Source organism: Methylomonas sp. Kb3 (assembly GCF_002834115.1).
Classification (GTDB): domain Bacteria; phylum Pseudomonadota; class Gammaproteobacteria; order Methylococcales; family Methylomonadaceae; genus Methylomonas; species Methylomonas defluvii.
Genome location: NZ_PIZT01000016.1, coordinates 1 through 49,690 on the forward strand (window position 1 = coordinate 1; position 49,690 = coordinate 49,690).

The following is a 49,690-nucleotide window of genomic DNA, read 5'->3' on the forward strand; positions in this document are numbered from 1 at the left end:
AGCTTAATCGGTTTTTCTGGGCTATCGGTTGTTAAAATTCATCATACAAGGGTGGGCACGGTTTTTTGTGCCCACGCGGTAATTAGGCTTTCGCCTTTTGTGTCGCTAACGCGACGGCTTGTTTTAATGTCGGTTCGCGGACCGACAACCGCGATACTTTCTTTTGTTTGGCCAAAAGAAAGTATCCAAAGAAAAGGCCACCCGGATGCCGCTTATTCCCTGCGCTCCGTAGCTTTTGAACGGGGTTGCCGAAAGGGCCTTCCTGCCCCTTCGGCAACGCGCCGCATCCCTGCATCGCCCCTAACGTGCTGCTCCGTTCAAAAGCTCCGGTGCTCGGCGCGGCATGCGGGAAGAAAACCATCCCGATTTCACGGTAAGGTCGTAAGGCGCAATTCGTAGGGCGTCAATAGGCGTAGCCGTATTGCGCCGTATGTTGGCTTTAAATCATTCGGCGCATTACGCTATCGCTAATGCGCCCTACAAAACTTCGGGTCCTACGCATGCAAGTCGGCTATCTTGCCGATTTGCTCGTTCAAAAGCTCCGATGCTCGGCACGGCATACGCGAAGAAAACCACCCCGATAAAACCATATGCAGGAATAATCGTAAGCGTTTCCGGCTTTAGTCTGCGACTCGGCATTGCTCCGGTTTCCCGTCTTTGAAGGACGGCGAGATACTGATCGGTTCGGTCAAACCTTTCATCAGCAGCAGGTAAGCTTGCTGGTCGATACACACCTTATTGAGTTTCCAGGTTCGGACCTGGCCTTGAAGATCGATGTGTTCGATACTGATCTGCTCCAGCGGCAGGGAGCGGGCTTCTGGAGGCTTGGCGTAGCTAAGTTGGGTGATGGTGGCCAGTAGTGTACTAAAAATTAATTTTCTCATGGGTGGACTCCGGGGTAAGTTTCAGAACAAGGCCGTAAGGGGTTAATAGACGTATCCGTCATGGGCTGTCTGTTGGTGTTAAATCATTCGGCGCATGGCGCTATGCTGCTGCGCCCTATAAAAACTTCGGGTAGGACGGACACGATTTTTGTACCTGCGCGGTTTGATTGTTCGAGCGCCAGGTGTCCGGCTTTGGTCGCTTGGTGGTTTGAATTCGTCGGCGGGAAACCCCGCTTGGTTATACTGGGATTTCTTCTAAATGCGTCGAGTCTTTTTCTCCACGCTTCGCCAAAATAACTCGAGCTATCTCGCCGCGAGCTCGTTAATTGGCGTAATTTTGTGCAATCGCTGAGTGCCGAGCGAGAACGCCCCACAAATTTGTCGAATGCTGCGCTTCGTGAACACAGCTATCGGTATGGTCATGCCAATTGAGCCATCCTGGTGCAAAACAGCCGGATTTTGGTTGTATCTGGTGCAATTCTGCCGGCGTTTTATCGGCTGCAAATCGCATAAGTCCATAAAAATCAAGGGGTCGGCTATTTGGCATCAACCTTGCTCCACTTAGATTGTGTTGTTACTCCTACCTGTTCTCATGTGTGGACGTGGCGCTCTGTTTGGTCGAAGTTCTTCGGACAGGCAGGGCGCATTTTTTTGTCCGCGCCAAATCAATTCCGGCCCGTCCACCCGCTTAAAACTTACATTTCAAATGATATTTCTGCACGCGGTAGCGTAGGGTTTCCCGGGTGGTGCCGAGCATGCGCGCCGCGCCGGTGACGTTGGCGTCGTTGCGATTCAGGGCTTCCTGAATGATGAATTTTTCCATTTCGTGCAGACTGATGCTGCCGTCCAGCGGAATGAACACGCCTTCCTGATTGACTTTGGCGTTGTGTGTGGCCGTCGTCGCTTGCGGGGCTTGTAGCTGCAACCATTCCACCGGCAAATTATGATCGTTGGACAACAACACGCAGCGCTCCAGCACATTGTGCAGCTCGCGGATATTGCCGGGCCAATCGTAGCTTTTCAGCATCTGCCAGGCTTGCTCCGGAATGTGGCTGACCGACTTGGCCGATTTGCGATTGCATTCGGCGATGAATTGCGGCACCAATTGATCCAGGTCCTGCTTATGTTCGCGCAGGGCCGGCATGCGGATGTTGATGACGTTTAAGCGATGATACAAATCCCGGCGGAACAAGCCTTCGGCGACTTTTTCCACCAAGTCTAGGTTAGTGGCGGCGATGATTTGTACGTCGATGTTTATCTCGGTTTCGCCGCCAACCCGGCGGATGCGTAGATCTTCCACGGCTTTTAACAGCTTGCTTTGCAAATCCAGGTCCATTTCGCCGATTTCATCGAGAAACAGTGTGCCGGTATGCGCCTGTTCAAACAGGCCGCGATGGCGTTTTTTCGCGCCGGTAAAAGCGCCGGCTTCGTAACCGAATAATTCGGCTTCCAATAATTCGCGCGGCAGGGCGGCACAGTTGATTTCGACCAGCGGTGCGGCGGCGCGGCTGCCGGAATAGTGCAGAATCCGGGCGATCATGCCTTTGCCGGTGCCGGTTTCGCCGCTGACGATCAGGCTGGAGAACGGTACGTTGGCGATTTGTTTCAGCATGGCCCGCAGCTGGTTCATGGCCGGGCTGGAGCCGATCAAGCTGTCGATGCTGTATTGATGGTTCTGCGAAGCGGTTTGCTGCTCCAGGCGGCGTTGGGCGCGGGCGCTGCGGGCGGCGCCTTCCACTAACAGATTCAAGCGGTCCAGCGAGCAGGGTTTTTCGATAAAGTCGTAAGCGCCCAGGCGCACCGCGCGCACCGAATCGGCGACGCTGCCGTAGCCGGTCAGAAACACCCATTCGCTGCTGCCGATTTCCGGTTTGAGTTTCTCCAGCAAATCCAGGGCGTTGCCGTCCGGCAGGTTCATGTCCGATAACACCACCAGCGGGTCCAGCGCTTGTCCGCTGAGAAACTGTTCGGCTTGTTGCAGGGAATGGGCAATACTGACTTCCCAGCCACCCTTGCTAAAGTAACGCGCCAATTCGGAGGCTAACAGGGCTTCATCTTCAATAATTAACAGGGTATTGGTCATCATGGTTATGGCTGGTTTGCGAGTTACGGCATTGTATGCGATTGACGGGTATTCGCCGGCGCATTGCTGGAATTTGTGCGGGTGTGTCGTTTCAAGTCAAAGGTAAGCTCAGGCTGACCCGGCCGTGGCCGGCGGCATCGTTGTCCAGTTTGAGCTGGCCGCCCAGATCTTTGGCGAAGCGCTGCACCATCACCAGCCCCAAGCCACTGCCTTTTTCCTTCAAGCTGACAAACGGACGAATGCCTTGCCGCAAGAAGGCCTCATCGAAGCCGTCGCCGCTATCAATTACCGTCAGCGACAGGCGCTGGGCGTCTTGGGCAATATGCACCGCTACGCTACCGTTGCGGGTGCCGATGGCCTGCACAGCGTTTTGCAGCAAATTTAACAGGGCTTGGCGGAATTCGATTTCCGGCAGCATCAAGGAACTGTCGGCTTTGCCCTGCACCGTAAATTGGATTTTATCGGTGGCCTGGTATTTGAATAGCGTGATCAAGTCGTTGACGACTGCATTCACATCGGTAGGCTGGGCAATTTTATTGCCATGGCGCGCCGAGCTCAGCAGGTCGTTAAGGTGGTTGGTCAAGCGTTGCACTTCGCTATGCAATAGACCGATACGCTGGCGCAGATCGGGGTCGATGGCTTCGGACAGCAAATTTTCCAGCGCAAATTGAATAATCGCCAGCGGATTGCGCAATTCGTGGGCGGTGCTGGCGGCCATTTCGGTCAAGGCTGCCAAGCGCTCGGCTTTTGCCAGGCGCTGGCTTTGTTCGAGTAAAGCGTGACTGGTCTGCCGCACTTGCTGCTCCAGGCGATTGGTGTAATGCAGATGCTCCTGTTCCAGTTCGATCAAGTGCTCGACCAAGTGATTGTAGCGGTCGAACAAGTCTCGCAAGATCGGGTCGGCCGTTTCGCGGGTGATCGGCTGCTTCACGCCTTCCGCCAGGCCGGACAATAAATCGCGTAGCGCATCCAGCGGCTCTAACACATTGTTGCGAAAAAAATAATGGCCGATCCAAAACAGCAGCAGCGGCAAAATGACAGCCAGTTGCAGTTCCAACTGGCTGTCGTCCTCAACGCCGATCAGCATTTTCTCTTCTTCGTTGGTTTGCCGATCCAGGACTTGCCGGATCATATTCACGGAATCGATCAGCGCCTGCGGATCGCCGTTGCTGGCGGCGGCGAATTTGGCTTGCAGGGTGTTCAAATCGACCGAGACCGTGAAATCAGTGCCGTTGTTGTGGGCTTGCAGTAAATCCAGCAGTCGATCTTGTATGTCATTCAGGTGTTCGGCCGACAGGTCAGGATTGCTGCGATGCAAGGCCAATTGCGATTGCAACTCAAGCAACTCGAAGATCGTTTCTTCCAAATGGTGGCCTTTACCAATGTCGGTTTCTATGGTTTGGATGCGTTGATGATTGCGCCAGGTCAGGCGGCCGATGGCCAGCAGTTCGCCGATCACCAATATGCTCATCACGATCGTGACGAAAATGACCGGACGTAGCAAAAGTTTTAGCATATTCGAGATCTCAGGTTGTTGACGGCCAAGCGCAGCGCCAGTTTGCGGGCAGATCCTTTCAAATTTTACGCCGACTCAAGGGATGATTATCAAATGTCTTGCGTACCTGCCGCAATTGCGCCAAAACCTGTTCGATACGGTTGCCGTCGTTGGGCTTGAGTAGGGTAAAGCACTCGCTGCTGCGTACGAAGGCCGACAAAAAATCACCCATAATGCGTTGTTGGGTTTTGTATTCGGCCAGCGCAGCCCGCTTTAAATCAATTTGCGCGGGCGATAGATTGACGCAAGCCCGGCTATGGCCGCGCAGCGGCAAGTCAGCGGGCAATACCAGCGGTTGATCGCTCCAGTCCTGCGCAATGCCCCAATTGGAACCGGTCGGCCAGCCGTGTTGCCAATGAATCAGATAGGCCAGTAATTTGGGTTGTGGGTGTGGTGTCGGGGTTTCCAATAGCCATTGATGGACGGCCAGCAGCGTAAACATACCCAAGCCGGCATGGTCGGAATCGTTTTCCATCACATCCGGGAAGGCGATGATCGTGGGTTTGGTATCGCGCAGAATGGCTACCAGCTCGTTGAGTAGATCCTGGCCGTCTTGGGCAAGTCCCCGATCTTCCGCTTCCCGGTAGGGAACGTGGTCAAAGCCGGTATATTCCGAGCGCATCGGCTGGTTGCGCCGCCAATGCGAGATCAACGCCGAGTAGATACTGCCATCCGAGAAGCCGAGTAAATCCAGATGGATAAAGCCATTGCCGAGCAGCTGAGCCGCGCGCCGCGACTCTTCCAGCCGCTTTTCGCCAAAGTCCAGATAATCCGCTGTAGACGGGTTGCGTTTACCGCTATCCAACATCACCGCGCCGACGTAAGCATCGCCGGCGGTGACGACCGAGCTGCGCACTGTGCCGCCGTTTTGCAATACTTGTTGAATCAGGCCGGCAGCACTCAAACTTTCATCGTCGGGATGCGGGGCCAGCACCAGCAGGCGTTCGCCCTTGCCAATTGCCAAAGATTGTTCCGCTACGCTAATGTCCGGAGTAAGCAGTAACAGCAGACAAATGCTTAGATGCTTTAAAGAGGGGGGCATGGGAACTCCTAAAGTTTTGCCTAGAACTCAAAATGCGCTCTGACGCCATAGACATCCACCGGCCCGCGGTCCGCGTTATAAGCCGGATTGGCGATGTGCTGGTAATCCAGCGTCATCCAGGCCGAAGGAAGCAAGCGCAATTTGTAATAAATGTCCACCACTTGCTCGGGCCGGTAACGCAGATTGCCGTCACCGATAAAACCGTCCACGCCGCCCAGGCGCAAATACTCGGCATGTCCGGCGGAAATCCAGCTGCAAGCGTAAGCGACTCCGAGAGCATCGTAATGCCGGCCCCAACTGTCGCCGCCGATTAAGCTGCCGAAGGATAGCGAGCGATCCGCCGAGGTATAGGAATACACTTCGGTTTTGCCGTCGCTGACCATGCCGCGTAAAAACACGCCGACGCCGTCGATTAACTGTTGTTCCAGATTAATGCCTATGCCGGTTTTGATGTTGGCTTTGCGCACCCAGCACAGATCCGGGGCGCTACTGTTCGTAGAGTCGTAATTGAAGCTTGTGCAATTGGCGGCGTTTTGCGCCGAGTTGGCTTGGTAGGCAGCGATGGCCTCGTCCCAACGACCCATCCGTTCCCGGTTCCGGTAGGCTAACAGCCTGACCGCACCCGGTTGTTTAAATAGGCTGTGGCGATGCTCGATTTCCATTTGATCGCCGTAATATTTGAACATCCGAAAATCCAGCGGCAAGTCGTTCGGATTTTGTGGCGTGGCGAAGCGGCCCAATCGGAAGGTCCAGTCGTCGAAATAATATTCGGCCGCCAAACCGACGCTGTAGCCGCGGGCGTCGGCGGCAAAATCGTATGCGGCATTGGTCAGAAACGCCATGTTCAGAAACTGCTGGCGTAAATCGGCGGCGTAGCTGTTTTTATCGAAAATATCCAGGATACTGAGATTGCCGCCGGTGATCACCAAGCGCCGGCTGTCGGCATTGCCCGCCAATTGCAGTGGGCCAGAGCTGACCGCATGGTTGTCGCCGCCCAGATTAAAGGTTTGTTTTAAGTAAAAGCGCGATTTATACCAAGTTGCGCTGACCGAGCCTGACTTTTGCAACTCAAAGTTTTGGATGCTGCCGCCCAGGCCTTTCAAGTCCGACAAGGGCAGTTCGGAAATCATTTCCGGCGCCAGATAGATTTCGCCGCCTTGCCAGGCCTTTAAGCCAAAGTAGGCCGTGACGGTGCCGGTGAAACTGCGTTCGGCGTTCGGCAGCAGCGAGTGCGGCGTACCGTTGAGGTTGGTGTATTGGGCAGGGAAGGCCGGTTTCCAGCTGGATATGTAAGTGGCCTGGCCATAGGCATTCCAGTGTTCGTCGACCATATCGTGCAGGTCGTGGTCGGCCAGCAGCTGCATAAACGAAAAGTTTCCGTCGTCGGCAGCAGGCTGTAATTCCTCGGCATCCGCGTTGGCAAAATAAAGCGTTAGTGCCAGCAGTGTGCCGTAGAAAAATGCCGGGAGAGATCGATGGCTCATGGGGTTCAGCCCAAATCCTTATCCCGTTCGCCGCTGCTGACGCGGCCGCCTTCCAGCACGTCCAGAATATACACCTTGCCGTCGCCATGATGCCCGCTATGGGCCGTGCGCATGATAGTCTCGAAAATAATCTCCACTAAGTCGTCGGGTGCGAAGATCTCTAGGCGTTTTTTCAAGAGAAACGGCTTGTAATCTTGGCTGTGCTCGGTCCGCTCGCGGCCGAAGCCTTCGCAATCCATGATCGACATTCCCGGAAAACCCGGTATTTCCAGTAATGCCATCGTGATCTGGCTGAGCTTGTGCGGCTGCACGTAGGCGCGAATTTCTTTCATAGTAGTCCCCTAAAGCTCGTCAGGCTCGGCAAAATAACGATACAAAGCGGGTAGCAAGGTTAAGGTTAAAATCGTGGCGGTGATCAAGCCGCCGATGATGACGATAGCAAACGGTTTGGCTGTTTCCGAACCGACGCTGGTGGACAGTGCAGCCGGAAATAAACCCAGCATCGCCATTAAGGCTGTCATCACTACGGGCCGTAAGCGGCTCACGGAGCCGTTGACGATGGCATCATGCAATTTTTGGCCGTCCCGGCGCAATTTGTTCAATTGAGAGACCAAAATCACGCCGTTCTGTACCGCAATCCCAAATAAGGCAATAAAGCCGACCGCGGCCGATACGCTCAAATTAATGCCGGTTGCTAATAAAATCAGTAAGCCACCTATCATCGCAAACGGCACGTTCATCACGATCAACAAGGCATTTTTAACCGACATGAACGCCCAGAACAGCAACACGAAAATGAGTCCCAAACTGATAGGTACGATGATGGCCAAACGTTTCATCGCTCGTTGTTGGTTTTCAAACTGGCCGCTCCAAACGATGTGATAGCCGGGCGGCAAATCGACTTGCGCAGCGACTTTTTGTTGGGCCTCGGCCACGAAGCTGCCTTGATCGCGGTCGATTAGGTTACATTTGATGGCAATTCGCCGCATATTGTCTTCGCGGCTGATACGGGACGCACCTTGGTTGATTTTGATGGTGGCCAGCTCGGAGAGCGGAATGCGTTGGCCGGTTGGGGTTTGCACCGTCAAACTTTCCAGATTGGCCACCGAATTGCGGGCGCTGTCCTCGTAACGCAAGGTGATGTCGAACCGGCGTTCGCCTTCCAAAAACTGCGACGCCGCCTTGCCGCCCATGCCGATTTCCATCACCCGCTCCACATCGGCGACATTGATGCCGTAACGCGATACCTTAGCGCGGTCGATGTCCACGATCACTTGCGCCAAGCCGGCCTGCTGCTCGGCCGCGACATCGGTGGCCCCCTGTATGCCGGCCAGGATATGCGTGACTTGATCGGCTCTGTCCTGCAAGGTTTGCAAATCGCTACCAAAGATTTTGATGGCGATTTCGCCCTTCACGCCGGAAATGGCTTCTTCGACGTTATCCTGAATCACCTGGGAAAAGTTGGTGAGTATCCCCGGAAAAATAGCCAGCGCCTTGTCCATGGCTTGTACCAGATCGTCTTTACGCTGATACCGCCAGGTATCCTTGGGTTTCAGGTCTATCAATACCTCCAGGTTGTTAAAGCCTTTGGGGTCGGTGCCGTCTTCCGGGCGGCCCAGCTGGGTGATGACGGTTTTGGCTTCCGAAAACGTTTCCAGGGTTTCCCGCACCTGCCGCTCCAGTTGTTTGGCCGTAGTCAGTGACACCGGGGTTGGTAGGGTGATAGTCAGCCAGATATTACCCTCGTCGAGTTTGGGCATAAACTCGGTGCCGATCAGTTTCACCGACATGAAGCTCAACAGCAGTGCGCTTATCGCAGTGATAAACACCGCGCGCGCGTGGCTTAACACCCATTCCAGCGCCCGCCGGTAATGATGTTCCATCGCATGTACCAGCGGATTGTGTTGCTCGGCCAGCTTCGGGCCCAGCAAATAGGTCAGCATGGCCGGCATAAAAGTCAGGCTGAACAACATGGACGCCACCAGCGCAAAACTCAGGGTGTAGGCCATCGGCGAAAAGATTTTGGCTTCCACGCGCTGGAAGGTAAAAATCGGCAAAAAGGCGATGATGATAATGGCTTTGGAAAACAGAATGGGCCGGCCCATTTCTTTGGCGGTGGTCAGCAGCGATTGCCGCAGATGCCGCATATCGGCATTGCGCTGTAAATCCAGCGTAACCTGTACCATCACGGCTTCGACCAACACCACCGCGCCGTCGACGATGATGCCGAAGTCGATGGCGCCCAACGAAATTAGATTGGCGGAAATGCCGCCGAGGTCCACCAGGATGAAGGCGAATAGCAGGGAAAGCGGAATAATCAGCGTAACCAGCAAGGCCGCGACAAAGCGCCGTAAAAATACCAGCAGGATAATCAGGATCAACACCGCGCCTTCTATCATATTGTGTTCGACGGTATGGATGGTATGGCCCACCAGTTCGGTCCTGTCGTAGAACGGGGTGATTTTTACGCCGGGGGGTAAACCAAACTCATTGAGTTCCTGGATTTTCTGTTTCACACCATTCAGGACATTGACTGCATCCCGGCCCTTGATCAACAGTACGATGCCCTCGACCACATCGTCGCGCTGGTTCATGCCCACCATGCCGTTACGCGGCTGCGGCCCGACGCTGATGTCCGCGACGTCTTTGATGCGCACCGGTACGCCGTCGTTGGTGGTGATGACGATTTCGCCGATTTCTTCCGCAGACTTTAACAAGCCGGTGCCGCGCACCACCAAGGCTTCGTCGCCGTGTTCGATATAGCCGCCGCCGGTGTTGGTATTGTTGGCGGCAATCGCCTGAAACACCTGATTGAGGTCGATGCGATAATTTTTTAAGCGGTCCGGCTTGGCGGCGACTTTATATTCTTTCACGCCGCCGCCGAATCCAACCACGTCGGCGACACCTTGCACCGAGCGCAAGCGCGGTTCGATAATCCAATCCTGTAACGCACGCTGCTCGACCAAGGGTAAATTTTTGGCGTCGATCACGTAGCGCAAAATTTCGCCGACGCCGGTGGACAAGGGGCCCAGTTGCGGCTTGGTATCGTCGGGAATGTCCGCATATTGCAGCCGTTCCAGGACTTGCTGGCGCGAGAAATAGTCCTCGGCGGCATCGTCGAAAGTCAGCGTTACCACCGACAGACCGAAGATGGATACCGAGCGCATATTCAGCAGATGCGGCAGGCCGTTCATTTCCCGCTCGATGGGCAGCGAAATCTGTTTTTCCACTTCTTCCGGGGCCTGGCCGGGAAACTGGGTGACGACCTGCACAAAGACGTTTTGTACGTCAGGAAAGGCTTGTACCGGCAGATTTTCGAACGCGATGATGCCGGAGACGGCAATCGCCAGCGTGGCGCCGATGACCATCAGCCGTTGTTGCAAACAAAACGCGATAAGGCGCTCGATCATGTGATTGTCCCGGTTATGGCGCTAGGGCTGGTGAGTACTTTCGGTTTCGACTTCTTCTTCGGCGCGCAGCATCAACGCTCCTTCTGTCACCAACAGTTCGTTGGCGTCCAGGCCTTGCGTGATGACCGCCCGGTCTTTCAAACGCAAGCCAATCTCGACCCGGCGCTGCCGGTAGCGGTTGTCGTCTAAAGCGGTGAATACATAATCGGCGTCGCCTTCGGTAAACACGGCTGTCAATGGAATCATGAATGCTTTGTCGTCCACAGCGCTTTCCACGCTGATGGTGGCATACATACCCGGTAGCAGGCGGTTATCCGGATTGTCTAATTTGCATCTGACTTGCACGGTGCGGGTGGTTTCGTCGAGTACTTGGCCAATGTATTGCACCGTCGCCGGAAAGGTCTCGCCGGGGTAGGCGGGTACCGACACTGCGACTTGCTGCCCCAATTTGATTTTGCCGATGTTGACTTCAAACACCTCCATCAGCACAGTCAGGTGTTTGAGATCGGAAACGACAAACAAAGGCGTATCCAAATCCGGCCGTACTTCCATGCCCGGATTGACGTTGCGTTCCACGACGATGCCTGGAAGCGTGGCCCGCAGCGCGAAGCGGCCGTCGGCTTGGCGGGCGGACAAGTGCAAGTTTTTCAAGCAGTCGGTAGCGCGTTGCAGGTCGCTACGGGCGCTGCTCAAATCGCTCTGCGCTTGTTCCAGTTCCTTGCGAGAAATGGCTTTGCCGGCGTACAGCTCCTGTTGCCGATTGAAAGCATGGCTTGAAAGGGTGACTGCTGCTTGTGCCTTGGCGAAATCGGCTTCCGCGTCGGCGACATCCGGACTGTCGAGTTCCAATAAGGTCGAACCGGTTTGTACCGAGGCGCCCAAAGCAATCGGCGTGGCGACTACCCGGCCGGAGACCGGCGAGCTGATACGCGAGGTCAGGCTTTCGTCATACACGATTTTGCCGGCCAAAGGTTCCAGCAAAGGATGTTGCGACAGGGTCAAATGCGCGGTTTTGACGTAGGCTTTTTTCGGCGAGTCGGGTGCCAGGGTGACTTCGCCAGCCGGTGCCGCGGGTTTGGGCGGCGTGGTAGCCTTGTCGGTGGGCTCGGAACAGGCCGCCAATAGTCCGCCAGCCAACAAGCACGCGCAGAGTAAGGGGAGACGGGTAAGTGGCTGCTTAGGTGTTTTCATGTCGATGCGTGGTTAGGGCAATTGAGTGGGCGCTTGGGTGGCATGTTCAATGCCGGTTTCCTCGCCCAAGGCTTTGACCAAGTCGTAATAGGCATTGGCGCGGTTGATCATGGCCTGGCTGTAATCGCGCATCACATTTTTATAGCTGCGTTGCGCTTCGATAAAATCCAGTACGCCGGTAGCGCCCTTGCTATAGGCCAGCTCGGCGCTGTTACGCACCGCCAGCGCATCGTCGAGTAAACCGCTTTGAAAACGCTGGACGATTTTGTCCGCGCTATTCCAAGTGGCTAGAGCATTGGCGACATCATTGCGAATACTCAGCTCGGTTTGCTCGACCGCCAGTTGGTTTTGGTTTAACGCGACCGCCGCCTTGTCCGATTGACCTTGATATTGATCGAATACCGGGACCGGCACACTGACGCCGACAAAAAACGAATTGAGCGCGTTATTGCTGGGATCGCGGGCGTAGCCGGCATTGACCGTCACATCCGGGTATTTCAGGCGCCTGGCCAATTCCAGTTCTCTTTCCGTCTGGGCGGCCCGTTGTTTGTCGGCCAGTAAATCCGGACGCTGTTGTAGGGCTTTGTTCATCAACTCGTCTTTGGACAGGTTTTGGCCGATGTCTTTAATGTCCGGCCATTGTTCCTTGGCTTCGAAATGCAGGCTTTCACTCGGCCAGCGCAGGATCACCGCCAAAGCGGCTTGCGCCTGTTCTACGGTAGTTTGCGCAGTATCCAGATCGGATTGCGCGCGCATCGCTTCCATTTTTACCCTTAGAAAATCGGATTCGGCTATATCGCCGCTGTTCATTCTGAGCTGGTTGGCTTTGGCAATGGTTTGGTAATGCTCGACAATTTCCTGCGCCAACCAGCGGTTCTTTTGCGCCAGCAGCAGGTCGTAGTAAGCGTCTTCGACCATGTTGGAAAAGATGCGCACCGCATCGCGAAAATCGCTTTCCGCCGCCTGAGTGGCGAAGCCGCTGCTTTGGATGCGCAGGCCGCGTTTTCCGGCGACTTCGATTAACTGGCTGAAGGAAAAATACTCCGCCGGGCCGCAGGAGACGTTGACATCGTGATTGCAGCCCGTGGCATTTGAACCCATGTTGGGCCGGTTGCTGATTTCGGAAATCTGCACGCCCAGGGTCGGATTGGGTATCGCTGCGGCAATCACCGCATCAGCGTGGGATTGGTCGATATTGTATTGCGCGGCGATTAAATCCAGGTTGCGCTGGTAAAACAGCGTCAGCGCTTCGTCCAGGGATATGGGGACGTTTTGGGCCTGAACCTGGAAAGTCAGCATAGCCCCCAGCGAGCCGAGCGCCGCGCTATGGATGAAACGTTTGGTTTGCATGATCGATCCCGGAGTTGAGCAATTGGTCTGCTTGGTAAGCACTCAAAGCAAGTAGTCTGCCAAAGCCAATGTGAGATCGACAGGCCTGGAAATTTGGCTTATTTCAACCTTATTTACCGGTGGGAATTAGGATGTTAGCGGTTCTATTGACTAGAAATGGTTTATATAAACCAATTAATGTCGGCGCGTGGCCGAAAAAATTCTAAGCCTGTATGCCGGCGCGGTCCTGAGGCACGCTAGTTGAAGCTGCGGATTGCCGGCAAGCAGGGGATACCGAAATGTCGGAGATACCATGGGGCAAGTTTTTTATCAGCCTTATTCAGCATTCCTGCTGTTTGGGGCGCCGCCGCTCAGCCCGAAAGGCCTGGGGGATAGCGTTTTCTCGAAACGGCCATCGCTAGCGACTGGTTTTGGCGATCCCCAATTTTTGCATGCGGTAACGCAGGGTGCTTGGTTTTAAATTGAGGCGTTGCGCGGCGCCATTGGGGCCTTCAATGACCCAGCGGGTTTGTTCCAGGACGCTGAGGATGTGCTCTTTAGCGATGCTATCCAGGCTGTCGCCGCCGCCTGCTGCCACGAGTTTTAGGCCGGCGTCGGCCGTCGCGGGCAACTGTTCCGGGCCGATTTCCAGCATAGGCGTATCGGTGAGGATCACGGCCCGTTCGATGATATTTTCCAGCTCGCGGATATTGCCCGGCCAGCGATAACTCTGCAAACGCTGCATCGATCTGGCACTGACGCCGGTGATTTTTTTACCGATTTTCGGCGCGAATTTAGCGATCAAAAAGTTCACCAACAGCGGAATATCTTCCAGCCGTTCCCGCAGCGGCGGCGTGGTCAGCGGAAACACATTCAGACGGTAAAACAGGTCTTCGCGGAAATTTTTTTCCGCTACTTCCGTCAGCAGATCCCTGTTCGTCGCGGTAATCACCCGCACATCCATCTTGATGGGTACTTGCCCGCCCACCCGCTCGAATTCGCGTTCTTGAATCACCCGCAACAATTTGACCTGCACATCCAACGGAATCTCACCGACTTCATCAAGGAACAGCGTGCCGCCCTCGGCCAATTCAAAGCGGCCGATGCGTTTGTTGATAGCGCCGGTGAATGCGCCTTTTTCGTGACCGAATAATTCGCTTTCAATCAAACTGGACGGCAAGGCGGCGCAATTGACTTTAATCAATGGCCGGTTTTTCCGGGGACTGGCGGCGTGAATGGCGCGGGCGATCAGTTCTTTACCGGTACCCGATTCGCCTTGGATCAATACCGAGGCGTCAGTCTGCGCGACGCGCTGGACTTGGTTTAACAAGGATTGCAGCGCCGGACTGCGGCCGATGATGTCGTCGAAATTATGCGTCGATTTAATTTCTTCCTGTAAATACAGGTTTTGCGCTTGCAGCCTGGCTTGCTCCCGTTCCATCAACACCCGTTCGGTAATGTCGATAAACATGGTGCGCATGTATTGCCGGCTGGGGTCGAGTTTGGACCACCACTGTATCCAAATCGGCTGATCGTTATCCCTGCGGCGCAATTCCAGCACGACGCCATCGCTATTCGTACCGTCTTCGATGGATTTTAGCGCTAGCTGCAAGCGTTGTTGCGCTTCGGGCGTGTCGGGTACGAAGGAACTGCCAATTAGACCCGGTACTTGTTCCGGCGTGATGCCCAGGATGCGCATGGCGGCCTGGTTGGCGGCCTGGAAACGGGTATCGGTGTCCTCGTGCACATAAGCAATCGGCGCTTCGTCGAACAAATCCTTATAGCGCTGTTCGCTCTGCTGCCGCAGTTCTTCTACCCGAATCCGGTTCAGCTCCGCCGCCGCCCGGGCCGCGAAAATCTTGAAGGTATAGAGCAAGCGGGGTTCTTCGGGCATTGCCCGTTCGTCGAATATCGCCAGGTGGCCGAGGATTTGGCCGTCGGCGTCTTGCAAGGGCACGCCGAGATAACTTTCTATGCCTTCTTCCTTGGGGAAGATTTTCGCCAAGTCCGACGGGTAATGGCACAACTTGCCGGCCAGCACATCGACGCAGGGGGTGCCGGCCAGTTCCCATTCCTGATTGTCTATAAATTGACCGTGCTCCCAGAAGGCCAAGGACCTTATCCGGGTTTTATCGCTGGTGAATTCGGCGATAAAGCCGTTCGCTACTCCAATGGCCGTGCACAGACTACGCACCAGCGATCTTAAAAAATCCTCGCCGGTGGTTTGCACGGTGCCTTCCACCAGCGCCCGCAGTATGGCCAGTTCCGACGAGTCGACAGTTTGCATGAGTGAAATGGTCCGGTTGCTTGCACTGAATAGCATTCTAACCAGCGGCCGCCACAACACCAAGCCGCAACTATTCGCGGCAGCCACAACTATTGGTGGATTTTCGGCGATTGGGATACGGCTTGAATTTGCTTGGTAATTTATAAGTGTTTGTTTTTATTTGCATGTTTTATTTTAAAGCGTTTTGGCATGCCGCTTGCCATTAGTTAAGCGTCTGCCGGGAAATCGGTGGACTCTACTAAATCACTTAACGACTAGGAAAAGACTGATGAAAAACGTAAACACTGTTGTATCGACCGCCATGGCTTCTTTGATTGTATTAGGGGCATCAGGTTTGGCATCGGCAGCTTTTGCCGCCGACAAAAAAGATATGGAGAAATGTTACGGCGTAGCCAAAGCCGGCAAAAACGACTGCAAAACGCTGTCTAATGCCTGTGCCGGACATTCCACCGCCGATAATCAAAAAGATGCCTTTATCGCCGTGCCTGCCGGCACTTGCGAGCGCATCGTCGGCGGTAGCATGGAAGCGCCCGCGGACATGAAATAACGGCACAGGCGCCGGTTACTAGGCCGCGCGAACCATTAAAGAGCGCAGTCATGCCGGCAGCGATTGCCGGCATCCCGCTCACAAGGTTCTGCGCTGTTTAGACGACACCCTTTCACCATTAAATCGAGTACCACATGACTCTCACGAAGCCACTCGCTAAACAGGTATCAGTGAGTTCGGCGATTCCGGCGCAAGCCGGAATCGGCCTTCGCTCTCAGCATCACCGGGATGCCCTAAACCAACCCATTCGGCCTGCGTGGTTGGAAGTCCATAGCGAAAACTACTTTGGCAACGGCGGTATTCCGTTACGCGACTTGGAAGCCATCCGAGCCGATTATCCGATCAGCTTGCATGGGGTTGGCATGTCGCTGGGGTCCGTCGATGCGTTGAATCGGCAACACTTACGGCAACTGCGCGATCTGATTCAGCGGATCGAACCGGGGCTGGTGTCCGAGCATTTAAGCTGGAGTGCCTTTGGCGGCAGGTACATGAACGATCTGCTGCCTTTACCCTATACCGATGAGACGTTGGCCCATTTAGCTGCGCGCATCTCGCAGGCACAAGATTATTTAGGCAGACCGCTGTTGATCGAGAATCCTTCCAGTTATTTGGAATACGGCTTTTCCAGCTATACGGAAAGCGAATTTCTCAACGAACTTACCCGGCGTTGCGGCTGCGGGATTTTGTTGGACGTGAACAACCTTTACGTCTCTTGCGTAAATCACGGCTGGCAGGCGCTGGCGTATTTAAACGACATAGCCGCAGACAAGGTTGGCGAAATTCATCTGGCCGGGCATGCCGTCAATCAATTCGGCGAGCAGAGCATTCTGATCGACACCCATAACGCGCCGGTCAGCGATGCGGTCTGGCAACTCTATCAAACAGCCATACAGAGTTTCGGTTGCCGTCCGACCTTGATCGAATGGGATGCCGATCTGCCGCCCTGGCCGGTGTTGGTGGCGGAAGCCGCAAAAGCCGACAGGGTTATGGAGCAGGTTTATGCACAGGCTGCGTGAGTTACAGCGGGATTTTTCCCGCTTTGTGTTGCAAGAATCCCAGCAACTGCCGGTGGGCGTTAAGTCGAAGGGCCTGAGTGCCGAGCAACGCCTGGCCATTTATCGAAATAATACCCTGCTTGGTTTAACGGCGGCATTACGCGACAGCTATCCGGTCGTGAACCGTCTGGTCGGCGAGGGCTTTTTTGCCGGGCTGGCCGCCGCTTACATCCAAAGCTATCCGCCGCATTCTGCCTGTCTGCTCGAATACGGCGCGCACTTTTCCGAGCTGATAAGCGGGTTTGCCAAGGCGCAAAGTTTGGCGTATTTAGCCGATGTCGCCAAGCTGGAGTGGCTGTGGCACGAAGCCTACCACGCTGCCGATGCGCCGATACTGTCCGCTACAGCGTTGGCGCAGATCGATCCCGCTGCCTACGGCCGCTTGGTTTTCAGGCTGCATCCCAGCGCACGCTTCATCGCCTCGGAGTATCCAATAGCCCGGATCTGGGCCAATAACCAGGCCGATGACGCCGGCCGGGAATACATCGATTTGCGTAACGGAGCTTGTTGCTTGTTGCTGTACCGTCTGGATCGACAGGTGGAAATCGATAGTCTGGATCAAGCGGAATATCAATTGCTACGGTTGTTGGCTGTTGGCACGACGCTAAGCCGAACAGTCGAGACCGTGCTCACTGATCACCCCGATGCAAATGTGCCTATCCTGCTGCAACACTGCTTGCTTAAAGGCCTGTTAACCGATTTTTATCTCGCGGATGTCTAACACATGCATACACACATCATTGCCAAATTATTAGCGCCGTTTTATCGGCCGCAAAGCTGGGGCCGTCGCTGCGGCCTGTTACTGGGCAGTTTGACTCCGTTGAGCAGTTTGCTGCTGCGCTGCTGGGTTGCTTATGCGTTCTGGATTTCTGGATTGCTGAAACTCCAAAGCTGGGACAGCACCTTATATCTCTTCGAAAACGAATACGCCGTGCCGCTATTGCCCGCCGGGTTGGCAGCGGTGCTGGCGACCGCAGTCGAACTTATCGGTCCGGCCTTATCGGCCCTGGGTCTTTGCGGGCGCGCCGCGGCAATAGTGCTGTTTTTATTCAATATCGTCGCGGTGATTTCCTACCCGGATTTGGGTAGCGCCGGCATTGAGCAACATAAACAATGGGGTGTCATGTTGTTGATCTGTTGCTTGCAGGGTCCGGGCAAACTGTCGCTTGATGAATTAATCTGCCGCTACTTGTTCCCAGTGAATGTTGGCGCAGTCAGGTCGGCATTAAAACGGGAGAATGCATGAACGTCCCGAACGGCGGAGCGCCGCTATCGGGGCAAACCGCGTTGGTGGTTCGCGGCGACTGCGGCATCGGCGCGGTGGCGGCGGAGGCGTTTGCCGCTGCCGGTGCCAAGGTGTTGCTCAATTATCCGCACGAAAGTGCGGCAGCGGACCGCATCGCCCAGCGGATTAGGGTTAAGCAGGGACAAGCCATGATATTTCAGGCGGATGTTAGCCGGGAGAGCCAGATTAGCAGTATGTTCGATGTACTCGCCGCCTATTGGGGCCGCTTGAATGTGCTGGTGACGAATGCCGATCTGGCGCTTGCTGTGCCGACTGGTGGTATAGATCAGGAGCAATGGCGGGAAATGTTGCGGCAAAATCTGGTCGAGCAATTTTTATGCGTCAGACAGGCGCTGAAAGAGTTTGCCGAACGGGGCGGGCAAACCGCTACCGCCGCGGCACCGAGCAACATCATCTGCGTATCCACTTTCCTGCGCGGCCCAAGCGATAACGAGCAACCCTACTATGCAGTCTGTAAGGCCGACATGGCCGGATTATGCAAGGCTTGGGTTTCTGCGCATGGCCAAGAAAATGCGGACAAATCAGTAGGTTTGCCGACCGCGAAACGCTTTATTGAAATTTGGAACGGCCTGCCGGCGTCGGACTCGGTCGCGCTGTTATCACCCGATCCGGAGCAAATAGTAAAAACCGCCGTCGGCTTGGCCGTGCCCGCAGCTTAAGTCCGCTGGCGAATTACCGTAATTAATAGAGCAGAGGCTCATCGAAATGAAACCCTATAAACCACCCGCTATCCCTTCCTCGGAAATCACGCCGCAAGCCCTGTTCCAGGAACGGCGAAAATTTATGCAAACGGCAGGCGGTGCCGCGCTGGCGGCCGTGTGGCCGCAGACACTATGGGCGATGGATAATTTAGGCGGGCTTGGAAAATCTAAATACAGCGTGACGGATGAACTCACACCTCGGCAGGCTGTTACCGAATACAACAACTTTTATGAGTTCGGCACCAGCAAAGATCAGCCGGCCATCAATGCCGGTAGCCTGCAAACCCGGCCTTGGACTATTACGGTAGAAGGCGAAGTGAAAAAATCCAAGGTATTTGATATTGACGAGTTACTGAAAATGGCGGAGTTGGAAGAGCGGGTTTATCGCCTGCGCTGTGTAGAAGCCTGGTCGATGGTAGTGCCTTGGCTCGGCTATTCGCTGGCGGAATTGCTCAAGCGGGTGGAACCGACCGGCAATGCCAAGTTCGTTGAATTTGTCAGCCTGCACGATTCGGCCCAAATGCCGGGACAAAAGTCCGCGGTGCTGGATTGGCCCTACCGCGAAGGTTTGCGGATGGACGAAGCCATGCATCCTTTGACGTTGTTGACCTTTGGTTTGTACGGGCAAGTTTTGCCCAAGCAAAACGGCGCGCCGGTCCGCATCGTCATGCCTTGGAAATACGGGTTTAAAAGTGCCAAATCCATTGTCAAAATCCGGCTGGTCGAACAGCAACCTCTGACCAGTTGGATGAAAGCCGGGCCGGGTGAATACGGCTTTTACGCCAACGTTAATCCCGAGGTCGATCATCCGCGTTGGAGCCAGGCCAAGGAGCGGCGCATCGGCGAGTTTCTGAAACGCAAAACCCTGATTTTCAACGGCTATGCCGACGAAGTGGCGGCACTGTACGCCGGCATGGACTTGCAGCGGAATTTTTAAGCCATGACCATCAAAAATCTCGACAACCGTGTACTGTTTTGGGTGAAAGCGGCCGTATTTCTGACGGCTTTGCTGCCGTTCGCCAAATTGGCCGTCGCCGCTTATGCGGATGAATTGGGCGCCAATCCCATTGAAAAAATGACCCACGTTACCGGGTATTCGGCTTTGAGTTTTTTGCTGATCACTTTGGCGGTCACGCCGCTGCGGCGTCTGTCGGGCTGCTTATGGCTGATGCGCTTGCGGCGCATGCTGGGTTTGTTTGCGTTTTTTTATGCGTCGTTGCACTTTGCTATCTACTTGGTTTTGGATCAATATTTCGATTGGCTGGCAATCGCTAAAGACATCCTGAAACGCCCTTACATTACTATCGGCTTTAGCGCATTTATGGTGCTGATTCCGCTGGCCTTGACCTCAAATGACGCCATTATCCGCCGTCTGGGCGGCAAACGCTGGCGGGCATTACATCGCTTAATTTATCCCTGCGCGATTGCCGGCGTGGTGCATTTTGGCTGGCTGGTGAAAAAAGATCTAAGCAGACCCATGATATTTGCGCTTGTACTGGCTTTGCTGCTGAGTATGCGCGTGGCTTACCGCTTGGCCGATAACCGCACTGCACATCAAAAGGCTGTTTAGTTGGCCTTGTGAGTATTTCCCTCGGGAAATCGGCCACCGGTTTCGGCTTAATGACGCCCGTATTCAGTGACAGTCATTGAAGGTTAGAAGCGTTGGGATCGGTCATTTCTTGTTTGAGGTTAGCTTATAGGCGGTGACTGCAATTTTGCGCTACGCGGATGTCCGGAATTTTAATAGCTGTGACACAATTACCCCGTTTGCTTGTTACGCCAACGCTAGCCAAAACACCTAAATACCCTGCCCGAAGTTTGTGATGTTTACGCATACTCGGACATGTCCCCACGGCCTCGGATTTAGCTAAAATCAAGCGTTGATTTAAAACCAGTTGCAGGCCGTCTTAATTTAGTTTTGATGGCGTTGTTGCAGAAACGTCAAGCACGAAGACGTCGATTAATTTTCGTTCCGCCGGTGTCAATGTGGCCTTCAGCATTTCTTCCAGTTTGGCGGCGGATTTAGGCGGCGGCAGGCCGTCTGGATGAGTCGGCAACCTTTTAAAGTTAAACCAAAAAACCAAATACAAGCCACGGCCTTCGGTTTCCGGCGAGATGGTGTAAAGCGGTATCAATTGTAGGTGGATGGCTTTCCATAATTCGCGGTGATAATCGCGTTTGATTTCGATGGGCAGGTAATAAGATCGGCCTCCATGGATGAAGGATAACTTGATGTCGGCGCGCTTCTCATTGGCTTGCAATGCTTCCGGTTCGACGGCGACTTCGTAATTCGCCAGCATCGGCTTGAGAAGATCAACCAAATAATTACGTCCAACCTCTTCGTATCTTGGATCTTCCTCGGAGTAAGGTTCTGTAGGGGCTACAGTTTCTTTGCCTTTTAAATTCCAGAAATGTTGGTAGCGGTTAGTCTCGCTGGTGTGCATTCCCTCCGCCAATTGCCGCAAACAATCCATCGCCAGCACCGAAAGATCGGCGACATTGGCCGGTTTTCGGTTGTTTAGCGTTTCGATAACTTGGGAAGCGTCGGGATGCTTATACAACGCTTCCCTGCGGCTGATTTGTTGGGTTTGTTGGGCGTCGTGGATTAGCGGGTGCCAGGCAATCAATTTTGGTTGTTCGAGTAATTCGGCCAGAACCTTTGCGGCTTCGTTTTCGGGATTTTCCGCCAAGTTGTTTATCAAATACCGAACATAATCCCGTTCTTCCATCGCTCGCGTAACCAATCCGCCTCCTCTAGGCCAAACTGGTTGACAGCGGGGTGCCAGCAACGCTAGCAGCATACCTATCGTAGTAACCCTTTCAAGGCTGAAGTAGGGTTCGTTACCATGCATCGGCAATAAGAACGAAGACAAATGATTGATACGGATAGCGTTGTCGGTCATTTCCAGTTTGATCTTCGTTTCGTAAATGCTTGGATCAATGACCAACCCCGTGGCAAGCCAATAAATACGCTGTGCTAAATCCATGCCTTTGCAAGCTAATTTTTTTTCAATTAGAGCTAACAACGAGTTTTTGTCAGCCTGAGAGATAGCCGCTTTCAATAAATATTTAAGATGGTGGATGTGATCTTTGTAGCCGCGAACCGGATATTTTTCGAGTAACGGCAATACAATGCGACGGGCTATCGGTAAGCCGTGAGCGTCAGAGTTAAAATAAGAAATGCCATGAATAAATTTAGCCTTGGCATTTAGTAAGGTTGCGATGTAATCGAAATAGGCTTTAGCAACAGAATCAGGCCGAGAATAGCATAATGATTTAAACCATTCGTCTTCGAATGTTCCTTGCGTAAAACAAAACGCAAGTGCACTATTAATTAAATCATCGTTTAAACCTTCTAAAAAACTATTATTTTCCAAATACAAACTTTCAATGCATATTAGGAACGGCCGCCTGATATAGTGATATTCATTTTTTACATCAGTCGCCAATATTTCTTCCGCTCCAGGAATATCAGTTCTATCCAATATCTTTCGCAATCCACTTTTCGCTGCCGAAATCAAAGTTTCATCATGATTTAGATACTCAGCCAATCGCTGCTCATTGGATTTTCCGCTTACACTAACTCGATGATCAAAATATTGTGAAATTTGATCATAAACAGAAGATTGAATCTTGCCAGTAGCAATGCCATCCAAATTTTTATAAAAAAAACTTAATTTTCCAGCCAATTCCCGTTCGCGTTGTTTCTGCCACTTAGCTTTTGATTCGATCCTTTTTTTCCACCATTCCGGAATCGGGCAAAACTTTAGCTCATTAAATACTTCGCTAAACTCAGGGTGCTGAAAGACCCATTCACTAATTTCTTCAAGAGTCAAGGCGCTGTCTTGGTTATAGAGTGTCGAGAATGCCTGTTTAAAATAAGAGATTTTTTTATCTGGATCGATTTCGGTCAGTGCTATGCTTAACCACCAGGCACCCAAGTTTTTCGGCGGGGCGGCATTTCGGAAGCGCACAAATATCAAAGCAATCGCATGTTCTATATTTTCCTTGCTTTCTATTCGTTTCAAGCCCTCCGAGAGCAAATTAAAAAAAACTTCAGGGTTTGTTTCCAGCCATCCCGAGATTTTTGCCTTGTATTCTTGAGGTAACTTGCATTCATCGTATTCGTCAATACCGATCGATAACCAACAATAAAGCCTTTCATCAGAAATTGACGGACCATGCAAAGTTAATCCTATTGCCAATAAATCGCCAACGACATCGAATAAGTCATCTAATGCAGCATGTATTTTCTCAGTCCCAATGCGAACAAATTCATCCAAGACGTTCGGTAATTCGTTATTACCTATTCCATGCAAAAATTCATTTTTCCAAAAATGAATGCAAGAGATTCTACTGCCGCCACCCTGCTTACCTATAAATCGAATAATATCCGCAGGTTTTATTTTTAATAAGTACAGCTTTCTTAATAAAATTGCTAATAAATCATTGCGCGAGTCTTCAATAACTTTATTGTGAATGTCTTCCGCAACGACCAATAAACTTTCATAATCATCTGGATATAGTTGACAAAAAGCGCTCAAGGCGTAGCTTCTAATGGCTTCCCAATACGTTTTGTCTCTAATAACCGCCAATAATTGAAGACTTATATTTAGTTCATTTTCCGTGTGGCATAGCCCTTGTAACAAGCAATACAGCAAATACTGCTCACCATCGCTACGTCCCAGATTGCCGAGCACCTGCTTTAGATCGCCCGCCATATCCTTTGTGCATAAGGCCGAAAATGCCGTGGTATGCCAATCGCGGTTGGGAAAACCTGTGGTTTGTGCTTCCCGAATCAATGCGCTTAATAGCCTGGATTTGGTTTGCGTCGAAAACAACTGCACATCCCCATACACCACTAAGCCCAAAGGATCGATTTCAATCAACCGGTCGCGCGCGGGCTCCGACAATACGGCCAACCAGGCCATCAAGCCGCGCAACGCAGCAACGATGCCACCGTCCACGCCGGTCGTTAACGCCAATACCCGATTGACCAATAAGCCATCCTTGATCTTGCCTGCGATGAAGTGCGCTGCGAGATACTCCGCGACGCTACGATGAACATAGCTGTATTCGTCTCGGTTCTTTCTGAACAGGCGGGTTTTTAAGGCGGTACGGGTTGCCGGGGGAAGGTTGAGATCAGTAAGGCTAACGCGACCCGGTTGAGCCGGGCCGTCATTGAAGCCGGACAAGTTTGCGAGCAGTTGAATCGCGCATAGTAAACCGGCGGTCTCGAGTAAGGTAGGAGTGTTGACGGGGGATTTTTCGGCGACCCGATGCCCTTTGTTGAGTTCCGTCGCTAGTTTTTTCGACGCTAGGCGATATACCTGTTGCTTGGTGTTCGGCCAGTCTCCTTCCCCCGCAACGGCATCAATCAACATATTCAGGGTTTGCGGGTTGTCCAGCAAACCGGTCAACCCGAAACGTTCCGCGTTTTCGATTAAATCATCTCCATCACCGACTCGGTCATCGTTGACGAGTATGGTTTTAACGTCGCCGGGATTTAAAGGGTTTAAATACAGTTGAACGATTTCTTGAGTCGGGCTGACTTTGGCTAAATCCTTGTTATCCAAATCCCCCAGCCAATCGGCTTCGCGGCAGGAAATGCGGAACCGTTTGCAACCTAATTTATTGAGTTTGCCGCGAATGGCCCCCAATGGCGTTCGCGCGTCGTCCTTGCCGGCCCGCGCTTCGTCCAGGCCGTCGATGAATAAGGTTTTCCCCCGCCATTCATCGCTATCCAAATCAATAAAGTCTCTGGCAGAAATGCAATAGCCATCGACGGTGTTGTCCGCTTCTTCTTCGAGCAGTGTGGATTTGCCGGCGCCCGGTTCTCCTAACAACACATACGCCGGTCGGTCTCTGTAGTCGGCGATAGAACGGCTTTCAGCGGGACTATCATCCGTTGTTTTTTCGGTAACGGTACGGGGAACGCGATACAGCATGAATTAATCCAGCCAATCGTCGGCAGGTTGAGACAGAAATTCCGCCAGCGGCACACCGCCCGCGCCGACCAGAATTTTTGTAGCGTGGGGATATTTTTCGGCAAACACGTTTAACCCTGCCGATACCACCGGCTTGGGCGCGCTTTTGACTTCTATCGCCGCCAGTTTCTTGCCTTTAGCCAGCACGAAATCGACTTCCTGGTTGCCTTCGCGCCAATAGTAAAGTTTGGTGTCTTCGTCGGCGGTATTGAGCAGATGCGCGCCGATGCTGCTTTCCACCAAACGTCCCCAATAACTGCGATCGGCCTGTGCCTCGGCGAAGCTGTAATCCTGTAGCGCCGACATCAGCGCTGTGTTGAACACATGCAGTTTAGGCACGGAATTGCGCTTGCGGACTTCCTGGCCGGCGTATTTATGCAGGCCAGCTAATAGTTTGGTTTCGGTCAGTAGATGCAGGTAATCGGCCAAGGTTTCGGTGTGTTTGGCTTCGATGATGCTTGCTATAATTTTGGTTAACGACAATTCCTGGCCGGAATAATGGCAACCTAGTTCGAACAACTGTTTCAGCAGCATCGGATTTTTGATGCGCACCATTTGCAGGATGTCTTTTTCGATATTGGGCTGAATCAAGCTATCGCGTACGTAGCGGCGCCAGCGCGTTTCGTCTTTTATCAGCCAGGCGCTGCCGGGATAACCGCCGAAATAAATGTATTGTTCGAGTGAGAAATCAAAGGCCTGTTGCATTTCGGCAAAGCCCCAATGACTGACGGGCAGGGTTTCATAACGTCCAGCCAGACTCTCCGACAAGCCTTTTTGCATCAACAATGGTGCGGAACCGAGCAACACCACATGCATCGGTACGCCACTGGCGCGATCAGCATCCCATAAGCCCTTGACGATGTCGGACCAATCCTCGATTTTTTGGATTTCGTCTATCGCAAATACAAAGATGTCGCCGCTGTGCGCAGTTTTCAGCCAGGCGGCAGTGCGGTTTCTCGCTTCTTGCCAATGGAAGGCGAGCCAACCCCTATCTTTCTTTTGCGGCGGGGAAATAGTCGCGGACGGATCAAAGCCGACAGGGAGTTCATCGTCCACTGAGATGTAGTAGCCTTGCGTCGGCTTGGCTGAAACAATGTCGCGGATGATGGTGGTTTTGCCGACCTGCCTTGGGCCGGCGAGTAAGTTGATAAAGTGAACTGGATCGCCGAGACGGTTTTTGAGTAGCGCTTCCTGGGGGCGGGTGTATTTCATGTTACGATACTGAGTAAATTTACTCAGTATCGTAAAGCCAGCAGCAGGTCCTTGTCTATTGTTTCGCGTCAACCTTGAGTTTTGCCGGCATAATTTAAGAAATCCCTTCAAGGCCAATGCCAACCATTTTTTCTTTTTATCGTACGCAGTCTGGTGGAGCAATGCTTCCGGCAAATGACTAACCAAGTTAATGATGTCATCGGCAATAGCCGTGGCGTCTGCTAAGTTGTCATTAACCCGGCCCTTAAATACCTTTTATCCTGAGTTTATAGAAGGGTGCGCCAAATCAGGCTTCGACCAGCTCAGCCCGAACGGAATATCGGTGATAAATAGGACCGGGTTAATAGTGACGCCATGCTGTTACTGCCGGGACATTTAAAGGGCATGGCGCTTATTCTGATTTACGGTAAGGTGCAAGTGCCGTTGCCGCCGTCTCTAATGTAGTAGTCGGTGGAAACCGTGCCATTGGCTGCCGAGATTACGTTCAAACCCGCCCCCAAAAACACGGGTACTGATTTTCGGGTGGTTCCGTTCAATTGGGTTAACGGCGTGCCATTGACAGATACGTTTAATAGGTAGCTGCCATTATCGAACAGGTTGACGAAGTACTGGGAATTACCGCTAGCCGGGTTTAAGGCACAGCCTGGGGTGACGGTGGTATAAGATTTTCTACTGGCAGCGTATTCGAGAACGCCGTCAGCGCTGAAAGTGTTAGCTGACGTATCGGGTAGATCGCAGAAGCCCGGTTGTACGGTGAAGGCGTAGGTATCAGCTGTTCTACTAGACAGGGTGACCACAACAGAGTTATTACCATCAACAAGCCAGACAGCGACATCGGGTTGCGACGCGGTAACTTTGGTCACAATTCCGCCATTGAGGGTAATCGTGGCCTTATCTTTTGACCTTGGGTTGAAGAGGCCGGTTTGAACGGTTGCCGCTTGCAGGCCGGTGGCTGGATTTACCGCACACTGAACCATAGACGAGGCAAAGGTTTTTCCGCTTGGGCCGATTTGAATAATCGTTGCAGCCTGAACCCTAGGGATTGCAGATAAGACCGAGAGAATTGCCAATAGCTGTATTGACAAGCTTTTTATCGTTTTCATATTCCAAATGCCTTTAGATTAATTAGAGCGGTCTAAATTACTATTTGGCGATGAATTGAATGTTAATTCCACATTAGGGTTAAGTTAAATTTCGCTTCGAAGCGAGTCTGCCGCATTCGCAGGGAAAGCGAAAATCAATCATACAATTTCGAAAGAAAAAATGAGGGCAATGACAGTCATCGACACCAGCCCAATGATAAAAAGCACTTCCGCCCAGCGTTCCAAACCTATGGTTGAGCGCTCCAGCCGAATCGATAAGAACGATAGCAACGCACTGATGGTGAATAGCAAACTGTCTATTGCCAACGCCTTGTCGATCACGTAACCGACCATGCCTGAAGGCTGACTTTTGACGATGCTGATGACCATAATGCAAACACCTACCATCGTGGCCGAATTGGGCAAAATGTGGTGGGAAAGGTCGTTATTGAGAGCGTGTTTCATTGAATATTTTTTAAGGACTATGGCGGCTATAGGTTTACGTGGCGATAGAAAATCCGTTTCGCCAATTCTGCAGTCAGGATGTAAAGCAATACGATCAAACTCAGCCAGCCGATAATCGCCGCCGGCAGCGGTTGAAAGCCTATGAACGGCGCCAAAGGCGTATAAGGCAATGCCGATGTCAGTGCGACGATGGTGGCGGTGGTGATCATCAAATACTTGCCCGGGCGATTGCTGAATAAGCTGTTTTGGCTGCGCACCACGAACACGATCAGCGCAGCGGAAATCACCGATTCGCAAAACCAGCCGGTGCGAAATTGCTCCACCGGCACTTGCAGCCATAACAGCACGCCGAAGGTCAGGTAATCGAACACCGAGCTGATAATGCCGAAGGTAATCATGAATTTACGGATAAAGCCTATATCCCAGCGGTGCGGTTTGCCGAGCATTTCCGGATCGACGTTGTCGGAAGCGATGGTCATTTCCGGAAAATCGGTCAGCAGATTGGTTAGCAAGATTTGCTTGGGGAGTAGCGGCAGAAAGGGCAAAAACAGCGAAGCGCCGGCCATGCTGAACATATTGCCGAAGTTGGCGCTGGTGGCCATGAACACATACTTAAGGGTGTTGGCAAAGGTCGTGCGGCCTTCGCGTATCCCCGCCAGCAATACCCGCAGATTTTTTTCCAGCAACACGATTTGCGCGGTTTGCTTGGCGACGTCGGCGGCGCTGTCCACCGAAATCCCCACATCCGCAGCATGCAGCGCCGAGACATCGTTAATGCCGTCGCCCATGTAACCGACCACGAAGCCGGCTTTCTTTAAAGCAACGATGATGCGCTCTTTCTGATTAGGTTCGATTTCGGCGAACAAATTGACCTGCGCAACCCGATGAATCAGGGCTGTTTCACTCATCCCGGCCAGATCGATACCGGTCAAAATGGCCGGGGAGTTTAAGCCCAACTGAACTGCCACGGTTTCCGCCACCAAACGGTTATCGCCGGTGATGATTTTCAAAGTCACGCCCTGTTCGCGTAACAGGCTTATCGTTTCCACGCAGTCGGCTTTCGGCGGGTCGAAGAAGGTCAAAAAACCCAGGAAGCGCAAGCCGGTTTCGTCGTTCTTGGCAAATTTTGTCTTACCGGGCATTGGTTTGTAAGCGATGCCCAGGGTCCTAAAACCCTGGCCGCTATATTCCCGGTAGCGTTGCTGAATGGCATCGTAAACGCCGTCGATTGCCTGCAGCTCGCCGTTGGCGTTTTCCACCGTGTCGCAAATTTCCAGGATATTGTTCAACGCACCTTTGCAGATCATCAAGGTTTCGCCTTGATCTTGTACCAGCATGCTGAGCCGCTTGCGATGGAAGTCGTAAGGGATTTCGTCGAGTTTGCCGTTTTCGGCGACAGCATAAGTTTTGAATTGGCGGATGGCCTGATCGATGGGATTGTTGAAGCCGGTTTCGAATATGGAATTAAGATAAGCGTAGCGCGCCACTTTATCACTGGTCTGGCCGCCAATATCCAGTGTGTCTTTCAGTTGCACCGTGCCCTCGGTCAGCGTGCCGGTCTTGTCGGAACACAACACGTTCATGCTGCCGAAGTTTTCAATGGCGGCCAGTTGTTTAACGATGACCTTTTGCTCGGCCATGCGTTTGGCGCCGTGCGCCAGATTGATGCTGATCACCGCCGGTAACAGCTGCGGCGTCAAGCCGACCGCCAGGGCCAGCGCGAACAGAAACGAGTCCATGATCGGTTTGTCCAGATAGACGTTGATTGCAAAGATCATGATGACCAGGATCAACGTGACTTCCATCAGTAGATAGCCGAAGCGGCGCACGCCGTGCTCGAATTCGGTTTCCGGCGCTTTCAGTTTGATGCGTTCGGAGAGTTTGCCAAATTCGCTGCCGGAACCGGTCGCGACCGCCAGGGCCGTGGTGCTGCCGCTTTGTACGTGCGAGCCCATCCACAGGCAGTTTTGGCGTTGGCTGAGACCGGTGTTGATCGGTAATTCGGTAACGTATTTTTCCGCGGGGTAGCTTTCGCCGGTGAGAATGGCTTCGTCGACGAACAAGTTGTCGGAACTTAGCAGCCGACAATCGGCCGGAATCACGTCGCCAGCCCGCAACTGCACGATGTCGCCGGGGACGATTTGTTCGGCGGGCAATTCTTGGAAAGTGCCGTCACGCAACACGGCGACCCGGATTTGCACCATCGCCAGTAAGTTGCTGACCGCGTCGGCGGCGCCTTTTTCCTGCCAAAAGCCCAACAGCGCGCTCATCAGAATAATGCTCAGGATGATCAGCGCATCGAGTTTGTCGTGTAGGTAAAAGGACAGGCCGGTGGCAAACAGCAGGATCAGAATAATCGAACTTTTGAATTGCCCGAAAAATAAGCTGATAGTGCTGGGCGGTTTGTGATTCTGTAAACGGTTATCGCCATACTGTTTTAGCCGCGATACGGATTCCTGCCGGGTCAGACCGTGTTCATCGGCTTGCAACTGCTGGAATAGTGCCTGGATCGGGTGATGCCAAAATGCTTTTACTTGTTTGGGGATAGCTTTGATGGGCATCTGCGACCTCGATAATTGTTGGAGCGGCGCTGGTGTTTAAAGCCCGCTGCTTAAAAATTAACAAACACCGACGCCATCCCCAAATGCCGCATCGTCGCCGCGCTGTGATTGGCGTTATCGAGATATTGGTTCATATAGCCCAGTTCGGTTCTAACGTTTTTGTTGAAGCTCCAGCCGAAGCCGGCAAACGCCCGATTTTGATCAAATCCGGACTTGCCGCCGAAGGTGGTGGAATTGACCCGGTAAAAGGCTTCATCCCAAGCAATCAGGCTAAAGCGCGGTTCGAACTCAAGCGGATGCATGAATTTGATCATTTGCCGGGGACGTTCGCGTAATTGGCTGCCATTTAAAAAGTTGGTTTCCCACATGGTCCGGAAGGTAAAAGTGCCGATCTCCGTGGGCAATACATACCGAAATGCCGGCCAAATATCCTGTTGCGAGACATAAGATTTACCGATGTTTTGAGTCGGTAGCCAAGTGTAACCGGCCCAGATTGTGGCGCGGTCGCTCAGGGAATAACCCACAGCGGTGCGGGCCATGCCTTGGTACCAATGGCCCCAATCGCCATCGAAGCGCGATTGGCCCTCTACCCAGACCCGGCCGTTTTTCAAGCTCGGATCGATAAAGCTCATGCTGCCTTCGGCCACGGCTTGTAACCAGGCACCGGAGTCTTCAAGTAATTCAGTAGCGTTTACAGCGGTCGAAATAGCCAGTAGCGAGCATACGCAGCAGGAATACCATAATGTTCGCGATAGTGTGTGCATGACGATTCTCCAAAATTTAAGCAAAAGCGTCTGTATCTCCCGGTGTTATCGGGAGAGGAACGGGCTTTTGGCGGGGTTGTTAAGGTGTGGTGCCGAGGACGGCTGGGGCGTCACGCGACTGCTGTTGCCGTCGCGTGCGCCTGAGCCGGGTCAGAGTGCAATTTTGCGCCGCGCCGCGAGATGGTGGTCGGAATAGCTTTCGTGATCGTCCAAGCCGACAATTTGGCAACGGCCGCCGGCTTGGTTGTAATCTTCGGCAAAATGGTGGATGAATTCCATGACCGTATGGTCGATTAAATTGGCTTCGGTCAAATCAAAAAATACGGTTTTGCGTTGCGGAAAATCGGCCAGCAAGCTTTTCAAGGTGATGAAGTTGGAAAACACCGCCGCGCCGGATACCGCAATGTGATGGGTATCGGCATCGGTTTGACGCACATGAAAAGCCATCGAAAAGGCGTTGCGCAGCTTGAGGCCACGGCTGACATGTATTGCCAGTTCCACGGCGATGCCGATCGCCACGCCAACCAGCAAGTCGGTCGCCAACACACCGAGAATCGTGATGACGAAGACGGCAAAATTATCCACACCGACGGCCAGGGGTTTCGCAAATTCTTTGGGTGAGGCCAAGCGAAAACCGGTGAACACTAACAGTGCGGCCAGAGCCGACAACGGGATTTCGTGAATCAGTTTGGGAAACAGCGCCACGAAGATCAGCAGAAATAAGCCATGAAAGAAGTTGGCCCAGCCGGTTTTTGCGCCGTTATTGATGTTGGCGGAGCTACGGACGATCTCGGCAATCATCGGCAAACCGCCGCACATGCCGGCAATCACATTGCCGATACCGACTGCGGTTAAATCGCGATTCAGGTTGGAACTGCGCTTATACGGGTCCAGTTTGTCCACGGCCGAGGCGCTTAACAGGCTTTCCAAACTGCCCACCAGCCAGATGGTTAACACCGCAAGCCAAAATTCGCCGGTGGTGATTTTGGAAAAGTCGGGCAGATAAAATCCGGCCAGAAAATGTTCCGGTACCGCTACCAAAAATGACGGGCCGACGCTGAATTCATGGTGCGGCAGAATCGCGGCATCCGGCAAAAACAGGTATTGGTGGATATGGTCCAAATCAAAATACTGACCCAAGGCCAAGCCGAGTAATACCACCAGCAGCGGGGCGGGGATCATTTTTAAAGTGGGATGTTTGATCACTGACCAAAGTATCAACAGCAACAAGCCAAGCAAGCCGATCAGCGACACTTCCGGATTCATGTCCATCAGCGAGTGCGGGATTTCGGCGATGGTCCCCAACAGGCTTTTCGCTTCCGGTTTAACCCCCAGCAAGGTATGAATCTGCTTAGCCATGATGATGATGCCGATGGCTGCCAGCATGCCGTGTACCACGGATGAGGGGAAAAAGGCACTGAGCTTGCCGGCCTTAAACACGCCCAGCAGCACTTGCAACACGCTGGCGATGACAATGGCGGCCAGCGTGTAGCGATAACCGGCCATCGCATCGCCTTGTCCCAAGGATTGTACGGCATCAACGATCACCACGATCAAACCGGCCGCCGGACCGTTGATCGTGACATACGAGCCATTGATTCGGGAAACCACCACGCCGCCGATAATCGCGGTGATGATGCCGGACATGGGCGGAAAGCCTGACGCCATGGCGATACCCAGGCACAAAGGCAGGGCAATCAAAAATACTAAAAACCCGGATAGCAGATCGCTACGCCAGTTTTCGATTAAACCGGGGAGCCCGGATTTAGGCAAGGTGGCCGAAGAGGATGTGGTCATGGTCTTTCTCAAGTAGCCTAGGAAAACCAAAGTGCAGCGAGAAACATGCCAGTTTTGCATGAACTGCGTCAGTGCAGAAATATCAAGGGTTGTGGACGTGCTTGCCCGGAAAATGGTTGTCGATTTGATTGATTGGCCTGGTTGATTCGTCAGCTTCAACCAATTGGGTGGTTTATTTGCACCGATGGGGCTTGGCTTGGGGTTTAAGTAATAGTCTGGAAGCGTTGGTGTCCCGGTGTTTAGGGATTTGGCACGCACTATGCTGTGTTAAGCATAAGAGGCTGTTTGCCTCAACTTCTGTTTGACTAGCGAGGTTTAAGTTACAGATGTCTGCTTCTGCCCATCACAATGTTCACAAAGCTGCGTTCGATCTCAATGCGGCTATCGACCACATCGCCCATTGGCTGCCCAGCCAGGGGCCTATTAAGGATTTTATTCACCACAACACCTTGCATGCCGTGCAGGACTATCCGTTTCACGAAGGGGTGGCGGTGGCGGCGCAGGTATATGGCGCGAAAAGCTATTTGCCTTTGGCCGATTATCTGAAACGCTATGACGAAGGCCGGATCAGCGATCAAGCGCTGGAATGGGCGATTGCTCAGGCCAATTGCAGCGTCTATCAAGAGCAGTCTTTGCGGTCGTCTTTGTTTGAGCCGGATGATCATAGCCATTACCCGCCGCAGTCGTTGGCTAACCACGGTATCCGCACTGCTTGGCTCAATCATCTGGAAATCGACTTGAACGGGATGGTGCATCCGGTGATGTTCAGATTGTTAAGTAATTTTCTTGATCAGGGCATAAGCCGTTGGGCCATGCCGAAGCCGGACGAGCGGTTTTGGGATTGCGTGTTACGTTTGGTGCAAAACAGCCTATTGCCCTTGTATCCGTTCCATCAGCCGGTGGTGCGGCAAATGCTGGACGCCGGTCCGGATCGGGTGATTTTGAATTGCCTGGGCAAAATCGTCGGCGATGAAACCTTGTACGGGCAATATCTATTGGAAGTGTTGCTGGCACATCCCGGTTGGTCCGGGATGGTGCGGATAATCGAAACCCAGCCGAATGTGTTGTTGGCGCCACGGGCTATTTCGCTGAAAGAATTGTTAGCGGTGGAGCTGGCGTGCGAGTTGGCGTTTATCGATAAAAAGCACGGACATCGGTTTTTACAGATCGCCCAGCTACCGAATTTACACGCTATTCCGTTACTGGAGCGCGATGCCACCCAGCCGCAGGTACCGCTGAAAATGCGGGTGTGGCACGAGGCAATGGAATGGTCCCTGCATTCTGAATTGCTCATAGCCTTGCGCGAGCAAGCGCCCATTAACCCGTCAGCGGAGCAAGCGCCCAAAGTGCAGGCACTATTTTGCATTGATGACAGAGAATGCTCGCTGCGCCGCTATCTGGAAGAAATGGATCCGGGTATCGAAACCTTCGGCGCACCGGGATTTTTTGGTATCGATTTTCTCTACCAAGGCTTGGACGATGCGTATCCGGTGGCCCAGTGTCCGGTGGTGATTAAACCCAAACATCTCATTTTGGAATCGACCGATACGCCAAAAGCCGACAAAGCCGAGAAGGGCGAGTCGCTGTCGACGCTGCATTTTGGCGCGCATTCTATGTTGCGTGGTTGGTTGTATACGCAAACCTTGGGCTTGGCCTACGCCTTAAGGTTGGGTTGGAGTGTGTTGCGCCCAGGCGGCCAGTTGCCGGGCATCCAAAGCTTGAGCGAAGTGGAGGCGCATGGTCATTTACATCTATTGCGGGAGAGCGACGAACTGAATGAGGACGGCTACCTGCTGGGATTTTCGTTGATGGAAATGGCGGATCGAGTGAGTGGTTTGTTGCGCAATATTGGTCTGACTAAACAGTTCGCGCCCTTGATTATGGTGGTCGCACATGGCTCCAGTAGCGTCAACAATCCACATTTCGCTGCTTATGACTGCGGTGCTTGCTCCGGTAAGCCCGGTGCGCCGAACGCGCGGGCCTTTGCCTGGATGGCCAACCACCCGCAGGTACGAGAGATTTTGCGGGAGCGGGGGATAGACATTCCTTCCGGTACGCATTTTGTCCCCGCTTTGCACAATACCAGTCGCGATGAGATCACTTACTTCGATCAGCAACAGCTGGATAAGGCCGCGCGTCACGAGTTTCACAATTTCCAACACAGTATGCAGCATGCCTTGCAGCGCAACGCGCGCGAACGCTGCCGCTGGTTTGAACTGGGGCCGAAATCGCATAACAACGCGGAAGCGCATAGTCATGTGGTGGCGCGGGCTTCGTCGATTTTCGAGCCGCGCCCGGAACTCAATCATTCCAATAATCTGTATTGTGTGGTGGGGCGGCGCGACTTGACCCGGCATCTATTCTTGGATAGAAGGGCGTTTTTGCAATCCTACGATCCCAACAGTGATAGCGATGGTTCGATCTTGGTGAAAGTGTTGTCAGCGGTCATTCCCGTGTGCGGCGGTATCAATCTGGAGTACCTGTTTTCGCGCATCGACAATTCCGTCTACGGTGCCGGCACCAAACTGCCGCATAACGTGATCGGTTTGTTGGGCGTGGCCAACGGCGTCGAGGGCGATTTGCGCACTGGCTTGCCGTCGCAAATGGTCGAGGTGCACGAGCCGGCGCGCTTGTTAATGGTTGTAGAGCAAACAACCGCGATTGCCGATCAGGCCATTGCTATGTTGGGCGGCTGGCGGGAATGGCTGGATAACGAGTGGATACGTTTTGTGGCTTGCGATCCGGTGAGCCGCGCCCTGTATTTGTACAGCAGCGATGGCTGGAAAGTGGCCGAACCAGCCGCCGGCAGGCCGTTGCCGGTTGCCAGTCACTCGGAAAAAATTATTGTCGGACAAACCCGAACGATTCCGGTCCACCAATTGGCAAGGAGACAGGCGTGAGTGCTTTATTATTGGCGTGTGTGTTATTGCCATTGCTTGGGTTTTTGCTGATTTTTTTCAGCCCGGACAACGAACATCGAATTGCCGCGATCAGCCTGTGGATGACCCGAATCAAAGGGGTGGCTGTGCTAGGTTTACTGGCTGCATGGGCCGCCCATGGCTTTGCCAACTTTGAATATCAATGGCTGGTGTTGTATCAACACGACGATTACCAATTCCCTTTGCTGTTTTTTCTGGATCGAGTCGGCGCCGTGTATTTATTTGTGGTGTGGGCGGTGTTCTCGGCCATTGTCAAATATTGCCGGGTTTATCTACACCGCGAAGCGGGCTACAAACGCTTCTTTCAGGCCATTTTTGGGTTTGCCTTTGGCTTGAATCTGATCGTGCTGTCCGGCAGTATCGATATGCTGTTTGCGGGTTGGGAGATCGTCGGCATCTCCTCATTCCTGCTGATTGCCTTCTACCGGCATCGGCCGCAGCCCGTGCGCAATGCCTTACGCGCCTATACCATTTATCGTTTTTGCGATGTCGGCTTGCTGGTGGGTACCTGGATGAGCCATCTGCTGTTTCACGAAAGTCAGCATTTTAGCCAGTTGTTGACTATGTTCGATCCCAATAATATTCCGCCCGCCGGCTATGCGTCGTTGTCGATTTTATCCTGGCTGATCATTTTGGCTGCTTCCGGCAAATCGGCGCAGTTTCCGTTTAGCTTCTGGCTGCCCCGGGCCATGGAAGGGCCGACGCCGTCCAGCGCCATATTCTACGGGGCGCTATCGATTCATCTGGGTGTGTTTTTGTTATTGCGGACCATGCCGATCTGGAGTTATCACTACCTGCCGCGTTTGATTGTGCTCAGCATCGGCGTTTTGACGGTGTTTGTTGCCACCTTGGCGGAGAAAACTCAATCCAATATCAAAGGGCAGGTGGCTTATGCATCCATCGCGCAAGTGGGGATTATGTTTGTCGAGTTGGCATTAGGTCTGGAAGACTTGGTGTTGCTGCACTTTATGGGTAATGCCTTTTTGCGCTGCTATCAGTTGTTGGTGTCGCCATCCATCGTGGCGCATTTACTGCGGGTGGAAGGCAATGTCGATAGCGATTTTTATATTAAAAACAATGAACAACTGACGTTTTTGCCGGCGTCGATTCGCGATTCCTTGCCTGATGTATTGCAAAATACCTTGTATGTCTTTGCCTTGCAGGAAGGGCAGTTGGAATTGTTGGTGAAGAAAATTTTGTGGGAACCGCTGAAAAACCTGGGCCGGCAATTGAACGGGGTGAGTCTGTGGATCAAAATTTTGGCGGGCCTCGCGCTGTTGGCGATCATTGCCATCGCCGCGTCCGGCGTAAGCAGCGTGGCCAGAATCTATTTGTCCATGCCGATCTCCCTGGCGATGGCGGTCGTGTCTTTAAGCGCATTTAGCAACAAACGCAGCCCGTTCCAGGTTTGGCATAGCGTGGCCTTGAGCAGTATTTTGGCCGGCGTGGCGGTGTGGTTGATGGTGCCTGCCGCTTGGTACGATGTCGCGTTGTTTTTCAGCGGCATCATTCCCTCCTGGGCTTTGGGGATTGTGGCGCTTAGCGTTTTGTTGAGACATTACCATTTCGCCGACGAACCTTTTGTATTTCGCGCCTTCGCCGAAACCCGGCCCGGTTGGTCGCTGATGCTATTTTTGAGTTTCTTAGGTCTGGTTGGCTTTCCGATCACGCCGGTATTCTTGGGCGAGGACTTGCTCTTGTCGCATGCCAGCAGCCAACATCCCTGGTTTGCCGCGCCGATTACCGTATCGTTCGTGATCAACGGCATCGCCATCGCTAGAGTATATCTGCGGCTTTGTATGGGGCGGCCGGTGGAACTGCGGGGGGCGGTTTGAGGTTTGTTGGTGCGCAATATTTACGAAGGTGGACCGACGAGAGTGGTCAGAACTGGGCTGTTGGGCTTCCTTCCTTCCTTCCTTTCTGTCTGTCCGGTTCGGAGCCTATAACGCTCGATCAAATGCTAATTGCATATCAGATGTAGGGTAGCACTGCGTACCGTTTAATGGCTTTTTTGGCAGCCAAAAGGTACGCGGTGCGTACCCTACCGGGCTTCGGCTTTAGTGATCGCAGTGGAATGGATAGCCTCTGAGATTGCAAGTCCGGGGTAGGTTTTGTGTAGCCTCGATGCAGCGTTAGCGGAATCGAGGGTGTCGGCCATCCATCATCAGACTAACATAGGCAAATTTTAAGGGTGGTGGCCTTCGAGCCCTCGATTTCATCGAGGCTACTGACTGACTTGGAAAGACCCACTGCGCGCTAACCTAGAGCTAACCGGCGCGGGCGACCAGAGGGAGCGAGTTTGAGAGCCGGGTTAGCGATTATCGTCACCCATTCCGTTCATATCCAGCCACTTGGTGCTTTTGCTGTCAATTGACAGGTTGCTATCAAGCCAAACTTCAGCTTCCCAGAACTGTCTGTCATACCACTTCATGTAGGCCCTTGATGCGTCCTTTATCAGATGAAGCAGCCTTGTTCTTTGGTACTCTGGGATCGCCTGAGTAGATGAAACACGCTGAAGTTGCCAAGATGCTGCGCTAGGGCCAACGTGACCTGATGTCCGTAAGCTCAGCGCAACCGAGTCGACAAAAAAGAGCCATTCAAAGGAAGCGATACCGTGTGCGACGTCCTCTTTCGATAGCAGATACAACACCGAATTTGACTGAGCATCGACCCATCTCGTATTTCGCTCTCCTTTCTCGGTGATCAAGGCTCGAGCGTGCTCGTGCTCTGATACAAAGCTGCTGACAGTCGATGCCAGTGATTCTGAAACGAATGCCATGAATGTCTTATGGATGAACGCTAACTATTGATTATCAGGCAATTTTGCCTTCGTATTGATGTGCCACTGACTTTATCAGGTAGGTGTTTTATGTCAAGCCCGTGCCGTTTGGCGATGCGCATGGAGGACGATGGCTTTGAAATGTGCGATTACGCAAGCTAACAGTATCTACATTTCGAATGCCAGCAGGAACAGACTACGACATGCACGCCAATTGCCAGCCGTTCATTCTTTTTATGCAGGCCGCTATTTCCTGCTCAGCAAGAACAGTAAAACCACGCTGATCAGAAAGAACAGCGCTGTCGTGCTTTTCCAGAACAACAAAGGATTGCGTTCTATAAGCGGTATCTTGTCTTCCGCTTTCAGGAATTGCGGGTTGGGGGTGGAAAGGTCGTGTAGGAATTCGGACAATTCGTCGTAGCGGGATCGTGGCGAAACGGTCGTGGCCTTTTTCAGGGCGCCGTCTATCCAGATCGGCACCATTTCGTTGCGGCGGATGCTGGGAATGTAAACCAGGCGCTCGAGATTGTGGCGATTGGGTTTTTCCGGCATGTTGGCGAATGGCAGGCTGCCGTTGAGCATTTCGTAACAGATGACGCCCAACGAGAACAAATCCGATTTCACTGTGCCGGTTTGCCCCAGGTGATACTCCGGGGCGGTGTAGTTCAGTGTGCCGAGAATATTCTCGGTCTGATGCCGGTCAAGCGGGGTGATCTCGGCGATGCCGGCGATTTTCACCGAACCGAAATCGATGATCTTCACCGTGCCGCTGTTGTCAATCATGATATTTTCCGGCTTCAAATCCTGATGCAGCATTTCCATACGATGAAAAGCGCGCAGCCCTTTGGCGATTTGTTCGATTAGGGTGCGAACCCGCTTGATCTCCGGCTTGGGGTTTTGATTGATCCATTGTCTTAAGGTTTGCCCTTCGATAAATTCGGTTACGTAGTAAAGACAGCTTTTGGCGCGGTCGGATTCGAGTACTGTTAAGACGTTGGGATGGTTGATCCGTTTACCAGCCCATTCTTCGTGCAAAAAATGCTCGATATAATGGGTGTCGTCGTTATACAGCACCGACGGCGTCTTCAAAATGACCCACCGGTTATGCAGCGTATCGAAGGCTTGGTAAATTTGGGTGCGCTTGCTGGCATGCAATTCCGCTTCGATCCGGTAGCCATCCAGCAGCATGCCGGGTGCCAGTGGCGGTGGAAAAGGCAAATGCCCATGATGCCGCAATATTTCGTCTTCGCGAAGTTGCGGCAAGTCGTCGATCCGAACCAGTTGGCAGGTCACATTGTCGTCGCTCCCGTTAGCCAAGGCGGTTTTGACCAAGACTTCGGCAAGGGTTTGCAGATCGGAATCCTGCGAGAGCAGCGTTTTTAGGTGGTGCTCGCTAATAAAATCGTGGAGCCCGTCCGAAGTCATCAAGAATAAGTCGTTTTTTTCGACGGTCAGCGATTTGTAATCCACTTCCAAATGCGGTTCGATACCCATCGCGCGATTCAGATAGCTTTTGTCGTTGGACACCCAAAGCCTGTGGTCGCGCGTCAGTTGCTCCAAGCCATGTTGTCGCCATAAATAAATCCGCGAATCACCAACGTGCAGAATATGGGCGGTGTTGGATTTAAGTACTAGCACACTGAGCGTGCTCACCATGCCTTTTACCGAGGCATAGCGTATTTGTCCCTGGCTGTGCAGCCAGGAATTGGTAGCTGACAGGATTTTTTGTCCGGCTTTGGCTACCGACCAGGAATCCGGCGTGCTGTAGTAATCCTCCAGAAAAGCGGTGATACAGCATTGGCTGGCTTCCTTGCCGGCTTCACTGCCGCTCATGCCGTCCGCAATACCCGCCACGATGCCTTTTAGGGTCAGTTGCGGTTCCGCAGGGACGACAGCGCCCCAACAATCTTCATTTTCGGGTTTCACACCTTTGTCGCTGTGCGAACCGACCTTGATCGATAAGGTTTTGGCCATAGGCTGCGGATAACTGAAGTTGTGCGTGGCTTAGCAGGCGCGGTAATGGCGCAATTCCGCCAGGCGCTGCTCCAGTTTAGCCATCAGCAAAGCCTGATGATGACGCAGTAACACCGAGTCGCTGGGGCGCGGCGGCAGGGTGGCTTCGATTTCGTGGTGGACCAGGGAAATGACATGCCGTCTCAGAACGGCATCTTCCGGCAAAAAAGGGCTGCTTTGGGACTGGGCGGGCTGTTGAGCAGCGTAGTGTTCTCCGCTGGATGTTTGGCAAGCGCAACGCCAGCAAACGATTAAAGTCAGGGTTAAGACGGCCAATAATGCTTCGATCATGGGTATTTCTCCAAATAACTAAATGTTAAAAATTGCTGTAACAATCTTCGGCAGATGACGATGGGATGCTTTGCTGGTTAGACTAATTCGATCATGGCCACGCTGCCGTCTTCCATGATTTCTGCCATGTGGCCGGCGGGTTCTTCGATAAATTGCACTGCTAATGCGACCACGACGGCGGTAGCGGCGATGGTGAGAAAAAAGGCTTCCGGTGTGACGAAAGACAATACCGTCAGAAAGGTAACTCCGCCCACATTGCCGTAAGCACCGACCATGCCGGCGATTTGCCCGGTCATGCGGCGTTTGATCAAAGGCACCATTGCGTAGACCGCGCCGCATCCCGCCTGGACGAAAAATGAACACAAAAAGGTCACGGTAAACGCCAGGGCAATCGGCCATTCCGAATTGATTTGCGACATGGCGGCATAGCCCAGTGCGCAACCGATTACGCAAACGCTCAACGACAATTTGCGACCGTACTTATCGCTCAGCCAGCCACCGCCAGGCCGCGCGACCAGATTCATGAACGCGAAACTGGATGCCAATAGGCCCGCTTGCACCGGGGTGATGCCGGTCTGTTTGAACGTCTCGTGGAAAAACAGCGGCAGCATGGAGACGACTGCGAGTTCGGAGCCGAAGGTCACCAGGTATGCCAGGTCCAGAATGGCAACCTGTTTAAATTTGTATTGGTGTATCGCTTCAATGGGTTGGGTGAGGTGTTCCTGATTAACGTGCACGATTTTGTACAAGTTGTAGAGAAACAATAGCCAAATCCCGATGTAAAGACCGATTGTGGCGTCACCGGATAACAGCTTCATGCCCGTTGGCGACAGTTTCCAGGTCAGCAAACTGAGCGCTGCATACAAGGGAATGGTCATTAAAATATAGAAGAACAGATCCCAGATGCTGGTTACTTCCATAGCGCCGGCTTTCTTGGGTTTGAAATACGTCGAACCTTTGGGCGTATCGCTGACGCTGAAAAAATAAATCACCGAATAGAGCAAAGCCATGATGCCGGTGCAGGCAATCGCATAACGCCAACCGTTTTCGCCGCCGAATGCCAAGGCCAATGACGGTAAGGCGATGGCGGCAGCGGCTGAGCCGAAATTGCCCCAGCCGCCGTAGATGCCTTCGGCAACACCGAGTTGTCTGGCCGGGAACCATTCGCCGACCATACGGATTCCGATGACAAAGCCGGCGCCGACGAAACCCATCAAAAATCTCGCCAGGGCTAATTGCTGAAAGTCGTCGGCAGCGGCAAACATGAAGCAGGGAATACTGCTGATCGCCAACAAGCTTGAGTAGGTGCGTTTGGGGCCAAATTTATCCACCAAAATACCAATCGCAATCCGTGACGGGATCGTCAACGCCACGTTCAGTATCAAGATGGTTTTAATTTCGGCTTGGCTGAGTTTAAGGCTCTCGGCAATCGCCAACATCAGCGGTGCATGGTTGAACCACACCACAAAGCTGATGAAAAACGCCAGCCAGCTCATGTGCAAAATCTGCATTTTGCCGGTAAAGCTAAAAAGATTGAGTTTGCTCGAGGACATAACTTACCTTTGAAAAGTGGAGGATAAAATGAATTCCGCTGGCCGGATCGAGCGTCGGAAATTCGTATCAAGTAGCTTGTATGTACAAGCTATTGCTCCCCTTGAAAAGGGCTTATTTACTCATGAAGTGTGGGTGTCCTGAAACGAGCGAAGGCAAGGCACAACAGACGAATAAACAGCTTGGCTGAAGTTGATCAGCCTATTTTCAACGTCGTTGTTGAAGGGAGCAGAAGGTGCAGCGTTGCACGGGCTATATGATAGCACCCATTATGTGAAAGTATTCAATCCGGCTGTTGTCTGGAATGCGGAATGAGCCGGCGAAGCAGTTTCGAAGCCCCTAATTGTTGAGGGGGGTGGCTGCGGATATCAAAATGCCGAAGCGGGTTCAGGCCGCTTCGGCAGGTGTCTGTGAGTCGCGGGTGGCAGGGGTTCAATCAGCTTGGTAATCCGACCCTTTTTACCACGGATATTCCGTTTGGGCCGAGTTCGTCGAGGCCGAGGTTGGTGCGGCCTTTGGTAAACTCTGTATCTTCAACGGCGTTGAGGCGAACGGTATTTAGGGCCGGGTGAATGAGTTGCACACGTTTTGCGATTATTAGCTGGGATCAGACTTTTTTCACAAATTCCGATTTCAACTTCATCGCGCCGATGCCGTCGATTTTGCAGTCGATGTCGTGGTCGCCGTCCACCAGGCGGATGTTTTTAACTCGGGTCCCGACTTTGACAACGAGTGAAGAGCCTTTCACTTTCAGGTCTTTAATCACGGTGATGGTATCGCCGTCTTGCAGCAGGTTGCCGTTGGCGTCCTTGACTACTTTCGTTTCCTCTTCGCTGTCACCAGCGGCATCGGCTGACCATTCGTGGGCGCAGTCCGGGCAAATATTCATGGTGCCGTCGTTATAAGTGTATTCAGAGCCGCATTTTGGACAGTTAGGTAAATCGTTCATGGTTGTTCCGTTGTTTTGATTAGCTGCGAGACAGCAGGTTTAATATAAAAAATCCAGATTAGCCGCATCCTTTAAACCATAAACTCCATCATGCCAGCCGGGAATAAGAGCATCGACAGGCTGTGATCACTATTTTCGAGCTATTCCGATTTACATTTAGGTTTGGCTATCAACCCTTCCGGCACCCGGCTGAAAGGTTGATTTATAAAGCAAGCGACTGTAACGAGTTCGCTGCTCGGTCTAGCGGCTGCCATTTTCTGGAATGACGAATCCTGGGGATTAAGCTAAAGCGACGAGTATCCGGACGTTCAGTCCAGTATTGGAACCCGCTGGCTTTGTGTAGTCGAATATGTACTTTGCTTAATACCGGGATTCGACGGCAAATCATAACCCGGCTTTAGGGATTATTGGTATCTCGCGTCGATTTAGTGCAGGGAAGCCGGATGCAAGCTATGTTGCTTTTTTTTGCAGAACCATAACTCATCGAAACGCGACTGGCCGACCAGCCAGGAGCTGGCGGCGCGGAGAATGATAACGGTAAAAACGCATCTGTTTGGCCCATTGCCGAAAGTCTTGACATGCCGGTGTTTTAAGGTTGCGACAAATCGTCGCACTTTTTCTGGACAAAGCGATTTAAGTGCACTAGAATGCGACCACCTTGACTTAGGTCAATACGAGCCGAAAAGCTTCGTATCTATTGGGGGAGGGAATGCGACCGTGTAACGGTACAACAATAATAAAAGCGCAAGCTATTAACCTGCTATCACAGATATCAGGCGTCCAAAAAACATAAAAATAACACCGGACGAAGCCCACTTAATCGTGGGCTTTTTTATGCGCCAATTACCATAAACCTGTTTGTTATTTCAGATGGCCGAAAAATCAGATTCGCTTCCACAAGATATTATGGAGGCAGAGCGTTTCATTGATGAACTAATGAACGACACCAAGCACCCGGTTCACAATCATGCTCATCCTTTGCACAAGGAATCGGTTAAAGCATTAGATGAGTTGATGCAGAGTCTGGATGCAATGCGCCATGAGTGGTTGTCTAAGGGATAGTTCAGAAAAACGCACGGATTTGTTTATTCTGACGTCCTAGCTGTTCGTATGCTTTTCTTTATGGCTAGCAAATATATCTTTATTTTTTCTCAAAAACGGATATAATCGTCGGTTCGAGTATGTTGCAGTAACAAAGCGCATTAATAGTGTAGGGAGATAGTATGCTTATCTTGACTCGTAGAGTAGGAGAGACCTTGATGATTGGTGACGATGTGACTGTTACAGTTCTCGGGGTAAAAGGAAATCAAGTTAGAATTGGCGTAAACGCACCAAAAGATATATCTGTTCATAGGGAAGAAATCTACGAGAGAATTAAGAAAGAGCAGTCTGAAGCAGGGAGTACGGAAGGCTGATTAAGTTATAGGAGAGATGGCCGAGAGGCCGAAGGCGCTCCCCTGCTAAGGGAGTATGTGCCAAAAGCGCATCGAGGGTTCGAATCCCTCTCTCTCCGCCACTAAATTTAAGTTTGACAAAGAATAACAAAAATAAGATAATAAGCGGCTCAGATAAGCGCCCGTAGCTCAGCTGGATAGAGTACACGGCTACGAACCGTGCGGTCGGGAGTTCGAATCTCTCCGGGCGCGCCATTTGAGTAAATTACCGAAATTAATCCCCTGTAGCTCAGTCGGTAGAGCGGGTGACTGTTAATCACTAGGTCGGCGGTTCGAGCCCGTCCGGGGGAGCCAAATAAATCAAGGGCTTAGATAGAAATATCTAAGCCCTTTTTTATTGCGTGGTCACTTTTATGGTCACTTTGTTTTTCACTCAAATCCGAAAAATTTTTCGTGTTTGATCGAAGAACATACAGCATCTACCAACAAATAAGGTTTGAATGCAGTAGTAAAGCATCAAAGTGTTCCGGCATCTTCTTCCTTTGCTCGCCTTTCATAAAATTCCTTAACTTGGCTTGCAAGCCACATTTGTGGATTTCGAATGACCGGTGGAGGAACCTCACCTGCCTTCCTCATGCGCCAAAACTGGGTCCGAGTCACGCCCAATTTTTCAATCATGTCGTTAATTTTCAGGAATTCTTTTTCTTTTGCCGCAGTACTTTGATCGGATTCAATGTTCACTGGATACCTAATTGCAAAGAGTTATTACATACGCCACAGCGTTCAGCAAGGTCTTCTCTCGCGTTCAACAGCACCCAGGCATGACAATGTGAACATGTTGAAACCTGTACTTTTTTATCTTTGATGTCCTGAGACACAACCCATGCCGCTGAAAAATCGAGATTTCCAAATGGGTAGGAATGTTTGTAAGCGTCAAAGGCGTTTATTAAAGTTTGAATTTGGTCATCGGCCGACTTAATTGCGGCCACCCGATAGCAAACCGCAAAAAGCGTCACGTCTTTATATTTGCGTCTACTTCCAGTCAAGCCGCGCGTTGAAAACTTGATTGAGCCTCGGCCTGGTGAACGTCCATGTAATTGCCGATAAGTGTGTCGTAATGACTTGATGGGAATGCCGGTCACTTGATGTACGATTTTTACCTTGGCATAGCGTTTCAGCAGTTCAATGGCCAACGTTTGCTGTTGATATTTTTTCAGCATGCCCGCCCCCTCAATAGATTGAGCCGGTTAAACCGAGCATGGCTTCCACTATCGGCGGCTGTTCTTTATTGATGTTCATCAAGAACTGACTGGAAAACCGTGGCGTAAAGCAAAGCCAGTTCGAGTGAGCGATAAACTGAATGTCCTCCAAGGACAAGTGACCGAGTGCTGTTCGCATGGCATCATCCGTGATTCCCAGCACCAATTCCGTCAATACTGGATTTTCCCGCGCGATTTCTCTGGCCTTGATAAGCCAGGTTTGGTTCATAGCGAAAATCTCTTCGTCGCACCCTTGGCGATTGACCGCTGAAAGCTTGTCGAAATAGGCATCCAAGTTTTTAAAAGCAGACTGCATCAACTTTTCATTGGCGTCATTCAAATTAATGACCATGAGTTTCGATTTCAAAAAATCGGCGCCAAACTCAGTAATCAGAGGAAAAAACAATTCCTGACAGAATCCTTGGGTAATTGTCTTGACGTCTTTAAAATCAATGGTCAATATTTGCTGATTGGCAAAGCACTCACGTGCGAGCCGCGCCAGGTTTTTACCATGAACAGGCTGAGGTATCTGGGAATCAGTGGCTGTAATGACAGCAATATGCATGCGACTTCTCCTTAGTAGCGAATGGATGGTCTCGAGGCGGTAATGGATTAGTTCAATTTGTTTTTTTTGACTTTGCAGAAGCCCAACGTCGTCGTCCCGAACGATCTTTCCAAACATTGCAGATTGGGCATTGGCTGAAAGTTGCGTCGGGGTGAATCGTGCTGAGGTAGCGTGTTCTGCAACATGTACAAACAGTGAATATCAAATTGCCAGCCACGAGCATGCTGATTAAAAACCACGCTCTGTTTACGTCTAACGTGAATTGTTGTGCTGCGGGAGATATTTTCTTTGGCTCGGTTAATATTTTCGATGCGACGTTTTTATAAATGCTATAGACGTCAACCAAGACCTGAGCTGAAGAATACTGAATTGATAATCGTCGTCGTGCATCATCCAGAATGCCTAAAAACAGTGATGCGTGAATGTTGTTGGAGGTTGACCGAATGACCCATTGGAGGTCATGAGGAAGCATGCCTTGTTTGGGCCGGCAACCCGTTAATGATTTGAATATGTCGATACTCTGCTGTCGGGATAACTGGCAAAGTTGGCTCACAATGGGTGGGCGGGCGCCAAGCAGGATAAGCTTTTCGGCCAAAACCAAGTTATTGCTAAAATTTGATCCATTTTTAAAGGGCACTATTTTCATCTGTCCATCCCGGAATGAAGGGTTGAAGTAAATCTGCATAGGTACCCATGGAAACGCCGCTTGGAGCGTAGACTGGTAACAGTTGAATGACCGCTCGACTACTTTCAGCTTGTTCCCGAAGACGATCCAGGGTCATGTCTGCCAATTTTTCTATACGGTCTTTATCCAAGCCAAATCGCCAGGCAGTCTCTACTGGGTTACTACGGGCACATTCCCGAGCCAGCATGAGATATTCGAAATTCAAACGGCTAAGATCTTCATCCAGTGTTGACATAGATATCCTTTGGAAAATTAACGGCTGTTACCGATATGCTAGGAAGCTGGCGGGCAAATGTCCCGTGCGCAAAGTGACCTGTTTTGGGTCACAAACCTCTGGAAGCCTTGATGGCACTTTATTGCAGCAGTTAATGATTACTGGTCGTAACGTTCTTTTTTCCGAACTGGACCGCCAGATCAATGCGGAAACGTAAAACGAATAGATGAATCCATTGAATGATTCAGAAACTTTTCTAATCTCGTTCTCGCCTCCCACGTGGGTGTCTGTTGCGGAAGTTGCAATTTTTGGTAAACCAATTAAATTCAGATAGTTAAAAATCATTTCGGTATTACCCAAAGCTTGAGTTGTTATGGAGGACATTGTTATGAATCGACGAAGCGCAAACCAGACCGCAACGACCGGTTACCTAGTTTGGGGTGGTTTATGCGCGAGGTAATTCAATGCTTGATCGATTGGTTGGATAGCGAGCCAAGCGATGAAAAAGGCCACCGCATATTGCGTGCGTTAGCCCAGGAATCGTTAAAAAAGGCGGGTTTCGATGAGTCGAAGCGCCGGTTCACCGCCGATGAAATTGTTGCCGCAGTTGGTGTGTCAATAGAAACCACCGACCCTAAAAAATGGATAGACTGGCCAGGTTCGTTAAAAAAATATTGCGAAACTCGAGAGCCGCAAATTATCGAGTTCGCCCGTAAGCGCGGGCTATCGCATTACCCGCAGCCGGATCGAAAAAGTACAAAGGGCGGTCCGGGACGACTCACGACGTTCTATATCAAAGCGGAACCGGTTCCGGAAATCACGGAAGAAGATCATGTGGTTGTAGACGATTTGGCTGGCAGCAACGCAGTCGAGTTGAAAGCCAACTATCAAATGACTGAATTGGGTGAAGTCAAACCTAGTTGGCTTGCGAGTTGGTTATTTCGGCATGGACAAGTTGAATTGCGCCAATGGCATGTTTGGGGGCTGCTGGGCTGGTTGGCGACCATAGGTGTATTTGCAGTGTTAATTGCCTATGCCGGATGGCTGTCGTTATCCGTGTCCAGGCCGGTTACGACGAGCGATTTAACCTTGCTGATAAGTATTTTCGTTATTCCCTATGGTGCCTGGGTCACTATCATCAAGCCTTGGATATTGTTGTTGGATGACCGGATTGTCGTTGCTCATGAACTATTCACAAATTTTTATGAACAGTCTGCGCAGTTCGAGTTGCTTCGAGACGGGGATTTAAGGGTAATTCGGTTAGTCCGTTATTCGGCGGCATGCCCGATTTGTGGTGCCACGATTTATCTCGAAAAAGGCGAACCGGATTACCGGCGAAGATTGGTGGGGCGATGTTATGAAAGCCCAAGAGAGCATGTGTTTAGTTTCGATCGAATAACGCGTTGCGGGCGGCTAATGGTGGATAGATAGCATTTCGAAGGCCTATTTGAACGTTTTTAGGGTGGGCATGGAGCGGTAGCTTGTTTTGACGATAAAAATGAGCGCATTACCCAGCTGGATAATGCGCCCACACATCACGTTTTAACTAACCATGCTGGTTTCAGAGATTTGCTTTTGGCTCGATTTTGCTGGATATGCCATCACCGAAGCGGGTTTGCCTTGCTGATCCAACTCCACCACGAAGGCTTTGCCGTACAACGCAGGACAGCCGCAAAAGTTTGGCAACAGTCGCTGCATGGCATTGGCCGGATCGCTAGCGGTATTGGCAACCACAAAGGCGATGAAGGCATCCGAATCGCTTTCAAAGGTCGATTCCTGAAATTCATCGTATTCGCTTTTGAAGCTGGCCATTTGTTGCAACACCTGAGCCGAGCAATCGCCCTTGGGCACAATGATGTCATCAGCGTTTTCCTGGCCTTGGTAGCAAGCTTCATCTGTGATTTCAACAAGATCCTGCCCAAGCCGGATCCGGTAAGCATCGCAAAAACGTACGCTAACCCAACACCAATCACCTTGGAATTGAGCCTGATGGGTTTCATTGACCGTTTCAATCACCAGTTCTTCATCATTGAGATGCCGAACCAGTGGATGAAGCCAATGCCCGCTATCCAGCGCACCGCGGTACAGCAAACAATCCCGGCTCCAGGCAAACAAATATCGCGCAGCACCGTCCTGTTTGATGTCATCGTCAATCGAGACGATGCCGCGGGCCACTATGTTCGCATGGGTCATGGCTTTTTCCGGCCGCTGTTCGAAGTTATCAAAAACTTCGGTATCGCAAACCGGATAGGCGATGATTTCGCGTAAGGCCTCGGGCGGTACTACGGGCACATCGTTGAGTAACCGCA

40 protein-coding genes, 3 tRNA genes and 1 pseudogene are annotated in these 49,690 nt (G+C 52.0%); 15 read left to right on the forward strand and 29 right to left on the reverse strand.

Features of this window, described 5'->3' with window-relative positions:
* Positions 1 to 82: 82 nt before the first annotated feature.
* From CWO84_RS24635 to CWO84_RS12250, 11 genes are all read right to left on the reverse strand, one after another.
* Positions 83 to 361: a hypothetical protein gene (locus CWO84_RS24635; protein WP_033157975.1), complete on the reverse strand. Its 279-nt coding sequence runs from the start codon at positions 359 to 361 to the stop codon at positions 83 to 85.
* Between the two features lie 259 nt (positions 362 to 620).
* Positions 621 to 884, reverse strand: a complete 264-nt coding sequence (locus CWO84_RS12205) for a hypothetical protein (RefSeq protein ID WP_033157974.1) — start codon at positions 882 to 884, stop codon at positions 621 to 623.
* Between the two features lie 688 nt (positions 885 to 1,572).
* Entirely contained in the window at positions 1,573 to 2,967 is a 1,395-nt protein-coding gene (locus tag CWO84_RS12210; protein WP_101052957.1) for a sigma-54 dependent transcriptional regulator, read from the reverse strand.
* 91 nt (positions 2,968 to 3,058) lie between these two features.
* Entirely contained in the window at positions 3,059 to 4,483 is a 1,425-nt protein-coding gene (locus tag CWO84_RS12215; RefSeq protein WP_033157973.1) for a HAMP domain-containing sensor histidine kinase, read from the reverse strand.
* Between the two features lie 58 nt (positions 4,484 to 4,541).
* A complete protein-coding gene (locus CWO84_RS12220; protein ID WP_101052904.1) occupies positions 4,542 to 5,564 on the reverse strand; it encodes a PIG-L family deacetylase in 1,023 nt (340 codons plus the stop codon).
* Positions 5,565 to 5,584: 20 nt separating this feature from the next.
* The gene (locus tag CWO84_RS12225; RefSeq protein ID WP_225893039.1) at positions 5,585 to 7,048 is read right to left on the reverse strand and encodes a carbohydrate porin; all 1,464 of its coding nucleotides are present in this window, start codon (positions 7,046 to 7,048) and stop codon (positions 5,585 to 5,587) included.
* Between the two features lie 5 nt (positions 7,049 to 7,053).
* Entirely contained in the window at positions 7,054 to 7,380 is a 327-nt protein-coding gene (locus CWO84_RS12230) for a P-II family nitrogen regulator (RefSeq protein WP_033157971.1), read from the reverse strand.
* A 9-nt stretch (positions 7,381 to 7,389) separates the two neighbouring features.
* On the reverse strand, positions 7,390 to 10,458 hold the full coding sequence (locus tag CWO84_RS12235) for a CusA/CzcA family heavy metal efflux RND transporter (RefSeq protein WP_033157970.1): 3,069 nt from the start codon (positions 10,456 to 10,458) through the stop codon (positions 7,390 to 7,392).
* 21 nt (positions 10,459 to 10,479) lie between these two features.
* Complete coding sequence (locus CWO84_RS12240; RefSeq protein WP_165786310.1) at positions 10,480 to 11,649, reverse strand: efflux RND transporter periplasmic adaptor subunit; 1,170 nt, start codon at positions 11,647 to 11,649, stop codon at positions 10,480 to 10,482.
* A gap of 12 nt (positions 11,650 to 11,661) precedes the next feature.
* Complete coding sequence (locus CWO84_RS12245) at positions 11,662 to 12,999, reverse strand: TolC family protein (RefSeq protein WP_101052908.1); 1,338 nt, start codon at positions 12,997 to 12,999, stop codon at positions 11,662 to 11,664.
* A gap of 397 nt (positions 13,000 to 13,396) precedes the next feature.
* Positions 13,397 to 15,265 (reverse strand): sigma 54-interacting transcriptional regulator, encoded by a 1,869-nt coding sequence (locus CWO84_RS12250; RefSeq protein ID WP_101052959.1) that lies wholly within the window; start codon positions 15,263 to 15,265, stop codon positions 13,397 to 13,399.
* A 268-nt stretch (positions 15,266 to 15,533) separates the two neighbouring features.
* Between CWO84_RS12250 and CWO84_RS12255 the strand changes: the two genes are divergently transcribed.
* From CWO84_RS12255 to CWO84_RS12285, 7 genes are all read left to right on the forward strand, one after another.
* The gene (locus CWO84_RS12255; RefSeq protein ID WP_101052910.1) at positions 15,534 to 15,812 is read left to right on the forward strand and encodes a DUF2282 domain-containing protein; all 279 of its coding nucleotides are present in this window, start codon (positions 15,534 to 15,536) and stop codon (positions 15,810 to 15,812) included.
* Positions 15,813 to 15,946: 134 nt separating this feature from the next.
* A complete protein-coding gene (locus CWO84_RS12260; RefSeq protein ID WP_101052912.1) occupies positions 15,947 to 16,828 on the forward strand; it encodes a DUF692 domain-containing protein in 882 nt (293 codons plus the stop codon).
* The gene (locus CWO84_RS12265; protein ID WP_165786311.1) at positions 16,812 to 17,588 is read left to right on the forward strand and encodes a putative DNA-binding domain-containing protein; all 777 of its coding nucleotides are present in this window, start codon (positions 16,812 to 16,814) and stop codon (positions 17,586 to 17,588) included. Before CWO84_RS12260 ends, CWO84_RS12265 begins: the two co-directional genes overlap by 17 nt.
* A 3-nt stretch (positions 17,589 to 17,591) precedes the next feature.
* Complete coding sequence (locus CWO84_RS12270; RefSeq protein ID WP_101052916.1) at positions 17,592 to 18,113, forward strand: DoxX family protein; 522 nt, start codon at positions 17,592 to 17,594, stop codon at positions 18,111 to 18,113.
* Positions 18,110 to 18,832 carry an SDR family NAD(P)-dependent oxidoreductase gene (locus tag CWO84_RS12275; RefSeq protein ID WP_101052918.1) on the forward strand — a complete coding sequence of 241 codons (723 nt, stop codon included), beginning with the start codon at positions 18,110 to 18,112 and terminating at the stop codon, positions 18,830 to 18,832. The genes CWO84_RS12270 and CWO84_RS12275 overlap by 4 nt, the downstream gene beginning before the upstream one ends.
* 46 nt (positions 18,833 to 18,878) lie before the next feature.
* Complete coding sequence (gene msrP / locus CWO84_RS12280; protein WP_101052920.1) at positions 18,879 to 19,811, forward strand: protein-methionine-sulfoxide reductase catalytic subunit MsrP; 933 nt, start codon at positions 18,879 to 18,881, stop codon at positions 19,809 to 19,811.
* A 3-nt stretch (positions 19,812 to 19,814) separates the two neighbouring features.
* Positions 19,815 to 20,444: a protein-methionine-sulfoxide reductase heme-binding subunit MsrQ gene (locus tag CWO84_RS12285; RefSeq protein WP_101052922.1), complete on the forward strand. Its 630-nt coding sequence runs from the start codon at positions 19,815 to 19,817 to the stop codon at positions 20,442 to 20,444.
* Positions 20,445 to 20,781: 337 nt separating this feature from the next.
* Here the strand turns inward: CWO84_RS12285 and CWO84_RS12290 are convergent, their stop codons facing one another.
* The 7 genes from CWO84_RS12290 to CWO84_RS12320 all read right to left on the reverse strand — a co-directional run bounded on the left by CWO84_RS12290 (position 20,782) and on the right by CWO84_RS12320 (position 32,742).
* A complete protein-coding gene (locus CWO84_RS12290; protein ID WP_101052924.1) occupies positions 20,782 to 24,822 on the reverse strand; it encodes a hypothetical protein in 4,041 nt (1,346 codons plus the stop codon).
* Between the two features lie 3 nt (positions 24,823 to 24,825).
* Positions 24,826 to 26,073 (reverse strand): ATP-binding protein, encoded by a 1,248-nt coding sequence (locus CWO84_RS12295; RefSeq protein WP_101052926.1) that lies wholly within the window; start codon positions 26,071 to 26,073, stop codon positions 24,826 to 24,828.
* A 401-nt stretch (positions 26,074 to 26,474) separates the two neighbouring features.
* Positions 26,475 to 27,176, reverse strand: coding sequence for a hypothetical protein (locus CWO84_RS12300; RefSeq protein WP_240618035.1), 702 nt, complete (start codon positions 27,174 to 27,176; stop codon positions 26,475 to 26,477).
* A 138-nt stretch (positions 27,177 to 27,314) separates the two neighbouring features.
* Entirely contained in the window at positions 27,315 to 27,620 is a 306-nt protein-coding gene (locus CWO84_RS12305) for a hypothetical protein (RefSeq protein ID WP_033157960.1), read from the reverse strand.
* A 26-nt stretch (positions 27,621 to 27,646) separates the two neighbouring features.
* Entirely contained in the window at positions 27,647 to 30,181 is a 2,535-nt protein-coding gene (gene mgtA / locus CWO84_RS12310; protein WP_101052928.1) for a magnesium-translocating P-type ATPase, read from the reverse strand.
* Between the two features lie 50 nt (positions 30,182 to 30,231).
* Positions 30,232 to 30,945 carry a DUF2490 domain-containing protein gene (locus CWO84_RS12315; RefSeq protein ID WP_101052929.1) on the reverse strand — a complete coding sequence of 238 codons (714 nt, stop codon included), beginning with the start codon at positions 30,943 to 30,945 and terminating at the stop codon, positions 30,232 to 30,234.
* A gap of 150 nt (positions 30,946 to 31,095) precedes the next feature.
* Positions 31,096 to 32,742 (reverse strand): SulP family inorganic anion transporter, encoded by a 1,647-nt coding sequence (locus CWO84_RS12320; protein ID WP_101052931.1) that lies wholly within the window; start codon positions 32,740 to 32,742, stop codon positions 31,096 to 31,098.
* Between the two features lie 326 nt (positions 32,743 to 33,068).
* On the opposite strand from CWO84_RS12320, the gene CWO84_RS12325 reads away from it, so the two are divergent.
* Positions 33,069 to 35,642 (forward strand): DUF2309 domain-containing protein, encoded by a 2,574-nt coding sequence (locus CWO84_RS12325; RefSeq protein ID WP_101052933.1) that lies wholly within the window; start codon positions 33,069 to 33,071, stop codon positions 35,640 to 35,642.
* The gene (locus tag CWO84_RS12330; RefSeq protein WP_101052935.1) at positions 35,639 to 37,516 is read left to right on the forward strand and encodes a proton-conducting transporter membrane subunit; all 1,878 of its coding nucleotides are present in this window, start codon (positions 35,639 to 35,641) and stop codon (positions 37,514 to 37,516) included. The genes CWO84_RS12325 and CWO84_RS12330 overlap by 4 nt, the downstream gene beginning before the upstream one ends.
* A gap of 476 nt (positions 37,517 to 37,992) precedes the next feature.
* Here the strand turns inward: CWO84_RS12330 and CWO84_RS12335 are convergent, their stop codons facing one another.
* From CWO84_RS12335 to CWO84_RS12355, 5 genes are all read right to left on the reverse strand, one after another.
* Positions 37,993 to 38,460: a hypothetical protein gene (locus CWO84_RS12335; RefSeq protein ID WP_101052937.1), complete on the reverse strand. Its 468-nt coding sequence runs from the start codon at positions 38,458 to 38,460 to the stop codon at positions 37,993 to 37,995.
* 246 nt (positions 38,461 to 38,706) lie between these two features.
* Positions 38,707 to 40,434, reverse strand: a complete 1,728-nt coding sequence (locus CWO84_RS12340; protein WP_101052939.1) for a bifunctional protein-serine/threonine kinase/phosphatase — start codon at positions 40,432 to 40,434, stop codon at positions 38,707 to 38,709.
* Between the two features lie 30 nt (positions 40,435 to 40,464).
* A complete protein-coding gene (locus CWO84_RS12345) occupies positions 40,465 to 40,764 on the reverse strand; it encodes a hypothetical protein (RefSeq protein ID WP_101052941.1) in 300 nt (99 codons plus the stop codon).
* 77 nt (positions 40,765 to 40,841) lie between these two features.
* Complete coding sequence (locus CWO84_RS12350; RefSeq protein ID WP_101052943.1) at positions 40,842 to 42,317, reverse strand: NarK family nitrate/nitrite MFS transporter; 1,476 nt, start codon at positions 42,315 to 42,317, stop codon at positions 40,842 to 40,844.
* A 605-nt stretch (positions 42,318 to 42,922) separates the two neighbouring features.
* On the reverse strand, positions 42,923 to 43,264 hold the full coding sequence (locus CWO84_RS12355) for a zinc ribbon domain-containing protein YjdM (protein ID WP_033157951.1): 342 nt from the start codon (positions 43,262 to 43,264) through the stop codon (positions 42,923 to 42,925).
* Positions 43,265 to 44,134: 870 nt separating this feature from the next.
* Here CWO84_RS12355 and CWO84_RS12360 point away from each other — a divergent pair.
* The 5 genes from CWO84_RS12360 to CWO84_RS12380 all read left to right on the forward strand — a co-directional run bounded on the left by CWO84_RS12360 (position 44,135) and on the right by CWO84_RS12380 (position 45,012).
* Positions 44,135 to 44,326 (forward strand): hypothetical protein, encoded by a 192-nt coding sequence (locus CWO84_RS12360; RefSeq protein ID WP_033157950.1) that lies wholly within the window; start codon positions 44,135 to 44,137, stop codon positions 44,324 to 44,326.
* A 161-nt stretch (positions 44,327 to 44,487) separates the two neighbouring features.
* Positions 44,488 to 44,679 carry a carbon storage regulator CsrA gene (gene csrA, locus CWO84_RS12365; protein WP_020482891.1) on the forward strand — a complete coding sequence of 64 codons (192 nt, stop codon included), beginning with the start codon at positions 44,488 to 44,490 and terminating at the stop codon, positions 44,677 to 44,679.
* A 10-nt stretch (positions 44,680 to 44,689) separates the two neighbouring features.
* Positions 44,690 to 44,780, forward strand: a tRNA-Ser gene (locus CWO84_RS12370).
* Positions 44,781 to 44,836: 56 nt separating this feature from the next.
* Positions 44,837 to 44,913, forward strand: a tRNA-Arg gene (locus tag CWO84_RS12375).
* Between the two features lie 23 nt (positions 44,914 to 44,936).
* A tRNA-Asn gene (locus CWO84_RS12380) sits at positions 44,937 to 45,012 on the forward strand.
* 162 nt (positions 45,013 to 45,174) lie between these two features.
* Here CWO84_RS12380 and CWO84_RS12385 read toward each other — a convergent pair.
* From CWO84_RS12385 to CWO84_RS12405, 5 genes are read right to left on the reverse strand one after another with little or no spacing between them, the layout of a single operon-like run.
* On the reverse strand, positions 45,175 to 45,399 hold the full coding sequence (locus CWO84_RS12385; protein ID WP_101052945.1) for a hypothetical protein: 225 nt from the start codon (positions 45,397 to 45,399) through the stop codon (positions 45,175 to 45,177).
* Complete coding sequence (locus tag CWO84_RS12390; RefSeq protein ID WP_101052947.1) at positions 45,396 to 45,878, reverse strand: FlhC family transcriptional regulator; 483 nt, start codon at positions 45,876 to 45,878, stop codon at positions 45,396 to 45,398. The genes CWO84_RS12385 and CWO84_RS12390 overlap by 4 nt, the downstream gene beginning before the upstream one ends.
* A gap of 10 nt (positions 45,879 to 45,888) precedes the next feature.
* Positions 45,889 to 46,482 (reverse strand): STAS-like domain-containing protein, encoded by a 594-nt coding sequence (locus CWO84_RS12395; RefSeq protein WP_101052949.1) that lies wholly within the window; start codon positions 46,480 to 46,482, stop codon positions 45,889 to 45,891.
* A gap of 52 nt (positions 46,483 to 46,534) precedes the next feature.
* A complete protein-coding gene (locus tag CWO84_RS12400; RefSeq protein ID WP_165786312.1) occupies positions 46,535 to 47,128 on the reverse strand; it encodes a FlhC family transcriptional regulator in 594 nt (197 codons plus the stop codon).
* Complete coding sequence (locus tag CWO84_RS12405) at positions 47,109 to 47,402, reverse strand: flagellar transcriptional regulator FlhD (protein WP_101052953.1); 294 nt, start codon at positions 47,400 to 47,402, stop codon at positions 47,109 to 47,111. Before CWO84_RS12405 ends, CWO84_RS12400 begins: the two co-directional genes overlap by 20 nt.
* Positions 47,403 to 47,828: 426 nt before the next feature.
* Between CWO84_RS12405 and CWO84_RS12410 the strand changes: the two genes are divergently transcribed.
* Positions 47,829 to 48,812, forward strand: a complete 984-nt coding sequence (locus CWO84_RS12410) for a hypothetical protein (RefSeq protein ID WP_101052955.1) — start codon at positions 47,829 to 47,831, stop codon at positions 48,810 to 48,812.
* Positions 48,813 to 48,923: 111 nt separating this feature from the next.
* Here the strand turns inward: CWO84_RS12410 and CWO84_RS12415 are convergent.
* A pseudogene (locus CWO84_RS12415) lies at positions 48,924 to 49,690 on the reverse strand (hypothetical protein); the annotation flags it as partial.

What these genes read in the sequence shown, in the direction of transcription:
- CWO84_RS24635 (WP_033157975.1), bottom strand. Translation starts at nt 361, where the DNA reads ATGGTTTTCTTCCCGCATGCCGCGCCGAGCACCGGAGCTTTTGAACGG.
- CWO84_RS12205 (WP_033157974.1), bottom strand. Translation starts at nt 884, where the DNA reads ATGAGAAAATTAATTTTTAGTACACTACTGGCCACCATCACCCAACTT.
- CWO84_RS12210 (WP_101052957.1), bottom strand. Translation starts at nt 2,967, where the DNA reads ATGACCAATACCCTGTTAATTATTGAAGATGAAGCCCTGTTAGCCTCC.
- CWO84_RS12215 (WP_033157973.1), bottom strand. Translation starts at nt 4,483, where the DNA reads ATGCTAAAACTTTTGCTACGTCCGGTCATTTTCGTCACGATCGTGATG.
- CWO84_RS12220 (WP_101052904.1), bottom strand. Translation starts at nt 5,564, where the DNA reads ATGCCCCCCTCTTTAAAGCATCTAAGCATTTGTCTGCTGTTACTGCTT.
- CWO84_RS12225 (WP_225893039.1), bottom strand. Translation starts at nt 7,048, where the DNA reads ATGAGCCATCGATCTCTCCCGGCATTTTTCTACGGCACACTGCTGGCA.
- CWO84_RS12230 (WP_033157971.1), bottom strand. Translation starts at nt 7,380, where the DNA reads ATGAAAGAAATTCGCGCCTACGTGCAGCCGCACAAGCTCAGCCAGATC.
- CWO84_RS12235 (WP_033157970.1), bottom strand. Translation starts at nt 10,458, where the DNA reads ATGATCGAGCGCCTTATCGCGTTTTGTTTGCAACAACGGCTGATGGTC.
- CWO84_RS12240 (WP_165786310.1), bottom strand. Translation starts at nt 11,649, where the DNA reads ATGAAAACACCTAAGCAGCCACTTACCCGTCTCCCCTTACTCTGCGCG.
- CWO84_RS12245 (WP_101052908.1), bottom strand. Translation starts at nt 12,999, where the DNA reads ATGCAAACCAAACGTTTCATCCATAGCGCGGCGCTCGGCTCGCTGGGG.
- CWO84_RS12250 (WP_101052959.1), bottom strand. Translation starts at nt 15,265, where the DNA reads ATGCAAACTGTCGACTCGTCGGAACTGGCCATACTGCGGGCGCTGGTG.
- CWO84_RS12255 (WP_101052910.1), top strand. Translation starts at nt 15,534, where the DNA reads ATGAAAAACGTAAACACTGTTGTATCGACCGCCATGGCTTCTTTGATT.
- CWO84_RS12260 (WP_101052912.1), top strand. Translation starts at nt 15,947, where the DNA reads ATGACTCTCACGAAGCCACTCGCTAAACAGGTATCAGTGAGTTCGGCG.
- CWO84_RS12265 (WP_165786311.1), top strand. Translation starts at nt 16,812, where the DNA reads ATGCACAGGCTGCGTGAGTTACAGCGGGATTTTTCCCGCTTTGTGTTG.
- CWO84_RS12270 (WP_101052916.1), top strand. Translation starts at nt 17,592, where the DNA reads ATGCATACACACATCATTGCCAAATTATTAGCGCCGTTTTATCGGCCG.
- CWO84_RS12275 (WP_101052918.1), top strand. Translation starts at nt 18,110, where the DNA reads ATGAACGTCCCGAACGGCGGAGCGCCGCTATCGGGGCAAACCGCGTTG.
- msrP (WP_101052920.1), top strand. Translation starts at nt 18,879, where the DNA reads ATGAAACCCTATAAACCACCCGCTATCCCTTCCTCGGAAATCACGCCG.
- CWO84_RS12285 (WP_101052922.1), top strand. Translation starts at nt 19,815, where the DNA reads ATGACCATCAAAAATCTCGACAACCGTGTACTGTTTTGGGTGAAAGCG.
- CWO84_RS12290 (WP_101052924.1), bottom strand. Translation starts at nt 24,822, where the DNA reads ATGCTGTATCGCGTTCCCCGTACCGTTACCGAAAAAACAACGGATGAT.
- CWO84_RS12295 (WP_101052926.1), bottom strand. Translation starts at nt 26,073, where the DNA reads ATGAAATACACCCGCCCCCAGGAAGCGCTACTCAAAAACCGTCTCGGC.
- CWO84_RS12300 (WP_240618035.1), bottom strand. Translation starts at nt 27,176, where the DNA reads ATGAAAACGATAAAAAGCTTGTCAATACAGCTATTGGCAATTCTCTCG.
- CWO84_RS12305 (WP_033157960.1), bottom strand. Translation starts at nt 27,620, where the DNA reads ATGAAACACGCTCTCAATAACGACCTTTCCCACCACATTTTGCCCAAT.
- mgtA (WP_101052928.1), bottom strand. Translation starts at nt 30,181, where the DNA reads ATGCCCATCAAAGCTATCCCCAAACAAGTAAAAGCATTTTGGCATCAC.
- CWO84_RS12315 (WP_101052929.1), bottom strand. Translation starts at nt 30,945, where the DNA reads ATGCACACACTATCGCGAACATTATGGTATTCCTGCTGCGTATGCTCG.
- CWO84_RS12320 (WP_101052931.1), bottom strand. Translation starts at nt 32,742, where the DNA reads ATGACCACATCCTCTTCGGCCACCTTGCCTAAATCCGGGCTCCCCGGT.
- CWO84_RS12325 (WP_101052933.1), top strand. Translation starts at nt 33,069, where the DNA reads ATGTCTGCTTCTGCCCATCACAATGTTCACAAAGCTGCGTTCGATCTC.
- CWO84_RS12335 (WP_101052937.1), bottom strand. Translation starts at nt 38,460, where the DNA reads ATGGCATTCGTTTCAGAATCACTGGCATCGACTGTCAGCAGCTTTGTA.
- CWO84_RS12340 (WP_101052939.1), bottom strand. Translation starts at nt 40,434, where the DNA reads ATGGCCAAAACCTTATCGATCAAGGTCGGTTCGCACAGCGACAAAGGT.
- CWO84_RS12345 (WP_101052941.1), bottom strand. Translation starts at nt 40,764, where the DNA reads ATGATCGAAGCATTATTGGCCGTCTTAACCCTGACTTTAATCGTTTGC.
- CWO84_RS12350 (WP_101052943.1), bottom strand. Translation starts at nt 42,317, where the DNA reads ATGTCCTCGAGCAAACTCAATCTTTTTAGCTTTACCGGCAAAATGCAG.
- CWO84_RS12355 (WP_033157951.1), bottom strand. Translation starts at nt 43,264, where the DNA reads ATGAACGATTTACCTAACTGTCCAAAATGCGGCTCTGAATACACTTAT.
- CWO84_RS12360 (WP_033157950.1), top strand. Translation starts at nt 44,135, where the DNA reads ATGGCCGAAAAATCAGATTCGCTTCCACAAGATATTATGGAGGCAGAG.
- csrA (WP_020482891.1), top strand. Translation starts at nt 44,488, where the DNA reads ATGCTTATCTTGACTCGTAGAGTAGGAGAGACCTTGATGATTGGTGAC.
- CWO84_RS12390 (WP_101052947.1), bottom strand. Translation starts at nt 45,878, where the DNA reads ATGCTGAAAAAATATCAACAGCAAACGTTGGCCATTGAACTGCTGAAA.
- CWO84_RS12395 (WP_101052949.1), bottom strand. Translation starts at nt 46,482, where the DNA reads ATGCATATTGCTGTCATTACAGCCACTGATTCCCAGATACCTCAGCCT.
- CWO84_RS12400 (WP_165786312.1), bottom strand. Translation starts at nt 47,128, where the DNA reads ATGAAAATAGTGCCCTTTAAAAATGGATCAAATTTTAGCAATAACTTG.
- CWO84_RS12405 (WP_101052953.1), bottom strand. Translation starts at nt 47,402, where the DNA reads ATGTCAACACTGGATGAAGATCTTAGCCGTTTGAATTTCGAATATCTC.
- CWO84_RS12410 (WP_101052955.1), top strand. Translation starts at nt 47,829, where the DNA reads ATGCGCGAGGTAATTCAATGCTTGATCGATTGGTTGGATAGCGAGCCA.